37 protein-coding genes and 1 pseudogene are annotated in these 45,180 nt (G+C 72.5%); 18 read left to right on the top strand and 20 right to left on the bottom strand.

Features of this window, described 5'->3' with window-relative positions; genetic code table 11:
* Window positions 1-252: 252 nt before the first annotated feature.
* The gene (locus ACZ7GX_RS28570; RefSeq protein ID WP_498781055.1) at window positions 253-951 is read right to left on the bottom strand and encodes an NUDIX hydrolase; all 699 of its coding nucleotides are present in this window, start codon (window positions 949-951) and stop codon (window positions 253-255) included.
* A gap of 271 nt (window positions 952-1,222) precedes the next feature.
* Here ACZ7GX_RS28570 and ACZ7GX_RS28565 point away from each other — a divergent pair, with 271 nt between their 5' ends.
* Together ACZ7GX_RS28565 and ACZ7GX_RS28560 are read left to right on the top strand one after the other, a co-directional pair.
* Window positions 1,223-2,335 (top strand): 5'-methylthioadenosine/S-adenosylhomocysteine nucleosidase family protein, encoded by a 1,113-nt coding sequence (locus ACZ7GX_RS28565; protein WP_498781053.1) that lies wholly within the window; start codon window positions 1,223-1,225, stop codon window positions 2,333-2,335.
* Window positions 2,332-4,632 (top strand): hypothetical protein, encoded by a 2,301-nt coding sequence (locus ACZ7GX_RS28560; RefSeq protein WP_498781051.1) that lies wholly within the window; start codon window positions 2,332-2,334, stop codon window positions 4,630-4,632. The genes ACZ7GX_RS28565 and ACZ7GX_RS28560 overlap by 4 nt, the downstream gene beginning before the upstream one ends.
* Window positions 4,633-4,699: 67 nt before the next feature.
* Here ACZ7GX_RS28560 and ACZ7GX_RS28555 read toward each other — a convergent pair whose 3' ends face one another.
* Complete coding sequence (locus ACZ7GX_RS28555) at window positions 4,700-7,924, bottom strand: GH92 family glycosyl hydrolase (RefSeq protein WP_498781050.1); 3,225 nt, start codon at window positions 7,922-7,924, stop codon at window positions 4,700-4,702.
* Between the two features lie 170 nt (window positions 7,925-8,094).
* Here ACZ7GX_RS28555 and ACZ7GX_RS28550 point away from each other — a divergent pair.
* From ACZ7GX_RS28550 to ACZ7GX_RS28520, 7 genes and pseudogenes are all read left to right on the top strand, one after another.
* Window positions 8,095-8,355: pseudogene (locus ACZ7GX_RS28550) on the top strand (toll/interleukin-1 receptor domain-containing protein); the annotation flags it as partial.
* Between the two features lie 596 nt (window positions 8,356-8,951).
* Entirely contained in the window at window positions 8,952-9,179 is a 228-nt protein-coding gene (locus tag ACZ7GX_RS28545) for a hypothetical protein (RefSeq protein WP_498781049.1), read from the top strand.
* 56 nt (window positions 9,180-9,235) lie between these two features.
* Window positions 9,236-9,529: an ArsR/SmtB family transcription factor gene (locus tag ACZ7GX_RS28540; protein ID WP_230565331.1), complete on the top strand. Its 294-nt coding sequence runs from the start codon at window positions 9,236-9,238 to the stop codon at window positions 9,527-9,529.
* Window positions 9,526-9,912: a VOC family protein gene (locus ACZ7GX_RS28535; RefSeq protein WP_498781059.1), complete on the top strand. Its 387-nt coding sequence runs from the start codon at window positions 9,526-9,528 to the stop codon at window positions 9,910-9,912. Before ACZ7GX_RS28540 ends, ACZ7GX_RS28535 begins: the two co-directional genes overlap by 4 nt.
* A gap of 118 nt (window positions 9,913-10,030) precedes the next feature.
* Window positions 10,031-10,252 (top strand): hypothetical protein, encoded by a 222-nt coding sequence (locus tag ACZ7GX_RS28530; RefSeq protein ID WP_498781047.1) that lies wholly within the window; start codon window positions 10,031-10,033, stop codon window positions 10,250-10,252.
* The gene (locus ACZ7GX_RS28525; RefSeq protein WP_498781045.1) at window positions 10,249-10,803 is read left to right on the top strand and encodes an HAD domain-containing protein; all 555 of its coding nucleotides are present in this window, start codon (window positions 10,249-10,251) and stop codon (window positions 10,801-10,803) included. Before ACZ7GX_RS28530 ends, ACZ7GX_RS28525 begins: the two co-directional genes overlap by 4 nt.
* Window positions 10,804-10,884: 81 nt before the next feature.
* Window positions 10,885-11,772, top strand: coding sequence for a GDSL-type esterase/lipase family protein (locus tag ACZ7GX_RS28520; protein ID WP_498781043.1), 888 nt, complete (start codon window positions 10,885-10,887; stop codon window positions 11,770-11,772).
* On the opposite strand, the gene ACZ7GX_RS28515 is transcribed toward ACZ7GX_RS28520, so the two are convergent.
* Entirely contained in the window at window positions 11,769-12,734 is a 966-nt protein-coding gene (locus tag ACZ7GX_RS28515; RefSeq protein WP_498781041.1) for a hypothetical protein, read from the bottom strand. The two genes, ACZ7GX_RS28520 and ACZ7GX_RS28515, sit on opposite strands and share 4 nt — an antisense overlap.
* Window positions 12,735-12,843: 109 nt before the next feature.
* Between ACZ7GX_RS28515 and ACZ7GX_RS28510 the strand changes: the two genes are divergently transcribed.
* Window positions 12,844-13,350, top strand: coding sequence for a hypothetical protein (locus ACZ7GX_RS28510; protein ID WP_498781040.1), 507 nt, complete (start codon window positions 12,844-12,846; stop codon window positions 13,348-13,350).
* A gap of 135 nt (window positions 13,351-13,485) precedes the next feature.
* Entirely contained in the window at window positions 13,486-14,667 is a 1,182-nt protein-coding gene (locus tag ACZ7GX_RS28505) for a hypothetical protein (RefSeq protein ID WP_498781038.1), read from the top strand.
* A 129-nt stretch (window positions 14,668-14,796) separates the two neighbouring features.
* On the opposite strand, the gene ACZ7GX_RS28500 is transcribed toward ACZ7GX_RS28505, so the two are convergent.
* Together ACZ7GX_RS28500 and ACZ7GX_RS28495 are read right to left on the bottom strand one after the other, a co-directional pair.
* On the bottom strand, window positions 14,797-15,558 hold the full coding sequence (locus ACZ7GX_RS28500) for a HEAT repeat domain-containing protein (RefSeq protein WP_498781036.1): 762 nt from the start codon (window positions 15,556-15,558) through the stop codon (window positions 14,797-14,799).
* 61 nt (window positions 15,559-15,619) lie between these two features.
* Window positions 15,620-16,075 (bottom strand): carboxymuconolactone decarboxylase family protein, encoded by a 456-nt coding sequence (locus ACZ7GX_RS28495; RefSeq protein ID WP_498781035.1) that lies wholly within the window; start codon window positions 16,073-16,075, stop codon window positions 15,620-15,622.
* Window positions 16,076-16,270: 195 nt separating this feature from the next.
* Between ACZ7GX_RS28495 and ACZ7GX_RS28490 the strand changes: the two genes are divergently transcribed.
* Window positions 16,271-17,446: a TerC family protein gene (locus ACZ7GX_RS28490; RefSeq protein ID WP_498781033.1), complete on the top strand. Its 1,176-nt coding sequence runs from the start codon at window positions 16,271-16,273 to the stop codon at window positions 17,444-17,446.
* On the opposite strand, the gene ACZ7GX_RS28485 is transcribed toward ACZ7GX_RS28490, so the two are convergent.
* From ACZ7GX_RS28485 to ACZ7GX_RS28445, 9 genes are all read right to left on the bottom strand, one after another.
* Window positions 17,443-17,787, bottom strand: a complete 345-nt coding sequence (locus ACZ7GX_RS28485) for a cation:proton antiporter (RefSeq protein ID WP_498781031.1) — start codon at window positions 17,785-17,787, stop codon at window positions 17,443-17,445. The genes ACZ7GX_RS28490 and ACZ7GX_RS28485 overlap by 4 nt on opposite strands.
* Window positions 17,784-18,053, bottom strand: a complete 270-nt coding sequence (locus ACZ7GX_RS28480) for an MrpF/PhaF family protein (protein ID WP_498781030.1) — start codon at window positions 18,051-18,053, stop codon at window positions 17,784-17,786. Before ACZ7GX_RS28480 ends, ACZ7GX_RS28485 begins: the two co-directional genes overlap by 4 nt.
* A 5-nt stretch (window positions 18,054-18,058) precedes the next feature.
* Complete coding sequence (locus tag ACZ7GX_RS28475) at window positions 18,059-18,571, bottom strand: Na+/H+ antiporter subunit E (RefSeq protein ID WP_498781028.1); 513 nt, start codon at window positions 18,569-18,571, stop codon at window positions 18,059-18,061.
* Window positions 18,568-19,950, bottom strand: coding sequence for a complex I subunit 5 family protein (locus ACZ7GX_RS28470; protein ID WP_498781027.1), 1,383 nt, complete (start codon window positions 19,948-19,950; stop codon window positions 18,568-18,570). The genes ACZ7GX_RS28475 and ACZ7GX_RS28470 overlap by 4 nt, the downstream gene beginning before the upstream one ends.
* Window positions 19,950-20,381 carry a sodium:proton antiporter gene (locus ACZ7GX_RS28465; RefSeq protein WP_498781026.1) on the bottom strand — a complete coding sequence of 144 codons (432 nt, stop codon included), beginning with the start codon at window positions 20,379-20,381 and terminating at the stop codon, window positions 19,950-19,952. Before ACZ7GX_RS28465 ends, ACZ7GX_RS28470 begins: the two co-directional genes overlap by 1 nt.
* Window positions 20,378-20,842 carry an MnhB domain-containing protein gene (locus ACZ7GX_RS28460; protein WP_498781024.1) on the bottom strand — a complete coding sequence of 155 codons (465 nt, stop codon included), beginning with the start codon at window positions 20,840-20,842 and terminating at the stop codon, window positions 20,378-20,380. The genes ACZ7GX_RS28465 and ACZ7GX_RS28460 overlap by 4 nt, the downstream gene beginning before the upstream one ends.
* Window positions 20,839-23,130 (bottom strand): hydrogen gas-evolving membrane-bound hydrogenase subunit E, encoded by a 2,292-nt coding sequence (gene mbhE / locus ACZ7GX_RS28455; protein ID WP_498781023.1) that lies wholly within the window; start codon window positions 23,128-23,130, stop codon window positions 20,839-20,841. The genes ACZ7GX_RS28460 and mbhE overlap by 4 nt, the downstream gene beginning before the upstream one ends.
* Window positions 23,131-23,480: 350 nt before the next feature.
* On the bottom strand, window positions 23,481-23,927 hold the full coding sequence (locus tag ACZ7GX_RS28450; RefSeq protein ID WP_498781022.1) for a nitroreductase family deazaflavin-dependent oxidoreductase: 447 nt from the start codon (window positions 23,925-23,927) through the stop codon (window positions 23,481-23,483).
* Window positions 23,928-24,177: 250 nt separating this feature from the next.
* Window positions 24,178-25,206, bottom strand: a complete 1,029-nt coding sequence (locus ACZ7GX_RS28445; protein WP_498781020.1) for an outer membrane protein assembly factor BamB family protein — start codon at window positions 25,204-25,206, stop codon at window positions 24,178-24,180.
* A gap of 530 nt (window positions 25,207-25,736) precedes the next feature.
* Between ACZ7GX_RS28445 and ACZ7GX_RS28440 the strand changes: the two genes are divergently transcribed.
* Both ACZ7GX_RS28440 and ACZ7GX_RS28435 read left to right on the top strand, forming a co-directional pair.
* Window positions 25,737-27,047 carry an RICIN domain-containing protein gene (locus tag ACZ7GX_RS28440; protein ID WP_498781019.1) on the top strand — a complete coding sequence of 437 codons (1,311 nt, stop codon included), beginning with the start codon at window positions 25,737-25,739 and terminating at the stop codon, window positions 27,045-27,047.
* 164 nt (window positions 27,048-27,211) lie between these two features.
* Entirely contained in the window at window positions 27,212-28,711 is a 1,500-nt protein-coding gene (locus tag ACZ7GX_RS28435) for an RICIN domain-containing protein (protein WP_498781017.1), read from the top strand.
* A gap of 73 nt (window positions 28,712-28,784) precedes the next feature.
* Here ACZ7GX_RS28435 and ACZ7GX_RS28430 read toward each other — a convergent pair whose 3' ends face one another.
* On the bottom strand, window positions 28,785-29,888 hold the full coding sequence (locus tag ACZ7GX_RS28430; RefSeq protein ID WP_498781015.1) for a pectate lyase family protein: 1,104 nt from the start codon (window positions 29,886-29,888) through the stop codon (window positions 28,785-28,787).
* Between ACZ7GX_RS28430 and ACZ7GX_RS28425 the strand changes: the two genes are divergently transcribed.
* On the top strand, window positions 29,870-30,127 hold the full coding sequence (locus ACZ7GX_RS28425; RefSeq protein ID WP_498781014.1) for a hypothetical protein: 258 nt from the start codon (window positions 29,870-29,872) through the stop codon (window positions 30,125-30,127). The two genes, ACZ7GX_RS28430 and ACZ7GX_RS28425, sit on opposite strands and share 19 nt — an antisense overlap.
* Before the next feature lie 101 nt (window positions 30,128-30,228).
* Here the strand turns inward: ACZ7GX_RS28425 and rph are convergent, their stop codons facing one another.
* From rph to ACZ7GX_RS28410, 3 genes are all read right to left on the bottom strand, one after another.
* Complete coding sequence (rph, locus tag ACZ7GX_RS28420; protein ID WP_498781012.1) at window positions 30,229-32,829, bottom strand: rifamycin-inactivating phosphotransferase; 2,601 nt, start codon at window positions 32,827-32,829, stop codon at window positions 30,229-30,231.
* Window positions 32,830-33,069: 240 nt separating this feature from the next.
* Window positions 33,070-34,527: an ATP-binding protein gene (locus tag ACZ7GX_RS28415; RefSeq protein ID WP_498781057.1), complete on the bottom strand. Its 1,458-nt coding sequence runs from the start codon at window positions 34,525-34,527 to the stop codon at window positions 33,070-33,072.
* Entirely contained in the window at window positions 34,527-36,206 is a 1,680-nt protein-coding gene (locus ACZ7GX_RS28410) for an NAD(P)/FAD-dependent oxidoreductase (protein ID WP_498781010.1), read from the bottom strand. The genes ACZ7GX_RS28415 and ACZ7GX_RS28410 overlap by 1 nt, the downstream gene beginning before the upstream one ends.
* A 55-nt stretch (window positions 36,207-36,261) precedes the next feature.
* Here ACZ7GX_RS28410 and ACZ7GX_RS28405 point away from each other — a divergent pair, with 55 nt between their 5' ends.
* A complete protein-coding gene (locus tag ACZ7GX_RS28405; protein ID WP_498781008.1) occupies window positions 36,262-39,396 on the top strand; it encodes an ATP-binding protein in 3,135 nt (1,044 codons plus the stop codon).
* Window positions 39,397-39,455: 59 nt separating this feature from the next.
* On the top strand, window positions 39,456-40,937 hold the full coding sequence (locus tag ACZ7GX_RS28400) for a bifunctional 3-(3-hydroxy-phenyl)propionate/3-hydroxycinnamic acid hydroxylase (RefSeq protein WP_498781006.1): 1,482 nt from the start codon (window positions 39,456-39,458) through the stop codon (window positions 40,935-40,937).
* 47 nt (window positions 40,938-40,984) lie between these two features.
* On the opposite strand, the gene ACZ7GX_RS28395 is transcribed toward ACZ7GX_RS28400, so the two are convergent.
* Together ACZ7GX_RS28395 and ACZ7GX_RS28390 are read right to left on the bottom strand one after the other, a co-directional pair.
* Window positions 40,985-41,242, bottom strand: a complete 258-nt coding sequence (locus tag ACZ7GX_RS28395; protein ID WP_498781004.1) for a hypothetical protein — start codon at window positions 41,240-41,242, stop codon at window positions 40,985-40,987.
* A 147-nt stretch (window positions 41,243-41,389) separates the two neighbouring features.
* Window positions 41,390-41,812 carry a hypothetical protein gene (locus ACZ7GX_RS28390; RefSeq protein WP_498781002.1) on the bottom strand — a complete coding sequence of 141 codons (423 nt, stop codon included), beginning with the start codon at window positions 41,810-41,812 and terminating at the stop codon, window positions 41,390-41,392.
* Between the two features lie 190 nt (window positions 41,813-42,002).
* On the opposite strand from ACZ7GX_RS28390, the gene ACZ7GX_RS28385 reads away from it, so the two are divergent.
* Complete coding sequence (locus ACZ7GX_RS28385) at window positions 42,003-45,068, top strand: discoidin domain-containing protein (RefSeq protein ID WP_498781000.1); 3,066 nt, start codon at window positions 42,003-42,005, stop codon at window positions 45,066-45,068.
* Window positions 45,069-45,180: the final 112 nt, after the last annotated feature.

Genomic DNA, 45,180 nt, shown 5'->3' with positions numbered 1-45,180 from the left:
CATGAGCAAGCTCATCAGGGGTCACCGGGACATGAAACCGCCCAGCCCGCCCCGGTGCCCCCCCGACACGCCGAAACCTAACAAAGCACTACTAGGCGTTGACGTCGACGTCAACGCAAGCCGACCGCGCTCACCTCTCGTTGCCGCGCTTGTAGTTGCCGGTCACCCGCGCCGACAACGCGCGACACCAACACCTGGCCGTCCTCGGCACCCGCCAGTCGAACGGGTCGTCTTCGAGTCCCACCGGCGGGTTCAGGTGCGCAGGATCGGCGGGTGCAGGACCGTGGCCGGGCCGCGGCGGTAGATGACGGCGGGACGTCCGCCGTTGCCGCTGGTGCGCTTGCCGGTGGCCACCAGGAAGCCGTCGACCCCGGTGACCTTGCGGTGGAAGTTGCGCGCGTCCAACTCCTCGGACCACACGATCTCGTAGACGCGCCGCAGCTCCGAGATCGTGAACTCGGGGTTGCAGAAGGCGGTGGCGAGCGTCGTGTACTCCAGCTTCGAGCGGGCCCGGTCGACCGCGTCGGCGATGATCTGACCGTGGTCGAACGCGAGCCGCCGGCGGCGGCCGAGCACCCGGTCCACCGGCACCCACCGCGCCCGTTCGGCGTCACCGCCCGCGCTGGGCAGCGGCAGGTTCGGCACGATGGCCAGGTAGCAGACGGTGACCACCCTCATGCGCGGGTCACGGCCCGGTGCGCCGTAGGTGCGCAACTGCTCCAGGTGCAGCCCGGCCGCGTCGAGCCCGGTCTCCTCGGCGAGCTCCCGAGCCGCCGCGACGTCGATGTCCTCGTCCTCAGTGGACAGGAACCCGCCCGGCAGCGCGAGGCGGCCGCGGTACGGCTCGACGCCCCGGTTGACCAGCAGCACGTGCAGGCGTTCCGCGCGCACGGTGAGCACCGCGAGGTCGACGGCTATCGCCACCGTCGGGATCGTCCATGAGGCGCCCATCGCATCACCTTAACTTCTCGTCGTTGTGACGACAAATGGACCGACGGCGGCGGAACACCCCTCGGCCAACGACGTGCGGACGCCGACGGGCACGGACCGCGCCGGTAACCGTCAGGTTGACGAAAACCATGGGTCGGTCTTATCGTCAGACTGACGTCAAGGTTCGGACCCCTGTACCGCCGGCGCCTACCGTCGACCGGCCCCGCCCCGCCGACCGCGCCGTTTCCGCTGTCATCACATGCGCGCCCGGCCAGTGAACGGAGCAGAGCAGATGATCGTGGTCCTCACGGCGCTGGAGGTCGAGCGCGCTGCCGTCGTCCAGCACCTCGTCGACGTGCGGCCGCACCGACATCCCACCGGGACGATCTTCGAGCGCGGTGTGCTCGCCGGCCACCCCGACCACCACGTCGTGGTCGCCCTGACCGGCGCCGGCAACGGGGCCGCGGCCGTCATGACCGAACGCGCCCTCACCGAGTTCCAGCCGTCCGCCGTGCTGTTCGTGGGTGTCGCGGGCGGTCTGCGGGACTGGCTCCGCCTCGGCGACGTGGTCGTCGCCACCCGCGTGTACGGCTACCACGCGATGCGCAGCGAGGACGACGGCGACCACGCCCGACCCCGCGCGTACGAGACGGCGCACACCCTCGAGCAGACCGCCCGGGTGCTGGCGCGCACGCCGGCGTGGCGCTCCGGGCTGCCCGCCGGCCAGGAGCCTCCCCAGGTCCACTTCGAGCCGATCGCGTCGGGCGAGGTCGTGCTCAACACGAGGACGTCGGCGACCGCGCGGCACCTGAGCCACCACTTCAACGACGCGGTCGCCGTGGAGACGGAGAGCGCGGGCGTCGCGCAGTGCGGCCACCTGCACGGCTCGACACCGACCATCACGATCCGGGGGATCAGCGACTTCGCCGACGGCGCGAAGGACGCGGCCGACCGCGGGGGTTCGCAGGAGCTGGCGGCGCGCAACGCGGCGCTGTTCATGCGCGTGCTGATCGCCGAGCTGTCGTCGACGCCGGACCAGCCGGACCCGCGCAACGGCAGCGGCAACGGCACGTCGGTCCACAACAGCGTGTCCGGCACGGCCAACTTCGCCATCCAGGCCGGGGTGATCAACGGAGGGGTCTGGTTCGGCGACTCCCCCGGGCCGGACCTCCTCGCCCTGGAACGGCTCACCACCGCCGTCGCGGAGGCCCGCCGGACCGACCGGCTGACGGTGGAGGCGTTCACCGGCGCGATGCTCGGCTTGGTGGACCTCCGCCACCAGGCGAGCACCGCACCCACCGACACCACCCGCCTGCGGGCCCTGCGCGCCGGCCTCGCGGACCACTTCGCCGGTGATCCCGAACTGCTCGCCCTGCTCGCCCGGGTCTTCGGTGGCGCGCCGTGAGCCGGCAGGACGGCGAGCCCGAGGTCAGGAACACCGTCGAGGGCGACCACAACCGCGTCACGCAGGTGGGCGTGGTCAACGGTGGCGCGGTGTTCCACGGCGATTCGACGGTGTACCAGTTCACCAAGGACGACCCGCCCCAGCGCAAGTACGAGGTGGCGCGCAACCACCTCGCCGGCGGCTCGCCCAGGATCGCCGAGGGACTGCTGACCGAGGTGGTCCGGGCCGGCCTGTCGAGCACCGAGGTCGCCTACCACTACGCCCTGGCCACCCTGAGCGAGCGCTCGATCAACCAGCTCGGGTCGGCGCAGTTCGAGCAGATCAAGACGGCGTCGGGCATCGCCGACCGGTACGCCCACGACTCGTGGCGTGCCGCCCTCGACGTCATCCGCGACCTGATGACGTGCGTGACCGCGCAGGAGCACGAGCGGGAACCCGACCGCGAGGCGCTCGACGAGGTGCTCGCCCGGTTCAACCTCCTGTCCAAGCAACGCCGCGAGGAGATCACGCGACACCTCGGCATGATCATCGGTGGCGCGATGCAGGACCGGCTGGACCGCGACAACTCCGAGGCGGTCGCCGAGGCCCGCGTCTCCGGCAACCGCTCCGAGCGGGCCTGGAAGTTCTTCGAGGCGACGCCCGCCGAACCCCGCCTCGTCACGCCGTACGAGGACGGCCGGGTGCCGCTGCGCACGTGGGCCCTCACCGTGCTCGGCGGCGTCGTGCTGATCGGCGGGCTCCTCGTGCCGCTGAGCGCCGCGGCGCCGGGCGTGGCGGACGCGGTCGCGGCGTGGACCGCCTTGGCCGTCCTCGCGCAAGGGGCGACCGTGTGGCTGGGCGGGCGGGTCGTGGCGTCCCGCCGGCGCCGGCGGCGGCTGGAGGTGGAGCACGGTGGGCGCCGCGTCCCGGAAGCGGTGGAGAACCTGCGCCGGCTGGGCAGCAAGCGGTTCCGCGCCGACGTACTCGGGCTCATCGAGCGGGAGATCGACCGGAAGCACCCGGACAAGCACGTCGAGGGACGGCGGTGGAAGGACGACGCCAAGCGCAGCGGGCAGATGCTCTACCTGCGGCTGGTGCGCACCTACGGCTCGGTGATCCCCGACCCGGAGCACCGCGACGCCTACCGCCGTGCCGTCAAGCGCGAGATCAGCGCGTGGACGCTGCACTGGCTCGTCAGGATGCACGTCGCCCGTTGGGCGGACCGGTGGTCCGACGGCCGGTTCTTCGCCTTCCGCAAGGTCTCGCACGCCGAGGTGGCCCAGGGCGTGGCCGCGCTGCTGGGCGCGCTGGTCGCGATCATCGGTGTCGCCGGTGCCCACGCGGCCCTGGGCGAGTGGTCCGCGGTGACCTCGATCTGGGGCGCGACGGTGGCAGGCGTCGTGGTGGGCGGCACGGGCGGGGCGGACCTGGTCGGCCGGAAGCTGGCCCTGTCGCACGAGCGCGCCGAGTGCCAGGCGTTGTTGGAGGAGGAACGGGCGGAACGGGAGCGCTGCCTCGAACAGCTCGCCGACCGCCCCACGGACGCCGAGATGGCGCGGTGGTTCGACTTCGACAAGGCGCACCTCAAGGCCGTGGCCATGAAACGGGCCGGGCTGGCCAACCGGGACGTCATCGCGCACGTCGTCCTCACCGAAGGGCTGCCGCGGGCCAAGCGCGCCCGGGTGATCTACGGACCGCCCCGCTACTCCAACTACCTCGTGCTGGTGTTCCTCCTGACGGAGAACGGCGTGCGCGAGTTCCGGTTCGACCTGCAGTTCGAGATCGCCGCCGTGAGCAACGAACAGCGCGCGTCCTTCAGCTACGGCTCGCTGGTGCTCGTGGAGGTCAAGGAGGTGGGTGTGCAGTTCGCCGGCGAGAAGCGCACGATCGTCCTCGTCTGGGACAACGACGACACCACCCTGCTGGAATCGCGCCAGGGCACGGTGTTGAGCCGGGCACTGCACCTGTCGTTGCAGAACAGCCGCGACATCAGCCTGGTCGTGGAGAACTTCGAGGAGCTCAGCGACAAGGAGGAGAACCCGGAGCAGCTGGAGGAACTGGCCTTCGCCGCCTCCGGGATCACGTCGGCGCTGCGCATCCTGGAAGCCGTGGCGGTCGAGGGCCGCGAGTGGATCAAGGAGGAACGCCGCCGGCGCGACCGGGGCTTCGAGGAGTGGAAGCGCGCGGAAGGCCTCGACCCGTCCGCGCTTCGGGCCGCGCCGCACGCCGACGTGCTCGCGCTCGGGTCGGCCGAGGCGCCGGCGACCGAGGACCACGGAGTCGACGACCTGCCGTTCGCGTCGCCGGACGACAACTGAGTCGAACGGACGGCCGGCAGCCAGGGCCACGCGGCCCTGGCTGCCGGCGAACGGTGGACCGCGTCGGCTACGCCAGCGTGATCGCGTACACCTCCACCCGCGGGTCGTCGGGCAGGGTCACGGAGTGCACCGCCTTGGCCGGGTCGAGCGGCAGGGAGAGGCCGAACAGGCGCACCGGCGGGCCGTCCACGCCCTGACCCGCCTTGATGCGGTGGGGCATCTCCAGCACCACCGTGCTGCCGGAGCCTGCCCAGTCGCCGACCGTCATGGCCGCCTCCGCCGTGCTGCCGTCGGCGTACCGGACGGTCACCGCCGTGGTCACCGGGCCGTTGTGCGACGCCGCCACGAGTCGCAGCGCCGAGTGCCGGCCGCCGGGCAGCAGCATCGCCTGCCCACGTGCCTCGACGAAGTTCGCCGCCGTGCCGGACGCGTCCGGCGCCTGGTAGGTCACGCCGCCCAGCACCACCGGGCCGGGTGCGGGCAGCAGCGCGGCGTCGTAACTCCAGCCCGAGCCGTCGAAGTTGCCCTGGTCGGACGCGGCGACGGTGGCCGTGCCGTCGTGGTTGAGCTCACCGGCCAGGTCGACCGCGCACTGCGCGCCCGCCACCGCGCACGTCGCCGCCTTCCGGACGTCCACCACCGCCTCGCGCACCACGGTGTTCGGCCCCGCGACGGTGACCCGCACCGGGTAGCGGCCGATCGGCGTGCCGGCCGGCACCGTCACCACCACCCCCACCGACCGCTGGGTCGGCAACCGGCCCGACTTGATCACCAGCTGCCCGGTGGTCGTCACCGACCAGCCGTCCGGCGCGGTCGCCGTGATGCCGACCGGCACCGTGCCGGGCGCCTGGACGAGCACGTCCAGGGTCAGCTCGACGGTCTGCGGCGCGTCCGCCGTCGGCACGACCGCCGACGCCTGGCGCAGCGACGCGTCCACGTGCCGCCGCCCGTCGGCCTGCGCGCGGTTGACCGACGGCGGCTCGGCGCCGGGACCGGTGCCCCAGGAGGACGGCGCGGTGCCGAGCCGGTGCGCCAACGTGCCGCCGCCCGCCACGGTGTCCCAGTCCAGCCACGTCTTGCGCACGTCCTGGCCGTTGAACGACACCTGCTGGACGTACCGGTTGGCGTCACTGGCCCCCGGCGCGGTGATGGTCAGCGTCTTCTGCCCCGTTCGGACGGTCGCGCCCGGGAACTGCGGGCTGGACAGCGCGAGGAAGTCGCCGCCGCTCATCGTCGGGTACAGGCCGAGCGACGAGAACACGTACCAGGCCGACATCGTGCCCAGGTCGTCGTTGCCGGTCATGCCGTCCGGACCGGTGGTGAACAACGTCATCGCCGCGCGCACCACGGTCGCCGTCTTCGACGGCGTGCCGGTGGACAGGTAGAAGTACGGCGCGAGCAGGTCGGGTTCGTTGTTCGGGTTGTACGTCGGCTTGCCGTAGTAGTCGTACGGCTGCGTGATCCAGTCCTCGCGCACGGTCCCGGCAGGGTCGGCGAGCAGCTCGTCGTAGGCGAAGAACGCGTCCAGCCGCTGCTCGGTCGCCCGCCGGCCGCCCATCAGCTGCACCAGGCCGTTCGGGTCCTGCGGCACCAGCCACTGGTACTGGAACGCGCCGCCCTCGTGGAACTGGTGACCGGCGTCGACCGGGTTGTACGGCGTCACCCACGTGCCCTCGGCCGTGCGGGGCCGGAAGTGGCCGGTCGAGGCGTCCCACAGGTTGCGGTACCACTGCCCGCGCTCGGCGAGCACACGCGCGTCGTCGTGCTTGCCCAGGCCGCGCGCCATGATGGCGAGCGACGCGTCGGCCGCCGCGTACTCCAGCGTCGCCGACGCCGGGTGCACGCAGTCGTTGTCGCCGCCCTTGTGCGCGCAGTCGACGCCGAGCTTCAGGCCGGACGGGATGTAGCCGCGGTCGAGGTAGAAGTCCACACCGGACCGCCCGTTGTACGGCGAGTCGGCCGGCGGGACGCTGGTGGCGTTGCGCTTGAGCAGCTCGTACGCCTCTTCCTCGTGCCCGGCGAGCAGGCCCTTCGACCACGCCTCGACCAGGAACGGCGTCACCGGGTCGCCGGTCATGATGTTGGTCTCGCTGTTGGCCAGCGCCCAGCGCGGCAACCACCCGCCGTCGCGGCCGCTCGCCACCACCGACAGGGCCACGTCCCGGGCGACCGCGGGTTCCAGCAGCTCCAACAGCTGGTTCTGCGGCCGGTAGGTGTCCCACAACGACAGGTTCTGGTAGGGCGTGAAGCCGTCCGCGACGTGCGCTCGCCCGTCGAAGCCCAGGTACCGGCCGTCCACGTCACCGGCCAGGTTCGGGTGCAGCAACGAGTGGTACAGCGCGGTGTAGAACGCGGTCCGCCGCTCCGGCGCGCCACCGTCGATCTTGATGGAGTCCAGCCGCCGCACCCAGGTCTGGTGCGCCCGGTCCTTCGTCGCGTCGAAGTCGTAGGAGTCGCCGGTCTCGGCGGCGAGGTTCTTCCGCGCGCCGTCCATCCCGGTGTAGGACAGGCCGACCTTGAGCACCACGTCCCGGTCGGCCGTGGCGTCGAAGGTCACCCAGGCGCCGTTGCCGCCCTGGCCCGCCGCGTCCGGCACGCCCGGCGCGCGGGTCGTGCCGCGCCACGTGCCGAAGCTCGCGAACGGCCGGTCGAACGTGGCGGTGAAGTACACGGTGTGCTCGTCGTGCCCGGCGCAGAACCGCCCGGCCTTGATCCGGCCCTCGACGGTCCGGTCGCCGACGACGTGCACCTCGGAGTCCAGCACCTGCTGGTTGGCCTTGCCGGTGTTGAACAGGACGTTCGCCTGCGCGCCCGCCGGGAACGTGTGGCGCTGCCAGCCGGTGCGCGGCGTGGCGGTCAGCTCGGCGTTCACGCCGTAGCGGGACAGCCCGACCCGGTAGTAGCCCGGACGCGCCTCCTCGTCGGCGTGCGAGTACTTCGACCGGTAACCGGCGGTGTCAACGTTGTCCACCGGGCCGGTCGTCGGCATGACCGGCAGCTCGCCCGCGACGCCGCAGCCGACGCCGGACAGGTGCGTCTGGCTGAAGCCGTGGATCTCCTGCTGCTCGTAGTCGTAACCGCCCTGGCCACCGGTGTCCGGGCTGACCTGCAGCATGCCGAACGGCAGGCTCGCGCCGGGGAAGGTGTTGCCGAAGTTCTGCGTGCCGACGAACGGGTTCACCAAGGTGGTCGGGTCCACGTCGGCGGCAGCGGCGGGCGCCGCGACCACCGGTGCGCCCATGAGGGCCAGCGCGGCGGCGAGCAGGAGCGTGTTGCCTCGTCTGAGCGGCATCGGCAGGGTGACCTCTCTGGGTGACAACGTTGTCAGGCGACCCGCGTGCCCGGGTCACCGGCCTCGACTCTCGCGCACCACTCCCCCGGTCGTCCAGCCCTGCCGCACACCCTGACCGGTCAAATTCCGAACCGCGTGGCGTGCGGGCACGGCGGCGGTAGCTTGGGCGCGTGGCCGAGGACCGGTGGGACTTCTTCATCGCTTACGCCGGCCCCGACCGGGAGGCCGCGGCGACCCTGCACGACCTGCTCAGCCCCCTGTTCCGGGTGTTCCTCGACCACCGGAGCCTGCTGCCGGGCGACGATTGGGGCGCCCGGCTCTCCGCCGCGCAGGGCCGGGCCGCCGTCACGCTCGTGCTGATCTCCCCGCGCACGGACGCCGCCTACTACCAGCGCGAGGAGATCGCCAGGGCGCTCGACCTCGCCCGCCGCGAGGACGACCGCGGGCACGGCGCGCACCGCGTCGTGCCGATCCTGCTGGACGAGCCGGGCCTCACCGTCGACCTGCCGTACGGCCTGCGCCTCAAGCACGGCATCTCGGTCGCCGAGTCGGGCGGGCTCACCGGTGTCGCCGATCGCCTGACGAGCGCGCTGCGGTCCCGGCTGGCCATGTCGGCGGCGGAGATCCGGCGGCGGCACGTCGCCCGTGCGGCGGTCCGGCGGGCCGTCCGCCTCGTGCCGACCGCGAGCTTCGACCGGGACGGCCGGCTCGGGCTGCCCGCTCGCGCGTACGTGTTCATCGGCGACCACGACGAACAACGCCACCGCACGCTGCGGCAGGTGCTGTCCAACCTGCTGATCGGCGACGCCTTCGACCGGGTCGAGAACTCCGACGTGCCGTGGACGGCCCTCACGTTCGAGGTCGGCGACCTGAACCGGCGCAAGCTCGACCTGATGCCGGGCACCTGGAAGGCCGCGTTCCGCATCCTGTCCGACCCGAGGCGCGCGGCCCGCTTCACCGCGACCGCGGAGGAGCTCGCCGCCCTCGGCCGCCCGCCGCGCGACTACTACTCCCCCGACCAGTCCCGGTGGTACGGCAGCTGCACGACAGGGAACGTCGGTACACCCCGCACGGCGCCGACCACTTCCTGTACGACGTGCTCGGCATCGACGACCTCTGCTTCGACGGCAGCGGCATCACGCCGTCGACCGGGACGCCGTCGAGGGTGTTCTTCGTGCGCAACGTGCCGCTGTCCACGATCACCTACCGGGTCCGGCACCTCGGCCGGCCGGGGGACGACGTCGTCCTGGACTAGGCACGACAGGCAAGCCCTCACTTGCAGGCAAGCCGTCACTTGCCTATGGTGGGGTCGTGGCGGAGGAACTCTTCAAGGCGCTGGCCGACCGCACCCGTCGACGCATCCTCGACGAGCTGGTCGAACGCGACGGCCAGACCCTGTTCGAGATCTGCGCGCGGCTGCTGACCAAGTACGACCTCGGGCTGACCAGGCAGGCGGTCAGCCAGCACCTGGCCGTGCTGGAGGCGGCGGGCCTGGTCCGGTCGCGGCGCGAGGGCCGCTACAAGTTCCACGAGTTGAACACCGAACCGCTCGAGCTCATCGTGACGCGGTGGCTCAGGCCCGAAGCACCGGAGAACACCCCATGAGGATCCACCTGTCCAGCGTCTTCGTCGACGACCAGGCCAAGGCCCTGAGCTTCTACACCGACGTGCTGGGCTTCGTGAAGAAGAACGACGTCCCGGTGGGCGAGGACCGCTGGCTGACCGTGGTCTCGCCCGACGATCCCGACGGCACCGAACTGCTGCTGGAGCCCAGCGGCCACCCCGCGGTGAAGCCGTACAAGGACGCGCTGGTCGCGGACGGCATCCCGGCCACCGCCTTCGCCGTGGACGACGTGCGCGCCGAGTACGACCGGCTGCGCGGGCTCGGCGTCCGGTTCACCCAGGAGCCCTTGGAGATGGGCCCCGTCGTCACCGCGGTGCTGGACGACACCTGCGGCAACCTGATCCAGATCGCCCAGTACAAGTAGGCCCTGCCCGGACCACGCGACACCGGCCGGTCAAAAGGCAGTTCGGGCCGGTGTCGCGAGCCTGTCCGCGTCGCGGTGTCGATGAGGCCGCTGCGGCCACCACTTCCGGGGGAAGAGCATGACCGAGTACCGCGGCTACGCGGCGAGACAGAGGTTCCGCTCCGACGTCGCCCAGTCGCCGGACGGCGCAACCGTCGCGTACGCCGCCGACATCGACGGGCAGCACCACCCGCACGTGGCGCCTGTGCCCGGCGGGCCGAGCTCGGCGACTTCGAGCACGCGGTGGCACGCCGGGATGGCCCGCCCGGTTGGCGACGCCTCCGAGAGCCGGTCGGCATGACGGCGCGCGGCTTGCTGCTGCTGGACGTGGACGGACCGCTGAACCCGTACGCCGCGAACCCGCACCGCCGCCCCGCCGGCTACCGGACGTTCCGGCACACCCGGCGCGGGACCTGGCACTCCGGCCGTGACGCGCGCCGGTACAAGGGGTTGCGGGTGTGGCTGAACCCCGAGCACGGCGCCCTGCTCCGGGCGTTGGCCGAGGACACCGGCCTGGAGCTGGTGTGGGCCACGACGTGGATGCACCTGGCGAACGCGCTCGTCGCGCCCGCCATCGGTCTGCCCGCGTTGCCGGTGATCGAGTTCCCGGACTTCGACGACGGGTGGCGCCCCGACGGGGACTGGAAGTGGCGGGCCGTCGCGGGTTACGCGGACGGGCGGCCGCTGGCGTGGTTCGACGACGAGCACGACGTCGGGTACGACGACGCTCGGGCGTGGTTCGTCCGGCACCGGGCGGGCGTGCCGACCAACCTGTGCCACGTCGACCCCCGCCGCGGGCTGGGACCCGAGCACCTGGACGACGTCCGGGCGTGGGCCGCGACCATCCGGTAGGTCCACAGTGGACGGTCGGTGGACCGTTCCGCCGGGAGGTAGCCTGGGTGATCGGGACACGACGGGCAGGAAGGGGTTGCCGTGCCGGGACTTCGGCGGATCGCGCTGATCGGGGTGCTGCTGGCGTCCCTCGGAGCGTGCACCGAGGCGCCCACCACGACTCCCCCGACGACGGAGCGTTCCACCGGCACGCCGGCCGGCGAGCGCGTGTACGTGTCGTTGGGCGACTCCTACGCCACGGGCTACCGGCCGCCGAACGCGCCCGCCGGCGGCGACGGCTTCGCCTACCTCGTCGCCGAGCGGTCGGACCTGCGGTTGATCAACCTCGCGTGCAGCGGCGCCACGTCCGCGCAGCTGCGCGCCGAGCCCGGCTGCGCGCCCGGCAACCGGGGCCCCGGCGCGCCGGACCCCGCCGGCCGCACCCAGCTCGACGCGGCCGTGCAGGCGCTGCGCGAGCACCGGGGGCGCATCGGCCTGGTGACCGTGGTGATCGGTGGCAACGACCTGGCGCCGTGCGCGCAGGCGCGGGACGCGTTGACGTGCGCGTCCCAGGCGGTGGCCGCCGTCCGGACCAACCTGGCCGCCACCCTGCCCGCCCTGCGCGAGGCCGCCGGCGACACCCCGATCGTGGGCCTGACCTACCCGGACGTGTTCCTCGGCGCGTGGGTCTCCCCCGCGTTCCCGAACGGCCAGGACCTCGCGCGCCTGTCGGTGTCGCTGTTCCGCGACTTCTTCAACGCCGCCCTCAAGTCCGAGTACGAGAAGGTCGGGGCGCGGTTCGTCGACGTCACCGCGACGACCGGCGGCTACGGCCCGTTGACGGAGACCACCCAGGACCCGGTCTACGGCGCGATACCGACCCCGGTGGCGAAGGTGTGCGAGCTGACGTACTTCTGCGAGCACACCGACGTGCACCCCACGCCCGCCGGACACGAGGCGATCGCCACCGCCGTGCTCGCCGCCCGCTAGCGCTCACGTCCGCCGAACGCGGCGCGCACCCGCCGACCGGCCAACCGCACCGGCTCGACCACCGACTCGCGCACCCACCGCGCCGGAGCGACCACGACGGCGCGCCACACGTGCCTGATCGCGCGGCCGACGGGCGCCAGCACCACCCGGTAGACCCACCGGGCCGGCGGCACGACCACCGCGCGGAACACCCGCCCCAGCAGCCGCCAAGCCCAGACCAGGGCGTCCCCGGCCACCCGCGCGACCATCGCCAACCCCCGCCCCACCAGGCGGAACGCCCAGCCCAGCGCCCTCGCGAAGAGCCGCACCAGCCACCAGAGACCCCGCGCGACGCGCACGACCACTTCGCGCCACAACCACCGCGCGGGCCCCACGACGAGCGTCCGCCAGCACCACGCCAGCGGCCGGCGCACCACCACCCGCAGCACCCACCCGACCGCGCCGACGACCCGGCGCACGAAGTCCTCGACGGCCACGTCCGCCGTCCGCAACCACCGGCCGACCGGCGCGAACACCCGGCCCAGCCCGCGACCGGCGGGTCGCAGCACGAATCGCGCCAAGGCCCGGAACACCCACCGCACCCCGGCGCCCACCACCGCGAGCACCCGGTCCACCGCACGGAAGACGGCCCGCAGCACCACCCCGAGCGGCCTGAACACGAACCGCACCAGCGTCCTGCCGACCCACCGCAGCGCGGAGCCGAGCGCGCCCACCACCCACCGCACCCCGGCCCCGAGCGGCACGAGGACCCACCGCCGCACCCACCGACCCATCGCGCGAACGACGGCCCAGACCCACCTGGCCACCGCCGCCAACGGACGCAGCACGGCCCGGCCGACGACCTTCAACCACTCCCACGCCACCCGCACCGGCACCACGATCACCACGGCGACGGCACGTGCCACCCACACCGCCCAACGCGGCGGCTGCGGCTGCTCTTCGATCTCGTTCCCCCCGTTCACACCCACTTGAACGCGCCGCCGCGGCGCGCGGTGCCGTCCCACCTCACCAGAACACGAGCGGTCGTCACCGGTGCGCGGTCCGTCACGGGCGTCCACGTATCGTTGCGCGGTGTTCGATCGCATCAAGGGCAACGCCCGTGCCGCGGAACTGCTGGCGACCGACTTCGACTTCGACCTCGACCGGGCCGAGCACGGGGAACCCGTGTGGCCGTCGTGGGACGGCGAGTTCCGCCCCGTCGCCGGTGACGCGGCGGGCGGCACGTTCTACGCGTGCGGCGGGCCCGTGCTGTACGCGAGCTCCGAAGGTGAGGCGGGCGTCCTCGCCGCCGACCCGACCGCCGCGATCCAGCTGGTCGTCGGCGTGCCGACGCGGCACGACGTGGTGACGCGCGCACCGGACCTCGACGCCATGCGCACCGCCTTCGCGTCGACCCTCGCCGAGTTCCTCGAGCACGAGCCGGACCTCGACCGGCACCAGGCCGAGGTCTCGGCGGAACTCGGCCTCGACCGCGTCCCCGTCGACGAGTTGCTGATCCGGCTGCGCGCCACCCTGACCGAGCTGTCGCCCGACTTCCGGCTGCTCAACGAGGAAGGCGAGGAGTACGACCCCCTCTAGTTCTCTCGACCGGTGGTGTTCCAAGGCCGCCCGGTCACCTTCGAGACCGTCGCCCGCGCTCTCGGGCAGCACCGGGCAGTCGGGGCCGCCCGAGAAAGGAAACCGTTGACCCCACAGGATGATCAAGAGCGTCTTTTGGAAGCGCCACGCCTGCGTCTCGACCGCGCTCGGCGGGACCGCTCGACCTGGGCGGAACTGGCGTTCGCCCCGGCGCGCAACGACCAAGGGCACGCCTACGACCTCAACAGAGAGGCGAGGTTCGGCGTGCTGTGGGCACTGCAGTACGACCGGAGGCCGCAGGACCTGCCGCTGCTGAGGTTCCTGCTCCAGCAGGAGATCAGCCGCTACCGGCAGACCGTGCCGTCGGGTCTGGCCCCGGACTTGCAGCTGGCGGGCTTCCTGGTGGCCGAGCACCGCCGACTCGACGACGTGTGGCTGCACTGGCAAGCCAAGAACATCAGCTTCGACACCGCGCTCGGCTACCGCGCCCACCACCTGTTGACGGCAGGTGTCGACGCGACGGTGGAGGCCGTGCGGTCCAGCTCCCACCCGGATCGGGAACGCATCCTGCACGAGATCGCCAGTCCGCGGAATCCGGACGGCACACCCCACTACACCGACGCCGTCGTCGAAGAGTGGCTGGAGGCCCAACGGGCGCGCTTCCCGTCGGATCCCGCCGCCGAGAGCCTGCGGACCTGGGCCAACCACGCGACCCGCCTCGGCGAGCACGACGCGTCCCGCCGCTTCCTGCTCGCGTGGGCCGACCACCAGCCCCGCACCGAGCACACCCTCAACACCCTCCAGTTCCACCTCGCCCAGCTCGGGTTCCTCGACGAGGCGATCGAGGTGCAGAAAGAAGCCGTCGCCGTGGCAGGACCGGGCTGGACGAGGGCCGTCGGGTTGCTCACCCTCGTCCAACTACAGCGGAGATCCGGCGACTTCACCCACGCGTGGGAAACGCTGCGCGAATGCGCCGGCGCCATGCCTTCCGACCGGTCCTCGAAGGAAGCGGGGCTCTGGCGGCACTTCGTCAGGGCGCACTTCCAGCTCGTCCCGATGGCGCCCGACCGGGCCACCGCCCGGACGGTCCTGGCGGAAGGCGACCGGCAGATGCACGGCGTCTCCCGGCTGTGGATGGACCGCGTGCTGGACGCCGCGATCACCGCCGTCGAGCACGTCGGAGACCTCCGGATGCGCGCCCGCTACCTGGCGATCCGGGAGGCCGAGCTCCGCGCACGCGAGCAGGAGATGACGAAGGCCGGCAGCCGCGAGACCACCGCGGGGATCGAGGACGATCGCGACACCACCAGCACCTGAAGCTCACGCGGAACAGCCACGCCACCAGAACTCGGCAATGCTGGACAAGGCATCGAGAGGCTGACGATCGGCCACCGCCCGACACGCGCCCACTCTCAGGGGGACGCGGCTTCGTCGCCGGGCAAGGTCTCAATCGCAGCGGCGCAAGGCATCCGCCACGAGTCGGTCCGCGACCTCGTCCCAGTCGGCCCGCCGGTCCGGCGTGGTCTCGTCGTCGGCCGTCCGGGCGATCTCGTCCAGCACCTCGGGCAGGTCCGCGATCCCGGTGTTGTGCCCGGCGTAGCGGCGCAGGGTGTCCGCGGCGTGGTAGCGGACCAGGTACCCCGGATCGCGGGCCGCCTGGCTGAGGGCCTCGACCAGCCGTGGGGTCGGGGCGAAGTCGGCGAGGGCGGTCGCCGCGGCGAACCGCACGCGCTCGCCCAGGTCCGAGGCCAGGACCGAGACGATCGGGTCGGCCCACGACTCGTCACCGGTCAGCACGCGCAGCGCTTGGGCGACGCGGACCAGGAGAGGTCCTGCCGCACCCGACGCCGCGTCACGCAGCAGCGCCACCGAGCCCTCGGGTGCCTTCCCCCCGGCGGCGAGCACGGCGATCGACCACGCGGCCACCGGGTCACCGGCTCGGACGCCCGTCGTCACCATCCGCGCCACCTCGGCCGGAGCGGTGCCGGCCAGGTCGAGCAACCGGGTGAACCGGGGCCCGTCGTGCGCGACCAGGTGAGGAGCGCCGAACACCCTCCTCCGCCACCGGACCCACGCGCGGACGGCGACCATGAGCAGCCCTTCTCGACCGAGCAGCGGCCGATCCGGCTCATCCCCCGGCCGGTAAAACCGGATCGTCGGCGCGAGCACCAGGTGGACGAGCACAGCGTCCCACGCCGAGACCCGCACCGGGGGCACGTCCCGGGCCGAACCCGGCGGCGCGGCGAGGGTGCGCCGCGCCGCCCCGGGTTCAGCCCCAGGCGCCCGCCACCTGCTTGGTGGCCGCGTTGAGGCGGTTCCACACGTTCACCGTGGCGATGGCGACCAGCAGGGCCGAGAGCTCCCGCTCGTCGTAGTGCCTCGCGGCCTCCTGCCAGACCTCGTCCGACACGGGTTCGGGCCGGTCGGACAGCCGGGTCACGGCCTCCGCCAGCGCCAGCGCCGCCCGCTCCGCCTCCGTGTAGTACGGCGTGTCCCGCCAGGCGCCGACCGCGAAGATCCGCTCGTCGGACTCACCCTGCTTCCGCAGGGCCTTCCCGTGCATGTCGACGCACACGCCGCACCCGTTGATCTGCGACGCGCGCAGGTTGACCAGCTCCAGCAGCGACTCCGGCAGCCCGACCCGCGTGGCGGTCTCCCCCAGCGCGAGCAGCGCCTTCATCGTGCCGGGCACCGTCGCGGCGGGGTGGTTCATGCGTGGTTCCACGTCGTTCGCTCTCCTCTTCCATCGTCCTCGTTCGCTCTGTCACCGCCCTGACGAACTGGACGCGGACGATGTGACCGCGATCGACGACGAACCTGCCGACGCGGTCCCGGCGACCGGTCACGCTGCGGTTGCGGGTGGCAACGGCCTGTGGTCCTCTGGGCGGCGAGTTCGGCGCGCAGAGAGTGGACGAAGCCGGTGGATGATGTGCCTCAGGTCGTCTGGTGGTTGACGATCGCCGCGATCGCCGGCCTGCTCCTGTTCGACTTCCTGGCGCACGTGCGCAAGGCGCACGCGCCGAGCCTGCGCGAGGCGGCGCTGTGGTCGGCCCTCTACGTGGGGATCGCGATCCTCTTCGGAGTCGGGGTGTTCGTCTTCGGCGGCCCCAAGATGGGCACGGAGTACTTCGCCGGGTACGTGACGGAGAAGGCCCTGTCGGTCGACAACCTCTTCGTCTTCCTGATCATCATGTCCAGCTTCAAGGTGCCCCGCGCCGACCAGCAGAAGGTCCTGCTGTTCGGGATCGTCTTCTCGCTGATCGCCCGCACCGGCTTCATCCTGCTGGGCGCCGCGCTCATCAACCTGTTCGCCTGGGTCTTCTACCTCTTCGGCCTGATCCTGCTGATCACCGCCGGCAACCTGCTCAAGCCGGAGGGCGAGGACAGCCACTCGGCGGACAACATCGTCATCCGGGTCGCCCGGAAGCTGTTCCACACCACCGACACCTACGACGGCGACCGGCTGTTCACCACAGTGGACGGTCGGCGGGCCATGACGCCGATGCTGCTGGTGATGGTCGCCATCGGCGGCACGGACATCCTGTTCGCGCTGGACTCCGTCCCGGCCATCTTCGGGCTGACGCAGAACGTCTACCTCGTGTTCACCGCCACCGCGTTCTCGCTGCTGGGGCTGCGCCAGTTGTACTTCCTCATCGACGGGCTGCTGAACCGGCTGGTCTACCTCGCCTACGGGCTGGCGGTGATCCTGGCGTTCATCGGCGTGAAGCTCATCCTGCACGCCCTGCACGAGAACAACGTGCCGTTCATCAACAACGGGCAGCCGGTCCACGTGGTGGAGATCAGCACCGGGCTGTCCCTGAGCGTGATCATCGGCGTCCTGTTCGTCACCGTCGTCGCCTCCATGACCAGCCCGTGGGGCCGGGCGCAGAACGTGATCGCCTCGGCCCGCCGGCACGCCGTCGAGTACCTGGACATCGAGGCGGACCCCGCCCGCCGCAGGGAGGTCTTCGACGCGCTGCTCGCCGAGGAAGCGACGCTCAAGCAGCTCCCGGAGAAGTACCGCGCCCGGATCCGGGAAGAGGAGAAGCTGATGACCCTGCTCAAGCGCGCACACGAGGCGCACGCCAGGACCTAGCCCGGTGGGCGGTCACCCTCGCGGTCCGTTCCGCCGTCGGTCCCGCGCGCGTCCCGGCCGCCGAGGCGGTGGGCGGCACGGGCCAGCGCGTGGCCGGCCACCGGCGAGGTGAGCACGACGAACGCGATCGCGAGCACGGCGAAGGTGATGATCGTCGCGTCCTCGGTCGCGATCGAGGACGCCAGGATCGCGATCACCCCGGGTCCGGTGGCCAGTCCCTGGGCGTGCAGCTGGACGAAGGTGTCGGGCAGCCGGAGGACGCCGGCGAGGCTGACCGTGAGCAGCACCAGGCCCAGCAGGAGCAGTGCGCCCCCGAGCACGTCGAGCAGGACCGAGATCATCCGAACGGACCTCCCGAGTCGAGGTAGCGGGCCGCCGCCACGGTGGCGATGAAGGACAGCAGGGCCAGGGCCACCGCCGCGTCCAGGTAGTAGGCCTGCCCGCGCAGGTAGGACAGCAGGGCCAGGAGCGCGATGACGATCGTCGCGAGGAGGTCGAGCGCCACGACGCGCTGGAGCACGTCCCGGGCGCGGACCAGCGACAGTCCGCCGGCGACCAGCAGCAGCGTCACCCAGAAGAGGGCGGGGACGACGATGACGGCGGGCACGGCGGTCAGGGGAAGACGCGGCGCTGGCGCCGCCGGTAGGAGTCGAGCTGGGCGGCGACCACGGCCTCGGGGTCCCGTGCGTCGAGCACGTGCAGCAGCATCCGCCCCCGCTCCTCGTCGACCTCGACCACCACGGTGTCCGGCACGAAGCCGACCCGCACCGCCCAGGCCGCGGCCGGCACGGGCCCGGTGCGGGGTATGGGTACCTCGACGAGCCCGGGGGCGGTCGAACCCCGGCGGACGAGGGTGACGGCGGTCTGCCAGGTGCCGACCACCAGGTCGACCAGCGTCCCGCCGATCAACGCCGGCACCCCCGCGAGCCGGCGGCCCAGTTCCGCGAGCGGGGTCCGCGGCGGCCCGTTCGGGCGGACCCGCCCGGCCACGACGACGAGCGAGGTGGACAGGAGGAGTCCGATGAGGACGTCCCCGGGCCGCAGGCTCGTCAACGCCAGCAGGTAGACCGAGGTGAGCGCGACGACGCGCAGCAGCAGGCTGATCATGGCGACCTCCGTGGTCATTCGGTGCCCCCGGCCAGCAGGGCGTCGACCGCCTGGCCGCTGAGCAGGAGCAGCGGCTCGGGCCACAGCCCGGCGGCGAGCACCAGCAACGCCAAGGCCGCCGTGAACAGCCGCTGGGGCAGTGGGCTCGCCGCACCCGTCGCCCGCTGGTCGGGACGCCAGAACCGGCGCTGGTACACCTGGAACATGTAGACGAGGGAGAGGGCGCTGCCCACCAGGAGCAGCACGACGAGGGCGACGCTGCCGGCCGCGATCCCGGTGCGGAACAGCTCCAGCTTGCCGATGAACCCCGCCGCCGGCGGCACGCCCGCCACGCTGAGCGCTCCGACCGCGAACGCCGCCGCGACCACCGCGCCCCGCACCCCCGAGGCCAGGAACAACAGCGCCTTGTTCAGCGAGTTGATCACGCTGTAGAGCACGGCGGCCATCAGGCCGACGGGCCCGCCGACGCCGAGGGCGACCAGCACGTACCCGACCTGCCCGATCGCGGAGTAGGCCAGCGTCTCGGCGGCGTCGCCGCGGGCGACCGCCAGCACCCCGCCGTAGACGATCGAGGCGGCGCCCAGGACGACGAGCGCGACGCCGGCGAGCCGCAACTGCTCGGGAAACAGGTCGGCGCCGAAGCGCAGCAGGCCGTAGGCGCCGATGTTCGCCACAGCGCCGCTGAGGACGGCCGCGACCGCGGGGCGGGCGCCGGCGTAGACGGTGGGCAGCCAGAAGTGGAAGGGGAACAGGCCGAGCTTCACGCTGAACGCGATGAAGAACCCGGCCGCGATCAGGACCGCCGCGTTGGGGTTGACCGCGAGCATCCGGGCGGCCACCTGGTCCATCGCCAGCGCGCCGGTCACCCGGTAGGCGCCCGCCACGGACAGCAGGAAGGTGAACGAGCCCAGCAGGTTGACCGCGGTGAACACCAGCGCCGCCCGCAGCTGGCGCCGCTTGCCACCGTAGGCGCTGAGCGCGTACGAGGCGGTCATCGCGAGCTCGAAGAAGACGTAGAAGGAGAACACGTCGGCCGTGACGAACAGTCCGGTCAACCCCGCGCCCAGCAGCACGACCAGGCCGGGGAACGTCCGCGACCGCACCCCGCCCGCCGCCTCGTGCGCGGCCGCGGCCAGCAGGACGAGCACCGACAGCAACGCGAAGGCGACACCCAGGGCGTCCGCGCGCAGCACGATGCCCACGCCCGCGGGCCAGCCGCCCGTCACGACCTGCCGATCACCCCCGGCGAACACGTCCGCCGCGAGCACGCCCAGCACGGCGAGGGTGACCGCGAGCGACGCGACCGCGAGCCAGGCGACCGCCCGCCGCCGCCCGTCCAGCGCCACGAGCACGGCGCCCGACACCCAGGGCACGAGGAGGACGGTCGACAGCAGCATCAGCGGGCCCGCCCGCGCTCGGCCCGCAGCTCGTCGGCCAGGAGGGCCTCGGTCTCCTCGCGGTCGGCCTGCCGCTCCCGCTCCAGGCCCGCCGCGTGCCGGGCCTCGGTCGCGGCCAGCTCGTCCTGCTCGGCGGTCCGGAAGACCACGATGGCCCGGTGCACCAGGGCGAGCAGCAGCGCCACCGTGGCGAGCCCGATGACCAGCGCGGTCAACGCCAGCGCCTGCGGCAACGGGTCGCTGACGTCGTCGCCCGGGACCACCGCGATCGCCGCCCGACCGCGGCTCAAGCCGGCGGCGATGATCGTGACGACGGCGCTCTGCGAGATCAGCATGATGCCCGCGACCATGCGGATCAGGTCGCGCTTGAGCAGCAGGTAGGCGCCGGAGCCGAACAGCACGGCCGCGGCGACGGCGACGGCGAGGATCACCGCTTCCCCTCCCCCAGCGGCCGTGCGAGCTGGTGCACCAACGTCGTCAGCACGCCGACGACCAGCATGAACACCCCGAGGTCGAGCAGCAGGGGGGTGAACAGCTCCAGCGCGCCGATCTTGGTGACGTGCTCGCCCGGGCCGGGGCGGTGGGTCACCGGCGGCTCGCCGAGCGCGAGGGGGAAGAACCCGCTCGCGAGCGCCAGGAGCAGGCCGCCGACCGCGAGCTTCGGCGCGTGGCGCAGCGCCGGCAGGGCCGACTCGGCGCCCTCGGCCCCGAACGCCACGTAGATCAGCGCGATCGCCAGCGCGACGACCACCCCGGCCGCGAACCCGTCGCCGACCTCGGCGTAGCCCTTGACGATCAGGGCGGCGGCGACCATCAGGCCGGGGCCGGGCAGCAGCCGGGCGACGACCCGGACCACCGAGTCCGGCGGCGCGTCCACGCCGCCCGCGCTCACCACAGCCTCCCGCGCCGCATCAGGGTGGCCACGCCGACCACCGCGACCAGCAGCACCGTGATCTCGACCAGCGTGTCCAGGCCGCGGAAGTCGGCGACGATCACCGTGACGACGTCACCGCCGTGGGCGGCGGGGGTGAGCCGGACGTGCTCGGCGGAGACGCTGTCCGGCGCGGGCTGGGACAGGAACCCCCACACCGAGGCGAAGACGGCGAGCCCGGCGACGACACCGGCCGGCCCGTCCCGCCGGCGCCGCCGGGGGCGGACCCGCACGACCGCGTCCCGCACCGGTCCCTCGTCGGGCATCCGGGCCAGCGCCGCGACGAAGACCAGGGTGAGCATGGTCTCGACCACGACGGCCACCAGCGCCACGTCCGGGGCGCCGACCAGCGCGTACACCGCCGCCAGCGCGAAGCCGACCACGGCGAGGGCGAGCGCGACGGTCAGCCGCGAACGGACCCTGGCGACCACCAAGGTCGCGATGACGACCAGCGCCAACAGCGGGAGGATCAGCCAGTCGGCGCCCGCCACCACGCCGACCGCGTACGCGCCGGTCGTCGGGGTGGCGGCGAACGCGAGGCCGACCACGAGGCCGGCCGGCACCAGCACCGCGGCGATGCTGGTGCGCAGGTCCTTCACCTCCCGGTCGTGCACTGCGGCCGACACGCGGTCCAACGCGTGCAACGTCGCCTCGTAGGCCCGCCGGGGACCCCACCGCTCCCCCGCCGCGGCCACCGCCCGCACCACCGGGTCCACCACCCGCGGCACGGCCAGCAGCAGCCCGCCCAGCACCCAGGCGGCGACCGCCATCACGTTCTCCGGCCGGAGGTCGAAGTGGTAGCCGGGTGCGATCGTGACCGGTCCGCCGGTCGAGACGCCGGCCGCGTCGGAGGCCAGCCGCGCGAACGGCTCCACGACCAAGCCGCCGAACACCGCGACCGCCGCCAGGATCACGACCGGTGCGACGAGCAGCCCGGAGGCCGGGCCGACCTGCCCGCGCGGCGGCCCCAGGAACAGCCCCAGCCAGAACCGCCCGATGTAGGCGAACGTCAGGGTCGCCGCGACGACGGCCACCACCGCGGTCACCGGACCGTGCCGCAACGCGGCGGTGTAGAGCAGCTCGTCCTTGAAGAACCCGATCGTCAGCGGCAGCGCGGCCAGCGTCGCCGCCGCCACCCCGGCCGCCACCGCCAGCACCGGCGCCCGGCGCCCGAGCCCGCCCAGCCGGGACAGCCGGTCCTCGCCGGTCGTCATCGTCACCGTCCCGGCGGTCATGAACAGGGCGCTCTTGGCCACCGCGTGCGCCAGCACGTAGAACGCCGCCCCGCCGTTGCCCTCGGCTCCGCCCATCCCGTACAACATGACCAGGTAGCCGTACTGCGAGATGGTGGAGTAGGCGAGGAGCTGCTTGAGCACGTCCTGCCGCAGCGCCAACACCCCGCCCACCACCACCGACACCGCGCCCACGACCACCAGCCCGGTCAGCACCGGCTCGCTGCGGGCCAGCAGCGGGTGCACGCGCCCGATCACCAGCACGCCCGCCGCGACCATCGCGGCCGAGTGCAGGTAGGCCGACACGGGGGTCGGCGCCGCCATCGCCCGCGGCAGCCAGAAGTGCAGCGGGACCTGCGCGCTCTTGGCCAGCGCGGCCACCGCCAGCAACACGGCCGCCGACGTCGTGGTCGCCGACGAGTCGGCGCGGGCCAGCAGCTCGGGGATCGAGAACGTCCCGTGCACCGAGTAGAGCAGCACCGCGGCGACCAGCATCGCCACCGCGGCGACCACCGTGACCAGCAACGCCATCAACGCCGCGGTCCGCGCCGCCCGCTCGGAACGGTCGAAGCCGATGAGGAAGTACGAGCACACCGCGGTCAGGTCGAAGAAGACGAACACCAGCACGAGGTCCTGCGCGGTGGCCAGCCCCACCATCGCCGCCGCGAACAGCGCCATCCACGGCCAGAACCGCCACCGCTCCACCGCCGAGCGGCGCTGGTGCTCCAAGTGCAGGGTCAGGTAACGGGTGCCGTAGGCGAAGACGAGGGCGCCGACACCGGTGGCCAGCAAGCCGTAGAGCACGGCGAGGCCGTCGAGCGCGAAGCTCAGCCGCAGGTCCAGGCTGGGCGCCCAGGGCACCGAGACCGCGCCACCGCCGGCCAACCCGCCGAGCAGGCACAGCAGGAACCCGGCGACCGCCGCGGCGCACGCCAGCCAGCCCAGCCGGTCCGCGCCCGGTCCGGGGTGCCGCTCACCCGCACCGCGGGTTCCCGGACCACCGCGAACGACGACCACGGGCAACTCCTCCGGCTGGAAGTCGAGTCGTCCGCAACGTACGGGATGCCGACCTGATCCGCAGACGTCGCAAGCCCGCCGGGGTGGGGTGACCAGTCGTCACGCCACCCCGTGTCCACCGAACCGGTGACACGACGCGCACCCGATCGCACCGGAAGTCCAAGGTGGAGGGTCGCCCGAACCACCGGCGGTGCGTGACCGGCTCTCGACGTCCACCCGAACGTGTAGGCCGATCGGACCGACGCGATGGCGGACGACCCGTGCCCGTGCGACCGGACCCGCTCCGGCCGGCCGCACGACACCCCCGCGCCCGCCACCGCTCCGACCGGAGCCGGGCGGGCCCCGCCGGGTCAGTCCTGAGGAGTGAGCACTACGATGGGGAACTCCCGGTCGGTCTTCTGGGAGTACTCCTCGTACAGCGATAACATGCTCGTCATCCGGGCCCAGAGGGCCTCGCGCTCGGTCGGGGACGCGACCCGGGCGTGCGCGGTGAACCGACGGCTGCCGACCTGCACCCCGACGCTCGGGTCCGCCTGGAGGTTCCTGAACCACGACGGGTCCCGGTCGGAACCGCCGTCGGAGGCGACGACGACGAACTCCTCGCCCACCGTGCCGTAGATGAGGCACGTGCGACGCGGGATGCCGGACTTGCGACCGGTGGTGGCGAGCACGAGGACGTAGACGCCGTTCATCTCGTGCCCCTCGGCGCCGTCCGAGGCCAGGTACTTGCGCGTCTGCTCGGCGATCAGGTCCGTTGGCGAGTCGGTGGCGCGGTCGAGGTCATCGGCGACAGCCATGGAGAACGGTCCTCTCTGGAACGGAAGTCTGGTGCGAAGCGCTGCGCGGAGATCCACGTCAGTCGATCCGCTCGGCCAGGGTAGCGATCATGAGAGGTCGGCGACGGCGTTCTCCACCGGCCTTCCGGGGAGCGGGCCACGACGGGTCGGGCGAAGGTGCAGCCCACGCACGCGGGATCACGCGGTCGTTCAACCGAAAGGCCTATACGGAGACCCGCAGTCGGCCGAGCCGCGACCGATCGGGAGGTGATCAGCTCCGGTCGTCGTGGCGTGCGCCGTCGCCGAGCGCGGCGGCGAGCAGCGTCCCCTTCGTGATCACCAGCACCCGACCCGGACCGAGGCGCCGCAACGCACGGATGCGTCGGGTGATCCCGACCCGCTCGACGACCTGACCGCGAGGGTCGACGAACACCAGGAAGCCGCCGGCGTCGGCGAGCACGAACCCGTCGCCACGTCCCCGGTCGTCGGCGACGACCTGTCCGAACGGGGCCGGCCGCACCGCGATCCGCCACAGCACGCGACCGTCGTGGGGATCTGCCACGGTGAAACCGGTCCCGCGTTCCCCCAGCCAGAGCAGACCACCGACGTGCCGCGGCGCCGAGGCCACCAGCGGGGTCCCGGCCAGGACCAGTCCGCTCACGGCCCCCGTCGACGGCTCGATCCGCACCACGGCGTCCTCACCGCACCGGACGAGGAAGCGATCACCCCCGACCGCCGTGAACGCCGCTTCATGGTCGTGGTCTGCGAGCGGGTGCGGCAACGACCAGGCGCGCAGTTCCCGCCCGTCGCGTCGATCGATCAACCGGACCCGCGCACCGCCGGGCTCACCGACCAGGAACCCGCCGCCTCCCGCGGCCGGCCGCACCGTGCGCACGTCGTGCTCCGCCTCCCACAGGGTCCGGCCCGTGGCGACGTCCACCGCCCGCAACGGGGTGTACCCGCGCCAGCCACCCACGAGCACCAGGTCGCCGTCCACCACAAGGTGCCCGGTCCACCGGCGCAGACCGACCCTCCAGACGTCCCGCCCGGTGGCGAGGTCCAGGCACGCCAACTCGTCGGTGCTCTGCGGCAGCACCAGCAGACGTTGCCCGGCAACGGACATCGCCCGCAGCCACCTGCCGGTCGCGACGTCCCACCGCACGGACCCGTCCTCCGGGTCGAGGCCGACCAGCCTCGTGTTCCGCTCGTGGACGACCAGCGTGCCGGAGCCCACGGCGACGTCGACACCAGAGCCGGCCTGGTGCAGCGGTCGTTCCCACCCGATCCCCACCACCCCCACAGCCCACCACGCGTCCCCGATGCCCCGCCACCCGTTTCCGCGTCCCACCATCCACAGTGGACACGACGGCCGGGTCACCGCGCTCGGCGGGTTCGGGCGCACGTGGTCGTCGACGCCTCCCGGGCGGACGCCCGGCCACCCGAGCGTGTTGATTCCTGTAACCCACAGTTCACTCTTGAGCGACTAGGCAGGGTCCTGTTAGCGTTCACACGGAACGGTGGCGCCCGTCACACCGCCAACCAGGGCCCTCCGCGACAGGCCCACCGCACCGCATCCCGGGCCGAGCCGCCGCCTGCGCCGACGACGTCGGCGGACACACGAGTGGAGACGCCGATGTCGACCGCCCAGTGCCGCGCGCACCCGCCACGGGCCTCGGGTTCCCGAGGTCGCCCGGTCACCGCGCGGCGGCGCGACTCCCGCCGCTGACCGCGATCGCACGACAGCCCGACCCTCAGCCACAGCGCCCTGCCCGGCGGTCGCCCCGCACCAGGCCGACGTTCGCCCGCACCCCACCTGCGAGGAGATCATCCGTGACCAGACAGCCGAGGGCCAGACGCCTGCTGGCCCGACTCAGCCTCGTGGCGCTCACCGTCGCCGCCACGGCGGTGGCCGTCGCGGCGCCCGCACAGGCCGCACCCGGCTACGTCTACACGACGTTCAAGGGTGACGCCGCCGCCGACCAGGAGCTCTGGGTGTACTCCTCGGCCAACGGCACGAACTTCAGCGTGCTGGCCGACACCGACTACCGCGGCCCGTCCGGCGTGCTGCGCGACCCGAGCATCATCCAGCACAACGGGCTCTACTACGTCGCGCATACCGTCCAGTCGTGGACCACGAACTCAACACACTTCAACATCGCCTCCAGCCCGGACCTGGTCAACTGGACGCACGTGACCAGCGTCAACTCCGGAGTCGCCAACACGCGGTTCACGTGGGCCCCCGAGTTCTACGTCGAGGGCGGCACCGTGCGGATCATCGTGAGCATCGCCCAGACCACGTGCTCCAACTGCTTCCGCCCGTACGTCTTCACCGCCCAGAACAGCGCGCTCACCTCGTGGAGCGGGCCGGTGCAGATGGGCGGCCTCGGCTACAACTACATCGACACCTACGTGGTGAAGTCGGGCAGCACCTACCACGCCTTCACCAAGAACGAGACCTCCAAGTACATCGAGCACTGGACCAGCACGAGCCTCACCGCCGGGTGGGGCAACCGGGGCCAGTTGTGGAGCTCGGGCTACGAGGGTCCGGCCGTGTTGCGGATGAGCGACGGCTCCTGGCGCATCTGGATCGACAAGTACACCAACGGCGGCATCTGGACGGCCACCAGCTCGAACCTGGACTCCTGGTCGGGCCTGAGCCAGATCACCTGCCCCGGTTGCCGCCACGGCACGATCCTGCCGGTGGCCGACGTGCCCGGCGCGGCGCCGGTCTACCGCGTGACCAACCTCAACAGCGGCAAGGTGATGGACGTCGTCTCCGCGTCCACCGCGAACAACGCCGAGGTCAAGCAGTGGACCTGGAACGGCGGCGGGAACCAGAAGTGGCAGTTCCAGGACGCGGGCAGCGGCTACTTCCGGATCGTCAACCAGAACAGCGGCAAGTGCCTGGACGTGCCGAGCGCCTCCACCGCCGACGGGGCGAACATCATCCAGTACACCTGCGGCAGCGGCGCCAACCAGCAGTGGCAGTGGCAGGCCACCGGTAGCCACTTCCGGCTCGTCGCGCGGCACAGCGGCAAGTGCCTCGACGTCGTCTCCTCCGGCACCGGCGACGGCGCCGACATCCAGCAGTTCACCTGTGGCAGCGGCGCCAACCAGCAGTGGAGCCGCACCCAGGTCTGAGCCGGACCGGCAAGGCGCTCGACACCGCGAACGCCGGGCGTGGTTCCCGCCCGGCGGCTCGCAGCAACCCCAGTGACCCAGGTGGGACGCCCGCGGCATGGGCATCGCACCTGTCGGACCGCCGTGCAGCAGCTCTAGTGATTGGACATCTCATGAGATTGACCATGGCGTCTGACGGCCACTCGTCAGGACCATCCCGGAGCACCCGGTCGTTGCGGCGGTCGCTGGTCGCCTTGGCGGTGACCACGCTGACCGCGGCGACGGGCCTGGTCGTCACCACACCGGCGGCCAGTGCGGCCACGAGCCAGTTCCGCGGCATGAACTGGGCGGTGATGGGTGACAACTTCAGCACCGGCACGCTCGTCGTGCAGGGCCTGAGCCAGTCCGACAGCAACGCGACCGTGCGGGCCAAGGCCAACGCCCTGTACGACGACATGTCCGCGACCATGGGCGTCAACACCGTCCGGCTGCCGATCAACACCCACACGGTGGCCAACACGACCTGGTGGAACGCCTACCGCGGCGCCATCGACGCCGCCACCGAACGCGGGTTCAAGGTCATCCTCGCCTACTGGGAGGACGGCGCCGCGTCCGGCGGCAGGATCACGAACCTGGCCGCGTGGAACGCGATGTGGTCCAGCGTGACCAACACCTACGGCTCGAACAACAACGTCTACTTCGAGCCGATGAACGAGCCGCACGGCTACTCGTCGGCGGACTGGCGCAACGTCGCGGCGAACTGGCTCAGCTACCACTACTCGGCACCGCCCAGCCGGGTGCTCATCGGCGGCACCGGCTTCAGCCAGGACCTGCGGGACATCTGCAACGACAGCCGCTTCAACTCGACGCTGCTGTCCTTCCACCACTACGCCTTCTTCTACAGCCCGATGACCTACGACGCCTTCCGCAGCCACATCCAGACGCGGCTGGGCAACTGCGCCTCCCGCGCGGTCGCGACCGAGTTCGGCGCGCCGATGTCCACCGGCTTGAACTACGGCGACGCGAACAGCAGCGACAACTTCGTGCGCCACATCCGCGCCATGGCCCAGGTCATGCGGGACAACCAGATGGGCGGCACCTACTGGCCCGCGCTCGGTGGCAAGTACAAGGACAACCTCGGTTACGACTGGTACTCGATGTACGCCCTGAGCGGCAGCGGCACCGACCTCAACCTGACCATCCGCAACACCTCCGGCGCCGACCGGATCCGCTACGGCTGGGGCGACAACACCACCACTCCGCCGCCCACGTCCTACCTGATCACCGCACGCCACAGCGGCAAGTCCATGGACGTCCAGCAGCCCAACACCGACAACGGCGCGCGCGTCGGCCAGTACACCTACAGCGGCAACGCGTGGCAGCAGTGGCAGTTCCAGGACGCCGGCAGCGGCTACTGGCGCATCGTCAGCCGCCACAGCGGGAAGTGCCTGGACGTGGTGAGCGCCTCCACCGCCGACGGCGCCGACCTCGTCCAGTACACCTGTGGCAGCGGCACCAACCAGCAGTTCCAGATGGTCGCCAACGGCAACTACTTCCAGCTCCGCGCGCGGCACAGCGGCAAGTGCGTGGACGTCCCGGGCGCCTCGACCGCGGACGGCGTGATCCTCAAGCAGTACACGTGCAACACCGGCACCAACCAGCAGTGGTCCCGGACGGCCGCCTGACCGCGGCCCGGCCCTCGCTCCCCGGCGCCGAGCTCGTGCTCGGCGCCGGGGACGCGCCCGTCCGACCGCGCTGCTAGCAGCTGCCGTCCGACTCCTTCAGGCCGGTGTTGGCGCCCGCCGTGCGGCTCACGACGTTCGGCACGCAGGTGGCCTGGTCGAGCCGGAAGCTGTAGGGCACGTTGACCGTCGTCGTGGACTTGACGTCGGGACCGGCGGGCCTGTGGTCGCTGCTGGGCGCCGACCAGGTCACGTTGTCGAAGACGTTGCCGCTGACCTGCCAGTACCCGGCCTCGGTGGTGTAGAAGGTGCCCAGGACGTCACGGGAGTTCTTGAAGTAGTTGTTGTCCACCTTGGCCTTGGCGCCGACCCGGGAATTGATGCCCGACTCGTTCAGGCTCACGTAGTGGTTGTTGTACATGTGGGCGACGCCGCCCCGCAGCAAAGGCGCCCGGGAGTCGATGTTCTCGTACAGGTTGTGGTGGTAGGTGATGAACCCGTTCGAGACGTCGCTCTCGCTCGACCCGACCAGCCCGCCGCGACCGGAGTTGCGCAGGGTGCTGTAGGACAACGTCACGTACTGCGTGTTGTTCTTCATGTCGAACAGGCCGTCGTAGCCCTCCGACTCACCACCGGACGCCAGCAGGTTGACGTGGTCGACCCAGACGTTGCGGACGTTGCTCTCCATGCCGATGGCGTCACCGCCGTTGGACGTGGGCGAGCCCGACTTCTTGACGTTCCGCACGGTCACGTTGCGGATGATGATGTTGCGGGACTCGCGGATGTGGATGCCCAACTGGTCGAACACCGCGCCACTGCCGACGCCGATGATCGTCACGTTGCTGATCCGCTTGAGCTCGATCACGCCAGCGGCGGTCTCACAGCTGCTGCCCGAGACCTTGGCGGTGTTGCCGTGGTTGATCGTCCCGGAGACCTCGATGACGATCGGCGTGGAGCTGCTGGCCCGACCGCACAACGCCTGGTGGATCTGGGTTCCGGTGGTGGCCCGCACGGTCGCCCCGCCCTGGCCGCCGGTGGTCCCGCCGTTCTGGGACGCGTAGCCGGTCGCGGCGCCGGCCGCCGCCGACGCCGGTGACATCGCCAGCACCACGCTGGTCGAGGTCGCGACGGCCAACGCGGCCACGACCGCGGGGATCCGCCATGCGACTGATCGTTTCATTTCGTCTCCTGCGTCTTCGAAGGGTGGACGACGTGGTCCCACTCGGCGGCGGCAGCACCGATCGCGGCGGCGGACGAAATCAGCGGTGGCAACTCAAGCCTGCGGAAAGCTCCCGGCGAGCATTGCGCAACCTCGTGCGACAGGCAACAAAATTCACGATCATGAACCGCCGGACGCGCCGTGCCCACGCGGGCACGACGCGACTTCCCGGCGAACGTCCGGCCGATTCACGGATCTGAATGGAACAGCGCGACAACCGCCGCCGACCGCATTCCCTTCGCCACATTTCACCCCGGCCGGGGGAAACGCCGACCAGCCGGCCGCGCCCGGCCCGGGTTCGTCACGGCTCGGTGAGGACCTCGACGTGCCCGTCGGTCCCGTTCACCCGGATCCGCTGCCCGTCCCTGATCACGTGGGTGGCGCGTGCCACCCCGACGACGGCCGGCAGGCCGTACTCCCGCGCGATCACCGCGCCGTGGGTCATCAGGCCGCCGACCTCCGTCACCAGGCCCGCGATCGCGACGAACAGGGGCGACCAACTGGGGTCCGTGTGCGCCGTGACCAGGATGTCGCCCGGTTCGACGTCGGCGTCGGCCAGGTCCAGGATGACCCGGGCCCGCCCTTCCACGGTCCCGGCGGACACCGCCAGGCCGACCAGCGCGCCCGCGGGCAGGTCGTCACGCCGGTACGCCCCGTTGAGGGTCTCGCCGTCCGAGGTGAGCACGCGCGGTGGCGTGAGCGCCTCGTACGACCTGAACTCGTCCTTGCGCCGGCTGACGAGTTCGTCGTCGACCTGGCGCGTGCGCACGACTTCCTGGAATTCCTGGAACCTCAGGAAGAAGACGTCCTCCTCCTCGCGGAGCACGCCGGCGCTCACCAGGCGCCCGGCCTCGGCCAGCAAGGCCTGCTTGTAGACGAAGTAGCGGCGGATCATCCCGTACTTCGGGTACTCGCGGTACCCGGCGAACGTCCGGACGAGATCGATGTTCCGCTTGGTCTCCTCGGCCTTGCGCTCCCCGTCCGGCAGCGCCCGCAGGCGCTCCAGCACCTCCTGCTCCTTCTGCCACGCCTCCCGCCGCCCCTGCTCGAAGCGTCGCGCGCCGGCGCCCGGCCCGAGGTTCTTGACGTTGGACAGGAGCAGGGGCAGCAGGGTGGTGGGCCGCTCGGTCCACCGCGGCCTGGTGATGTCGATCTCGCCGACGCACCGCATGCCGTACCGGTCGAGGTAGGCCACGATGGCGTCACGCGCTTCCCGCCCGCCGTCGAGCCCGGCCAGCTCGTCGAGGAAGTCGTCGTCCGCCGCGTCGCGCAGGAAGGCGACGACCTCGGGGTGCGGGCGGATCACGTCCGCGACGTCGAGGAGCGCCAGTCCCATCTCCGACGTGACGTTGTGGGGCACGGACTGCGAGAGCGCGTCGGCCGCGTCCTTCTCGCCCAGCCACTCGTGCAGGTGCTCGTTGAGCCACCACGTCGCCCGCATCGCCGCCATGATCGGCTTGAGGCCGCGCGGGTCGAACAGGACCCGCCTCAGCTCCTGGAAGTCCGCCAGGATGAAGTCGAGCAGCTCGGAGCCGGACTTCGTCCTGATCTCGCGCTCCAGCGCGGCGACGGACGCCTCGCCCTGCCCGATCAGCTCCGTCACGAGGGCCGGGTCGGCCTCGATCGTGATCGGCTCGGCGCCGGGGATCGGCTGGACGGGACCGTCCTGCGGGACCGACGGGAGGAAGCCGTCGCGCTCGACGACGGTCCGCAGCGCGTCCTCGATCAGCGGATCGGACTTCCCCACCACCTCGAGGAAGCCGGGGCGGCTCGCGGGCGACGCGAGCAGCCGGGTGGCCTCGGCGAACAACCTCCCGCCCGCCTCGGCCATGGGCCGCTGAGTCGTCAACTGCCACACGGACAACCCCAAGGGCTTCATGGCGTCGGTCATCATCTGCTGATGACCGACGGAGACGTAGACGTGGTTCTCCCCGTCGTCGGTCTCCGGGATGGGGAACAGCGTGGTGATCGGCCGGCTCTGCACGACCTGGAAGTCGTCGTCGACCAGGCACCACTCGACGTCCTGGGGATGGCCGAAGTGCGCTTCGAGCCGCCGGCCGAGCCGCACCAGCCGCACGACCTGGGCGTCCGTCAGCGCCGGCTGCTCGCTCCGCTCGGGCTCGACGACCTGCTCCCGCGTCCCGCCGTCGGGCGAGGCGAGGACGGCGAGCTCCTTGGCGGCGACCGACTTGGCGAGGACCTCGTCGTCGCGCACCTGGTAGGCGTCCGCGTTCACCAGGCCGGAGACCAGGGCCTCGCCGAGGCCGAACACGGCCTCCACGGTGGCGACCTTCCGGTTGGACGTGACGGGATCGGCCGTGAACAGGACGCCGGACGCGTGCGGGAAGACCATCCGCTGCACGACCACGGCCATGTGGACCTTGCGGTGGTCGAAGCCGTTGCGCAGGCGGTAGGTGACGGCTCGTTCGGTGAACAGCGAGGCCCAGCACCGGCTGACGTGCCGGACGACCTCCGCCGGCCCCACGACGTTCAGGTAGGTGTCCTGCTGGCCCGCGAAGGACGCGCCCGGCAGGTCCTCCGCCGTCGCGCTCGACCGCACGGCGTAGGCGTCCCGCTCGCCGAGCCGGGCGAGCGCGCCGGTGATCGCCGCCGCCACGTCGTCCGGGACGACGATCCCTTCGAGGGTCTGCCGGATCTCCGCGCTGCGCGTGCGGATCGCCTCCCGGTCGTCCGGGTTCAGGCGCGACAGCCCGTCCAGCAGGTCGCCGAGCGACGGCGCCTCCCGCACGATCCGGTGGTAGGCGTCCGTCGTGACGCAGAAACCGGCCGGCACGCGGATGCCGTCGATCCGCGCCAGCTCTCCCAGGTGCGCGCCCTTGCCCCCGACCACGGCGACCTGAGTCCGGTCGACCTCCCGCAGATCGAGCACGTAGTCGCCCACCCGTTCACCTTCCGTCCGCCCCGTCAAAGCTTGCTCGCTCCTCGTCCGCACCGCCGGCCGTTGAACTCGTCCATGTGTTGTCACAGCGTTTACCGACACTCATTTCCGCAGGTTGAGGGCTTCGGCGGGACATTCTGCGGCACCACGGGGGCCTTGCCGCAAGACCCCCGACGAGCTATAAGTTGACAGTGGCGGGAAGGGCGCGATCTCCTCGCCTTCGTCTTTTACCGGAAACCCGGCTCAGTCACCCGGCCGGGCCACGTCCTCCGCATCGCCCGCCGACGGCGCGGTCAACGGCAGGTGGACCCGGAAGCGGGTGTCGCCGGGCTCGGACTCCACCCGGATGTCGCCGCGGTGGCGGTCGACCACGATCCGCCACGAGATGTCCAGACCCAGCCCGGTGCCCTCGCCCACGGGCTTGGTGGTGAAGAACGGCTCGAAGATGCGCCTCTTCACCTCGTCCGGGATGCCCACGCCGGTGTCGCCGACCTCCACCACCGCGTCCTCGCCGGCGCGGTACGTGCGCACGGTCAGCGTGCCGCCGCCGGCCATGGCGGCCACCGCGTTGTCGACCAGGTTCGTCCACACCTGGTTGAGCTCGGCCGGGTACGCGGGCAGCGGGGGCAGGGAGCGGTCGTAGTCCTTGACCACGCGCACCCCGTCGCGGAGCTTGCCGCCGAGCATCACGAGCGTGGAGTCGAGCAGTTCGTGCACGTCGACGACCTGGAACGGCGCACGGTCGACCTGCGAGTACTGCTTGGCCGCGCCGACCAGCGCGGACACCCTGGTGGTGGCGTCCTCGATCTCGTTCATCAACGTCTCGGTCTCGACCGTGTAGGCCAGCCAGCGCACGGCGGCCTCGGTGGCGGTCTGCGGGCACAACGCCGCCGCGCGGTCGAGCCACTCGACGTCCAGCCCGCCCGCGACCAGCACCGGCGCCAGGTCCCAGCCGCCGGACACGCCGTGCGCGTCCAGCCAGTCGGCGACCTCGTCCTCCAGGTCGGCGGTCTGCATCGGACCGAGCTTCGGCGCCTTCGCCACCTGCTCGACCGCGCTCTCCTGCAGCTCCACCAGCACCGGCAGGGTGGCCGGGTCGAGCGAGCCGCTCGCCAGCAGCGCGAGCTTGTGCCGCATCCCGGCGACCCGTTCGCGCAACGCCCCGGTGGCCCGCACCGCCGCGGCGGCCGGGTTGTTCAGCTCGTGCGTCAGCCCGGCCGACAGCGAACCCAGCGCGAGCAGCCGTTCCCGCTGGCTGACGATCCGCTCGGTGTTGCGCATGCCGAAGAACAGGCCCTCCAGCAGGTGAATGGCCATCGGGAACCACGAGCGGAACATCGCGCCGAAGTCGTGCGCGGGCAGCTGGTAGAGCCGCACGTCGGTCACCGCGTCGGCGGTCATCTGGTAGACCGTCCTGGCCTCCACGTCGGAGCCGAGGTAGGCCTGGGTGGCCCCGAAGTACGCGCCGCGGTGGTCGGTGCGGTTGGTCTCCACGCGCTGACCGCCGATGACGCGGCTGAGCGCCACCGTGCCGTCCAGCAGCACGAAGAAGCACGTCGCCGGCTGTCCTTCGCGCAGCACCTGGGAGCCCGCCGCGTGCGTCTCCACCTGGCCGTGCGCGACGAGCCACGCCAGCTGCTCCTCCGACAGGTGCTCGAACAGGAACAGCCCGCGCAGGTCGTCGACCGTCAGGTTCTCCATCACGACCTCTCCAGGTAGCGGTGGACCAGCGACACGGCCATCGCGCCGTCGCCGACCGCCGACGCGACCCGCTTCACCGACTCCGCGCGCACGTCGCCGGCGACGAACACGCCCGGCAGGCTGGTCTCCAGGTGGTAGGGCGGCCGGTCGAGGCCCCAGCCCTCGGGCAGGCGGCCGTCGGTGACCAGGTCCGGTCCGGCGAGCACGAACCCGCGCTCGTCACGGGCCAGCGTGCCGGTGAGCCAGTCGGTGTGCGGTGCGGCGCCGATGAACGCGAAGAGCCAGGACGCGGGCACGGTCGTCGTCTCGCCGGTCTTGTTGTGCCGCAACGTCAGCGTCTCCAGGTGCTCCTCCCCCGTGCCTCCGACGACCTCGGTGCACGTGCGCACCTCGACGTTGTCGACCCGGGCGAGCTGCTCGACGAGGTAGTGCGACATGGACCGGGCCAGCGAGTCGCCGCGCAGGACCAGCACCACGCGGCGGGCGTGCGCGGCGAAGTAGAGCGCCGCCTGGCCCGCCGAGTTGGCGCCGCCGACGAGGTAGACGTCCTGGCCCGCGCAGCTCGGCCCCTCGGTGGTGGCCGCGCCGTAGAACACGCCCCGGCCGGTCAGCGCGCCGAGGCCGGGCGCGTCCAGCATCCGGTAGGACACGCCGGTGGCGAGGATGACGGTGTGCGCGGCCAGCTCCGTGCCGTCGCCCAGCCGCACCACGCGTGCCGCGCCGCGGGCCTCCAGGCCGACCACGTCGCACGCGGTCAGCACCTCGACGTCGAACTTCAGCGCCTGCCGGCGGGCGCGGTCGGTGAGCTGCTCGCCGGACACGCCGTCGGGGAAGCCGAGGTAGTTCTCGATCCGGCTGCTGGTGCCCGCCTGACCGCCGGTGGCACGCCGCTCGACCAGCACCGTGCGCAGCCCCTCCGAGCCGCCGTAGACCGCCGCGCCCAGCCCGGCGGGACCGCCGCCCACCACGATCAGGTCGTAGAAGTCGGTGGACGGCCGGGTGGTCAGGCCGACCCGGGCGGCCAGCTCCGCGTCCGACGGCTCCACCAGCGCCTCGCCGTCCGCGGTGACGACCACGGGCAGCCGCGCGCCGTCCTCGCCGCACGCGGTGAGCAGCCGCCCGGTCTCCGGGTCGCCGTCGTCCACGGCGTGCCAGCGGAACGGGACGGAGTTGCGGGCCAGGAAGTCGCGCACCTCGTAGGACCGCGACGACCAGCGGTGCCCGACGACCCGGACCTGCCGGGCGGGCCCGCGATCGGCCGCGGACCAGGCGCGCAGCAGCTCGTCCAGCACGGGGTACAGCTTCTCCTCCGGCGGGTCCCACGGCTTGAGCAGGTAGTGGTCGAGGTCGACGACGTTGATGGCGCGGATCGCCGCGTCGGTGTCGGCGTACGCGGTCAGCAGCACCCGCCGTGCGGCCGGGAAGAGGTCCATCGCGGCCTCCAGGAACTCGATGCCGCTCATGCCGGGCATCCGGTAGTCGGCCAGCAGCACCGCCACCTCCTCGCCGCGCAGCTTGATCTCGCGCACCGCGTCGAGCGCCTGCTCACCGGACTCCGCCCGCACGACCCGGTAGTGCTCGCCGTACTTGCGGCGCAGGTCGCGCGCCACGGACCGGGACACGCCGGGGTCGTCGTCCACGGTGAGGATCGAGGGCCTCGCGACCTGAGGAGTCGTCATGTCCACATTGTCGTTCCCGCCCGGACGGCCGTCCCATCGCGGTTACCCTCTGCGGGTGTCCGGCGCGGTGCGGTTCGGGGTCCTGGGGCCGTTGACGGTGGAGCGCGACGGCGGGCGGCCGGCGCTCGGCGGGCCGAGGCAGCGTGACCTGTTGACGCTGCTGGTGTTGCGCGCCAACCGGTTCGTCAGCGCCGACTGGCTGGTCGACGCGCTGTGGGACGGGCGGCCGCCGGCCGGCGCTCAGGTCACCTTGCGGTCGTACGTGGCGGTGCTGCGCCGGTCGCTCGAACCGGAGCGCGGACGGCGTGCGCCCGCGGAGCTGTTGCGCGGTCACACCGGTGGCTACGAGCTGCGCGTGCCACCGGACGCCGTGGACGCCGTGCGCTTCACCGCGCTGGCCGGGCAGGGCGCGCGGGCGCTCGCCGACGGCGAGTGGGAGGCGGCCGGACGCCACTACACCGACGCGCTCGCCCTCTGGCGGGGCGAGGTGGCCGCCGCCGACCTCGCCGCCGTGCGACCGGACGCGGCACGCCTCACGGAGGCGCGGACCGCGGCCGGCGAAGGCCTCTTCACCGCCGCCGTCGCCGCCGGTCGGCACCAGGCCGTGCTGCCGGACCTGCGCCAGTTCGTGGCCGCCAACCCGAACCGGGAGAACGCCCGGGCGCAGCTGATGCTCGCGCTCTACCGGGCGGGTCGGCAGACCGAGGCGCTGGCGGTGTACGACGAGGGCCGCCGGCTGCTGGCCGACGAGCACGGCGTCGAACCGGGCGAGGCCCTGCGCGACCTCCACCGCCAGGTCCTGGCCCACTCCGTGCCACCGGTCGGTACGGGCGCCTCCCCGCTGACTCCCACCGCCACGCCCGACCACCGCCGCACCACGGCACCCAACGCCGCACCCGACCTCAACCACGCCGCACCACCCACCAGCCCGCCTGATCTCCCCCACGCCACCGCGCCCACCAGCCCGACCGACCGCCTCGACACCTCACCCGCCGACACCACCGGTTTCCCGCCGCCGGACCGACTTGTCGGTCGGACGGCCGAGCTCGCCCTCCTCGCTGACCTCCTCGCGGCATCGGGCCGGACCGGTGGCCGGTTCGCGGCGATCGTCGGCGAGGCGGGCATCGGCAAGACCACCCTGGCCGACGCCATCGCCCGTCGCGCCTCCGCCGCCGGTGTCCCGGTCGCGTGGGGCCGCTGCCCGGACCTCGGTCAAGCGCCGCCGTTCTGGCTCTGGACCCAGGTCGTGCGCGCCCTCGTGCCCCTGGCCGGCGACGCGGGCGCCGACCCGGCACTGGCGGGCTTCCGCGCGGGCCCCACCGCCGACACCGACATCGACCCCACCGCCCGCTTCCGCACCTACGACGCGGTCTCGGCGCTCGTGCACGCCGCCGCCCGCGCCACCGGACTCGTCCTCGTGCTGGACGACCTGCACGCCGCCGACGCCGACTCCCTGCTCCTGCTGCGCTACCTGGCCACCACCGTGCACACGTCCCGCGCGCTGGTCGTCGCGACCCTGCGCCCCTACGAGCGCGACCCCGCCCTGGTCGCCACCCTCGCCGACCTGGCCCGCAGCCCCGGCTGCCGACAGCTCAGACCGGCCGGCCTCGACGCGGACGCGGTCGCCGGCCTGGTCCGCGCGCACACCGGCGCGCCCGCACCGGCCGACCTGGTGCTCGACCTCCTCACCCGCACCGGCGGCAACCCGTTCTTCCTCACCGAACTGCTCACCTCAGCCGATCCGACCGGCACGCCGCCGCCGAGCGTGCGCGACACCGTCCGCCGCCGGTTGCACGCCCTGGACGACCGCACCCGCGACTGGCTCGACGTGCTGAGCGTCGCCGGCCGCGGCCTGGACGTCGACCTGCTCGAAGCCGCCACGGCCGCCGAGGTCCGGCTCACCCCGCACGTCACCCACCTGGTCACCGAGCCCGACGCCGGCGTGGTGCGCTTCCGGCACCCGCTGTTCGCCGAGGCCGCCTACGCCGACCTCACCCCGACCCGCCGTGCCGACCTGCACGCCCGGCTCGCCGACGCCGGCGCGCACGCCCTCACCCCGGCCGAGCTGGCCCACCACTACGGCCGGGCCCGCGGCCGGGAGGGCGACCACCTGCGCTGGACCCTCGAAGCCGCCGACGACGCCACCCGCCGCCTCGCCTACGAGGACGCCCTGGCGCACCTCGACCGGGCCGCCCCCCTGCTCACCTCGCCGGAACGGGAGCTGGCCGTGCAGCTGCACCGCACGTCGTTGCTCCAGATCACGGTCGGCATCGGCAGCGACGCCGTCGACCTGGCCGCCGCCCGCGCCCGCGAACTGCTCGCGCGCGTCGACACCGGAACCGACGTGCGCACCGCCCTGTGGACGCTGGGCGAACTGGCCTGCAACCGCGCCGAGTTCGCCATCGCCGCCGACCTCGCGGGCCGCCTCGCCGCGGACGACGGCGTGATCGGCGCCGCGGGCCACTACCTGCTGGGCGTGGTCGGCTACTTCACCGGCCGCCTGGCCGAGGCCGACCGCCACCTCACCGCCGCCATCGACCGGCTGCACGAGCTGGACCCGCGGGAGCTGGTCGGACGGGCCGGTCGCACGCCCACGCTCGCGACCCACGACTTCCGCGCCCTGGTGCGCTCCCTGCGCGGTGACGCGGACGCGGCCCGCGCCGACCTCGCCGCCGCGCACGCCCTCGCCGAACGCGCCGACGACCCGTACGGCCGGGCCAACGCCGCGCTGTTCGCCGCGTGGACCGCGATGCAGGAGCACGACGTCACCGCCGCCGTCGTCGCCGCCCGCCGGTGCCGCGAGATCGGCGCACGTCAGCACATGCCGCACTTCGTCACGACCGCCGACTTCTTCACCGAGTGGGCCGCGGTGCGCGGCGGGGACGACAGCCGCCGCGACGCGATGCGGGCGGCCCGGGACGGCATCCACCGGCTCGGCCTGCGCTCGACCCGCACGATCACCCTCGCCGCGATGGCGGACGCGCACCTGGCGACCGGGCACCACGCCACCGCGGCGGCGTTGGCCGACGAAGGCCTCGCCCTCGCCGAGCGGACCGGCGAACGGGTCCTCGCCGCCGAGCTGCACCGCGTCCGCGGCCTGGCCACCGACGACCGGGCCGACCTGGTCACCGGCGCGCGACTGGCCGAGGCACAGGGCGCGGACCTGGTGCGAGCGCGCTTCCCACGCTGATCCAACAGAACTCCAACAGCCCTCCGCTGACATGTCACCCGACACCAGAGGGAGGACGCATGGAGTTCGACGTCGTAGTGGTCGGGTGCGGGCCGGTCGGCGCGCTCACCGCCAACCTGCTCGGCGGCCGGGGCGTGCGCACCCTGGTCGTCGAACGGGACACCGCGCCGCACCGGCAGCCGCGCGCGTTCTCCTGCGACGACGAGGCGTTGCGGATCTACCAGCAGGCGGGCCTGCGGACCGAGGTGGCCGCCGACATGCACCCGCCGGGACGGGCCGAGTACGTCAACGCCAAGGGCCGGGTGTTCGCCACCATCGCCCTGGACGAGGTCGACTTCGGCCTGGGCGGCCGTCCCCTGCACTTCTTCGACCAGCCGCGCCTGGAAGCGGCCCTGCGCGCCGGGCTCGACCGGTTCCCGCACGTCACCCTGCGCACCGGTGTCGAGCTGATGCGGCTCACCCAGGACGACGAGGCCGCCACCGTCGTCCTGCGCGACCTCGGCACCGGCGCGGAGACCGAGGTGCGCGCGAAGTACGTGCTCGGGTGCGACGGCGCGCGCAGCACCACCCGGGTCGCGGCCGGCATCGCGCTCACCGGCACGTCCTACGCCGAACCGTGGCTGGCGGTCTCCGGTGACGTCGCGCCGGGCGCGGTGCGGGTGCCGCACACGACGTTCGTGTGCGACTGGCGGCGGCCCGCGTTCGTCTCCCCCGGCGCGTTCGACACCTACCGGTTGGAGTTCATGCTGCGCCCGGACGAGGACCCCGCGGACATGACGGATGCCGCGACGGTCGCCCGGCTCGTCGCGCCCTACGTCGACCCGGACCGCTTCACCGTCACGCGCGCGATCGTCTACACGTTCCACCACCTCGTCGCCGAGCGCTGGCGCGACCGCCGGGTGTTCCTGCTCGGCGACGCCGCGCACCAGATGCCGCCGTTCCTCGGCCAGGGCCTGTGCAGCGGGCTGCGCGACGCGGCCAACCTCACCTGGAAGCTCGCCCTGGCACTCGGATCGGACGACGCCGAGTCGCTGCTGGACAGCTACGAGGCCGAACGTCGCCCGCACACCGAGGCGATGGCCCTCACCAGCGTGCGTCTCGGCCGGGTCTTCCTGGTGCGCAACAGGTTCGCGGCTTTCCTTCGGGACGTGGTGCTGCGCGCGGCGCAGGCCGTGCCGCGGGTGCGCCGCCTGGTGCGCCACTTCGAGTTCAAGCCGCTGCCCGCGCTGCCGGACGGGCGCGTCATGTTCCCCCAGCCCGAGGTGGTCGTCGGCGGGGCGAGGCTGCTGCTCGACGACGTCCTCGGCCCCGACTTCGCGGTCATCGGGCCGGGCGTGGACGCGGGCACGGCGCGGGACTGGTCCGGTCCGCCCGCGCGGTTCCTGCGGGTGGTGGCCGACGGCCAGCCCTGCGCCGAGGACGACCTGGTGGACGTCACCGGCGCGCTCACCGCCTGGTTCGCCCGCCACCGCACCGACGTCGTCGTGCTGCGCCCCGACCGGTTCGTGCACGACCGAGGGACGTCCGCGGCGGCGCGGTGACCGGCTCACCCCGCGCCACCGGGCTCGACGGCGGCGATCAGGCGAGGTCAGGTCAGGAAGACCCAGTAGAAGTCCCAGACGTCCCCGTTCGGCCAGCAGACGTAGTAGTCGACGCCCTCGGGGATCTTCGCGCCCTCCGCTTCGCACTCCTCCTCGGTCGCGAAGGTGGCCATGTACTGCCAGTAGTCCATCGCCGCGGGCGCGGCTTGGGCGGGCTCGGCCAGTGCAGGTGCGGCCAGGGCAGGGGCGGCTTGGGCGGTACCGGCGCCAAGGAGCAGCAGGGTCGCCAGGAGCAGTGCTCGCATCGGGGTTCTCCCTCTCGCGGAAAACGCTTTCCACACGGCGGCGCCCCGATCACAGCACAGCCACCGCACGCCTGGCAACGCGCCGCACGTACCCGCGCTCACCGCGCCGAAGTCCCGGAACCGGCCGCACGCGGCGACCGCCGCCGGTCAGCCCTCGGTCTCGTCCGCGAGGTCGACGTCGGCGAGGTCGTCCACGCCGACCACGTCACCGCCGTTGAACACCACCACCAGGCCAAGCTCGGTGAAACCGGGCACGCGGCACTCGGCGAACCGGACCAGCCAGTCCCGACCGGGGTGGAAGGTGAACTCCGGGTCGGCCACGGCGTCCGGCCCGTAGCCCGGGTGGTCGCGCAGGTGGTCGGCCACGGCCTCGTGGGCGGTGGCGAGCAGCCGTTGGCGGTCGCGCAGGACCGAGCCGATGAACGGCAGGTCGAGGTCGTCGGTGGTGGCCGGTTCCTCCACCAGCACGCTCACCGACGTCCCGGCGGCGGTCGTGTTCCAGCACGCCACGCCTTCGGGAGCGTGGTCCACCGGGGTCAGTTCGCCGAAGCCGGGAATCGCGATCGTCACCGGGCGATCCTATGCGCCGCTCCCGGACCCGACCGGAACCGGGCCACCGGGCGCGGGAGAACCGGTCCGCCGGTCTCTTGACGGCGGCACGGCGGGTGAAGTTCGCTGTGGGAGAGCGCTCTCCGAGAGTTTGTCGACGATCCGCGGCCGGCGGCACACCGGCCGCGGGTCACCCCTGCCTGGAGTCGCCATGCCCGAAGCGCCCGCCCGGCACCGCCGCCGGGTCCTGCCCCTGCTCGTCGTCCTCGCCGCCCTGATCGCCGGGCAGCTCACCGCGTCACGGGAAGCGAGAGCCGCCGGGGTCCTGCTCTCCCAAGGCAAACCGACCACCGCCTCGTCCACCGAGAACGCGGGCACCGCCGCGTCCGCCGCCACCGACGGCAACGCGGGCACCCGCTGGTCCAGCGCGTTCGCCGACCCGCAGTGGTTGAGCGTCGACCTCGGCGCCACCGCGACGCTGGACCGCGTGGTGCTGACCTGGGAGGCCGCCTACGCGACCGCGTTCCAGCTCCAGACCTCGGCCGACGGCGCCACGTGGACCACGGTCCACACCGCGGCAGACGCCACGGGCGGGACGCAGTCGATCCCGGTGACCGGCACGGGTCGGCACGTGCGGCTGTTCGGCACCGCCCGCGCCACGGGCTACGGCTACTCGCTGTGGGAGTTCCAGGTCTACGGCACGACCGGTGGGCCCGCCGCCGGCACGCCGATCTCCGAGTACAAGCGGGTCGCGGCCTCGACGTGGGAGGGCGGCAACGCGCCCGCCGCGGCGCTGGACGGCCGGCCGAACACCCGCTGGTCCAGCCAGTTCGCCGACAACCAGTGGCTGCGGGTCGACTTCGGCGGCGTCGCCTCGGTCAACCAGGTCGTGCTGAACTGGGAGGGCGCGTACGCGAAGGGGTACCGGCTGGAGCTGTCGAACGACGCGGTGAACTGGACGCAGGTCTACGCGACCACCACCGGCACGGGCGGCGTGGAACGGCTCACCGTCGGCGGCACGGGCCGTTACCTGCGGTTGTTCGCCACCGCGCGGGCCACCGGCTACGGCGTCTCGCTCTGGGAGTTCCAGGTCTTCGGCACCGTGGACACCTCCGCGGCCACCCCGCCGTTGCTGTCGCCGCCGACCAAGGCGCCCGCGGTGACGGGCCGGTTCGCGCTGTCCGCGCCGGCCGACCAGGCGATGATCACGTCCACCCGGCGTCCGGCCTTCTCGTGGGCGGCGGTGCCGGGCGCGGTGCGCTACCAGGTCTGGCTCAACGTCAGCCGCACGGACTACGACTTCACCGCATCGGGCAACCTGATCGACCTCTACACCAAGGTCGCCGAGCCCACCGGCACCGGCTACACGCCGTCGTGGGACATCACCGACCGGTGGACGTACAAGTGGTTCGTGGTCGCGGTGGACGGCTCCGGCGGCACCAGCGCGTCGAACATCCGCACGTTCAGCGTGTACGTGCCGACGCTGACCTCGGTGGACGACGGCGTGCGGGTGGTGAGCGGCAGCCGTGACCTGAACAAGAACGGCGCGATCGAGCCGTACGAGGACTGGCGGCAGCCCGTGGAGGCGCGGGTGAACGACCTGCTCGGTCGGATGACGATCGAGGAGAAGGCCTACCAGATGTTCTACAACGCCCAGGTGTTCCCGCGCTCGGGCTGGCACTTCGGGCCGGCGGAGGCGCAGGACCTGCACACCGCGCTGCTCGGGTCGAGCGGCACGCGGCTCGGCATCCCGTTCGTGTCGGCGGGCGACACCATCGCCGGGTACAAGACGACGTACCCGTTGCAGAGCGCGTTGGCCGCGGCGCGGAACTACCCGTTGCAGTACAAGCTCGGCGACATGCAGCGGCGCGAGCAGCTGGAGGTCGGCGCGCGCGGTGTGCTGGGGCCGTTGGCCGAGGTGGGCACGAAGGTGCTGTACCCGCGCATCCAGGAGGGCAACGGCGAGAGTTCCGAGGTGGCGTCGGCGCAGGTCCGGGCACTGGTGGCCGGGTTGCAGGGCGGGCCGGAGCTGAGCCCGGGTTCGGTGCTGGCGACGGTGAAGCACTGGCCGGGCGAGGGCGCGGGCGGTGAGGCGTTGATCGTGTACGACAACGTGACGATCAAGTACCACACCGCGCCGTTCCGGGCGGCGATGGAGGCCGGCGCGGTGAACATCATGCCGGGGTACGCGGGCAGCTCGCTGCTGGACCCCGGTGGTCCGGGCGCGGGTGACAGCGCGAAGATCCTCGCGTACCTGCGGCAGAACCTCGGGTACACCGGGCTGATCACGACCGACTGGTTGCCGTCGGGGTCGTGGGTCGGCGCGGCGAACGCGGGGTCGGACGTGATGGGTGGCGCGGACCCCGGTGCGCCCGGGTTCACCATCGGCGGGTTCACCTCGGCGGTGCCGGCGGCGCGGATCGACGACGCGGTGCGGCGGGTGCTGCGGTTGAAGTTCAAGCTCGGGATCTTCGAGAACCCGTACGGCGACCCGGTGAACGGGCCGTACCGGTTCCACAAGCCGGAGTACGCGGCGCTGGCGAACCAGGCGTCGCGCGAGGCGATGACGTTGTTGAAGAACACCAACGGCGTGCTGCCGGTGCGGCTCAACCGCGGTGACAACATCGTGGTGGCCGGTCCGCGTGCCGACGACACGGCCGCGTGCTGCATCTGGACCAGCTACTTCCACCAGGAGTACGGGTCGCAGACGATGTTGCAGGCGATCCGCACGCGTGCCGCGCAGGCGGGGGTGAACGTCCACAAGGACACCGGGCCGTCGCCGAAGCTGGCGATCGTCGCGGTGGGCGAGACCTCGTACACCCACGCGACGAGTTGGCCGAAGGAGCAGCCCTACCTGCCCCCGGACCAGCTCGCGGTGATCCAGGACTTCCACCGCCAGGGCATCCCCGTCGTGGTCGCCCTGGTCCTGCCCCGCCCGTACGTGATCACCGAGTGGCACGACCTGGCGAGCGCGATCGTCGTGACGTACCGCGGCGGTGAGGAGATGGGCCCCGCCTTGGCGTCGCTGCTGTTCGGCGACTACACCCCGACCGGCAAGCTGCCGTGGCAGCTGCCGCGTGCCCTGACCGACGTCCTGCGCCCCGGCGGCACCGACACCCCGGCCGACGCCACCGAGCACTGGGACGTCCCGTACGACCTGGGCGCCACCGCCGCCGAACGAGCCGACATCCGCGCCCGGATCGACTCGGGCGCCCCCGTACCCACCACCTACGGCAACCCCCTCTACCCCTACGGCTCCGGCCGAACCACCTGGTGAACCCGCGTGTCCTACCCACCCCGGGGGGGGGGGGGGGGGGGGGGGGTGGGGGGGGGGGGGGGGTGGGGGGGGGGGGGGGGGGGGGGGGGGGGGGGGGGGGCGCAGGGCTGAA

The organism is Actinosynnema sp. NPDC037264 (assembly GCF_055603705.1).
The sequence above is the reverse complement of the archived record's forward strand: the minus strand, read 5'-3'. Positions and strand labels throughout refer to the sequence as shown.

Excerpts from the sequence above, each read along its gene's own strand:
- ACZ7GX_RS28570 (WP_498781055.1), bottom strand. The coding sequence starts at position 951 with ATGGGCGCCTCATGGACGATCCCGACGGTGGCGATAGCCGTCGACCTC.
- ACZ7GX_RS28565 (WP_498781053.1), top strand. The coding sequence starts at position 1,223 with ATGATCGTGGTCCTCACGGCGCTGGAGGTCGAGCGCGCTGCCGTCGTC.
- ACZ7GX_RS28555 (WP_498781050.1), bottom strand. The coding sequence starts at position 7,924 with ATGCCGCTCAGACGAGGCAACACGCTCCTGCTCGCCGCCGCGCTGGCC.
- ACZ7GX_RS28535 (WP_498781059.1), top strand. The coding sequence starts at position 9,526 with ATGAGGATCCACCTGTCCAGCGTCTTCGTCGACGACCAGGCCAAGGCC.
- ACZ7GX_RS28530 (WP_498781047.1), top strand. The coding sequence starts at position 10,031 with ATGACCGAGTACCGCGGCTACGCGGCGAGACAGAGGTTCCGCTCCGAC.
- ACZ7GX_RS28525 (WP_498781045.1), top strand. The coding sequence starts at position 10,249 with ATGACGGCGCGCGGCTTGCTGCTGCTGGACGTGGACGGACCGCTGAAC.
- ACZ7GX_RS28485 (WP_498781031.1), bottom strand. The coding sequence starts at position 17,787 with ATGATCTCGGTCCTGCTCGACGTGCTCGGGGGCGCACTGCTCCTGCTG.
- ACZ7GX_RS28475 (WP_498781028.1), bottom strand. The coding sequence starts at position 18,571 with ATGACCACGGAGGTCGCCATGATCAGCCTGCTGCTGCGCGTCGTCGCG.
- ACZ7GX_RS28470 (WP_498781027.1), bottom strand. The coding sequence starts at position 19,950 with ATGCTGCTGTCGACCGTCCTCCTCGTGCCCTGGGTGTCGGGCGCCGTG.
- ACZ7GX_RS28450 (WP_498781022.1), bottom strand. The coding sequence starts at position 23,927 with ATGGCTGTCGCCGATGACCTCGACCGCGCCACCGACTCGCCAACGGAC.
- ACZ7GX_RS28435 (WP_498781017.1), top strand. The coding sequence starts at position 27,212 with ATGGCGTCTGACGGCCACTCGTCAGGACCATCCCGGAGCACCCGGTCG.
- ACZ7GX_RS28425 (WP_498781014.1), top strand. The coding sequence starts at position 29,870 with ATGCGACTGATCGTTTCATTTCGTCTCCTGCGTCTTCGAAGGGTGGAC.
- ACZ7GX_RS28430 (WP_498781015.1), bottom strand. The coding sequence starts at position 29,888 with ATGAAACGATCAGTCGCATGGCGGATCCCCGCGGTCGTGGCCGCGTTG.
- ACZ7GX_RS28415 (WP_498781057.1), bottom strand. The coding sequence starts at position 34,527 with ATGGAGAACCTGACGGTCGACGACCTGCGCGGGCTGTTCCTGTTCGAG.
- ACZ7GX_RS28410 (WP_498781010.1), bottom strand. The coding sequence starts at position 36,206 with ATGACGACTCCTCAGGTCGCGAGGCCCTCGATCCTCACCGTGGACGAC.
- ACZ7GX_RS28400 (WP_498781006.1), top strand. The coding sequence starts at position 39,456 with ATGGAGTTCGACGTCGTAGTGGTCGGGTGCGGGCCGGTCGGCGCGCTC.
- ACZ7GX_RS28395 (WP_498781004.1), bottom strand. The coding sequence starts at position 41,242 with ATGCGAGCACTGCTCCTGGCGACCCTGCTGCTCCTTGGCGCCGGTACC.
- ACZ7GX_RS28385 (WP_498781000.1), top strand. The coding sequence starts at position 42,003 with ATGCCCGAAGCGCCCGCCCGGCACCGCCGCCGGGTCCTGCCCCTGCTC.